The organism is Nonomuraea sp. 3-1Str, assembly GCF_031570565.1.
In the GTDB taxonomy this organism is placed as follows: Bacteria; Actinomycetota; Actinomycetes; order Streptosporangiales; family Streptosporangiaceae; genus Nonomuraea.
Window position 1 is genome coordinate 329,163 of the sequence record NZ_JALHBK010000001.1, and the last position, 54,986, is coordinate 384,148.

The 54,986-nt window shown below is 71.8% G+C and carries 57 protein-coding genes (2 of these 57 cut by a window edge); 20 read left to right on the forward strand and 37 right to left on the reverse strand.

Annotated features, from left to right (window positions below):
- The 3 genes in view from MTP10_RS01800 to MTP10_RS01810 are tightly spaced (at most 42 nt apart) and all read right to left on the reverse strand, a layout consistent with a single transcriptional unit that may run on beyond the window.
- A protein-coding gene (locus tag MTP10_RS01800; RefSeq protein WP_310707154.1) for a hypothetical protein crosses the window boundary here: on the reverse strand, positions 1-1,299 show its 5' portion. Its footprint begins 30 nt before the window's first position; only the first 1,299 of its 1,329 coding nucleotides appear in the window; the start codon lies at positions 1,297-1,299; the stop codon falls past the left edge of the window.
- Complete coding sequence (locus MTP10_RS01805) at positions 1,299-3,341, reverse strand: glycosyltransferase (protein ID WP_310707155.1); 2,043 nt, start codon at positions 3,339-3,341, stop codon at positions 1,299-1,301. The genes MTP10_RS01800 and MTP10_RS01805 overlap by 1 nt, the downstream gene beginning before the upstream one ends.
- A gap of 42 nt (positions 3,342-3,383) precedes the next feature.
- Positions 3,384-4,136, reverse strand: coding sequence for a WecB/TagA/CpsF family glycosyltransferase (locus tag MTP10_RS01810; protein WP_310707156.1), 753 nt, complete (start codon positions 4,134-4,136; stop codon positions 3,384-3,386).
- A 228-nt stretch (positions 4,137-4,364) separates the two neighbouring features.
- On the opposite strand from MTP10_RS01810, the gene MTP10_RS01815 reads away from it, so the two are divergent.
- Positions 4,365-4,913 carry a dTDP-4-dehydrorhamnose 3,5-epimerase family protein gene (locus tag MTP10_RS01815; RefSeq protein ID WP_310707157.1) on the forward strand — a complete coding sequence of 183 codons (549 nt, stop codon included), beginning with the start codon at positions 4,365-4,367 and terminating at the stop codon, positions 4,911-4,913.
- Here the strand turns inward: MTP10_RS01815 and MTP10_RS01820 are convergent.
- Both MTP10_RS01820 and MTP10_RS01825 read right to left on the reverse strand, forming a co-directional pair.
- Positions 4,852-6,282, reverse strand: a complete 1,431-nt coding sequence (locus tag MTP10_RS01820) for an O-antigen ligase family protein (RefSeq protein WP_310707158.1) — start codon at positions 6,280-6,282, stop codon at positions 4,852-4,854. The genes MTP10_RS01815 and MTP10_RS01820 overlap by 62 nt on opposite strands.
- Entirely contained in the window at positions 6,279-6,941 is a 663-nt protein-coding gene (locus tag MTP10_RS01825) for a hypothetical protein (protein ID WP_310707159.1), read from the reverse strand. Before MTP10_RS01825 ends, MTP10_RS01820 begins: the two co-directional genes overlap by 4 nt.
- A gap of 156 nt (positions 6,942-7,097) precedes the next feature.
- Here MTP10_RS01825 and MTP10_RS01830 point away from each other — a divergent pair, with 156 nt between their 5' ends.
- Entirely contained in the window at positions 7,098-7,901 is an 804-nt protein-coding gene (locus tag MTP10_RS01830) for a 2OG-Fe(II) oxygenase (RefSeq protein WP_310707160.1), read from the forward strand.
- A gap of 18 nt (positions 7,902-7,919) precedes the next feature.
- Here the strand turns inward: MTP10_RS01830 and MTP10_RS01835 are convergent, their stop codons facing one another.
- Positions 7,920-8,714 (reverse strand): hypothetical protein, encoded by a 795-nt coding sequence (locus MTP10_RS01835; RefSeq protein ID WP_310707161.1) that lies wholly within the window; start codon positions 8,712-8,714, stop codon positions 7,920-7,922.
- A 173-nt stretch (positions 8,715-8,887) separates the two neighbouring features.
- On the opposite strand from MTP10_RS01835, the gene MTP10_RS01840 reads away from it, so the two are divergent.
- Positions 8,888-10,054, forward strand: a complete 1,167-nt coding sequence (locus MTP10_RS01840; protein WP_310707162.1) for an acyltransferase — start codon at positions 8,888-8,890, stop codon at positions 10,052-10,054.
- A 6-nt stretch (positions 10,055-10,060) separates the two neighbouring features.
- Here the strand turns inward: MTP10_RS01840 and MTP10_RS01845 are convergent, their stop codons facing one another.
- Genes MTP10_RS01845 through MTP10_RS01885 form a run of 9 tightly spaced genes read right to left on the reverse strand, consistent with a single transcriptional unit; the run spans position 10,061 to position 19,226 of the window.
- Positions 10,061-10,951, reverse strand: a complete 891-nt coding sequence (locus tag MTP10_RS01845; protein ID WP_310707163.1) for a glycosyltransferase family 2 protein — start codon at positions 10,949-10,951, stop codon at positions 10,061-10,063.
- Positions 10,951-12,399: an oligosaccharide flippase family protein gene (locus MTP10_RS01850; protein WP_310707164.1), complete on the reverse strand. Its 1,449-nt coding sequence runs from the start codon at positions 12,397-12,399 to the stop codon at positions 10,951-10,953. The genes MTP10_RS01845 and MTP10_RS01850 overlap by 1 nt, the downstream gene beginning before the upstream one ends.
- 24 nt (positions 12,400-12,423) lie before the next feature.
- On the reverse strand, positions 12,424-13,389 hold the full coding sequence (locus tag MTP10_RS01855; RefSeq protein WP_310707165.1) for a hypothetical protein: 966 nt from the start codon (positions 13,387-13,389) through the stop codon (positions 12,424-12,426).
- Positions 13,386-14,657: a DUF4910 domain-containing protein gene (locus tag MTP10_RS01860; protein ID WP_310707166.1), complete on the reverse strand. Its 1,272-nt coding sequence runs from the start codon at positions 14,655-14,657 to the stop codon at positions 13,386-13,388. The genes MTP10_RS01855 and MTP10_RS01860 overlap by 4 nt, the downstream gene beginning before the upstream one ends.
- Positions 14,654-15,673: an SDR family oxidoreductase gene (locus MTP10_RS01865; RefSeq protein ID WP_310707167.1), complete on the reverse strand. Its 1,020-nt coding sequence runs from the start codon at positions 15,671-15,673 to the stop codon at positions 14,654-14,656. The genes MTP10_RS01860 and MTP10_RS01865 overlap by 4 nt, the downstream gene beginning before the upstream one ends.
- 2 nt (positions 15,674-15,675) lie before the next feature.
- Entirely contained in the window at positions 15,676-16,332 is a 657-nt protein-coding gene (locus tag MTP10_RS01870; RefSeq protein ID WP_310707168.1) for a PIG-L deacetylase family protein, read from the reverse strand.
- Positions 16,329-17,105: a glucose-1-phosphate cytidylyltransferase gene (locus MTP10_RS01875; protein WP_310707169.1), complete on the reverse strand. Its 777-nt coding sequence runs from the start codon at positions 17,103-17,105 to the stop codon at positions 16,329-16,331. The genes MTP10_RS01870 and MTP10_RS01875 overlap by 4 nt, the downstream gene beginning before the upstream one ends.
- Positions 17,102-18,316 (reverse strand): class I SAM-dependent methyltransferase, encoded by a 1,215-nt coding sequence (locus MTP10_RS01880; RefSeq protein WP_310707170.1) that lies wholly within the window; start codon positions 18,314-18,316, stop codon positions 17,102-17,104. The genes MTP10_RS01875 and MTP10_RS01880 overlap by 4 nt, the downstream gene beginning before the upstream one ends.
- 1 nt (position 18,317) lies before the next feature.
- Positions 18,318-19,226, reverse strand: coding sequence for a hypothetical protein (locus MTP10_RS01885; protein ID WP_310707171.1), 909 nt, complete (start codon positions 19,224-19,226; stop codon positions 18,318-18,320).
- A gap of 59 nt (positions 19,227-19,285) precedes the next feature.
- Here MTP10_RS01885 and MTP10_RS01890 point away from each other — a divergent pair, with 59 nt between their 5' ends.
- Positions 19,286-19,864: a dTDP-4-dehydrorhamnose 3,5-epimerase gene (locus MTP10_RS01890; protein WP_310707172.1), complete on the forward strand. Its 579-nt coding sequence runs from the start codon at positions 19,286-19,288 to the stop codon at positions 19,862-19,864.
- Here MTP10_RS01890 and rfbD read toward each other — a convergent pair.
- From rfbD to MTP10_RS01910, 4 genes are read right to left on the reverse strand one after another with little or no spacing between them, the layout of a single operon-like run.
- Positions 19,846-20,730 carry a dTDP-4-dehydrorhamnose reductase gene (gene rfbD, locus MTP10_RS01895; protein ID WP_310707173.1) on the reverse strand — a complete coding sequence of 295 codons (885 nt, stop codon included), beginning with the start codon at positions 20,728-20,730 and terminating at the stop codon, positions 19,846-19,848. The two genes, MTP10_RS01890 and rfbD, sit on opposite strands and share 19 nt — an antisense overlap.
- A complete protein-coding gene (rfbB, locus tag MTP10_RS01900; RefSeq protein WP_310707174.1) occupies positions 20,727-21,671 on the reverse strand; it encodes a dTDP-glucose 4,6-dehydratase in 945 nt (314 codons plus the stop codon). Before rfbB ends, rfbD begins: the two co-directional genes overlap by 4 nt.
- Positions 21,668-22,735, reverse strand: a complete 1,068-nt coding sequence (locus MTP10_RS01905; protein WP_310707175.1) for a glucose-1-phosphate thymidylyltransferase — start codon at positions 22,733-22,735, stop codon at positions 21,668-21,670. Before MTP10_RS01905 ends, rfbB begins: the two co-directional genes overlap by 4 nt.
- Before the next feature lie 2 nt (positions 22,736-22,737).
- Positions 22,738-24,192 (reverse strand): sugar transferase, encoded by a 1,455-nt coding sequence (locus MTP10_RS01910; RefSeq protein WP_310707176.1) that lies wholly within the window; start codon positions 24,190-24,192, stop codon positions 22,738-22,740.
- A gap of 347 nt (positions 24,193-24,539) precedes the next feature.
- Here MTP10_RS01910 and MTP10_RS01915 point away from each other — a divergent pair, with 347 nt between their 5' ends.
- Positions 24,540-28,082 (forward strand): protein kinase domain-containing protein, encoded by a 3,543-nt coding sequence (locus tag MTP10_RS01915; protein WP_310707177.1) that lies wholly within the window; start codon positions 24,540-24,542, stop codon positions 28,080-28,082.
- Here the strand turns inward: MTP10_RS01915 and MTP10_RS01920 are convergent.
- The 6 genes from MTP10_RS01920 to MTP10_RS01945 form a co-directional block, all read right to left on the reverse strand.
- Positions 28,079-28,429: a hypothetical protein gene (locus tag MTP10_RS01920; protein WP_310707178.1), complete on the reverse strand. Its 351-nt coding sequence runs from the start codon at positions 28,427-28,429 to the stop codon at positions 28,079-28,081. The genes MTP10_RS01915 and MTP10_RS01920 overlap by 4 nt on opposite strands.
- A 53-nt stretch (positions 28,430-28,482) precedes the next feature.
- Positions 28,483-29,133, reverse strand: coding sequence for a GntR family transcriptional regulator (locus tag MTP10_RS01925; protein ID WP_310707179.1), 651 nt, complete (start codon positions 29,131-29,133; stop codon positions 28,483-28,485).
- 10 nt (positions 29,134-29,143) lie between these two features.
- A complete protein-coding gene (locus MTP10_RS01930) occupies positions 29,144-30,046 on the reverse strand; it encodes an EamA family transporter (RefSeq protein WP_310707180.1) in 903 nt (300 codons plus the stop codon).
- Between the two features lie 53 nt (positions 30,047-30,099).
- Positions 30,100-30,477, reverse strand: coding sequence for a hypothetical protein (locus MTP10_RS01935; RefSeq protein WP_310707181.1), 378 nt, complete (start codon positions 30,475-30,477; stop codon positions 30,100-30,102).
- A gap of 127 nt (positions 30,478-30,604) precedes the next feature.
- Positions 30,605-31,096 carry a GNAT family protein gene (locus MTP10_RS01940; protein WP_310707182.1) on the reverse strand — a complete coding sequence of 164 codons (492 nt, stop codon included), beginning with the start codon at positions 31,094-31,096 and terminating at the stop codon, positions 30,605-30,607.
- A gap of 10 nt (positions 31,097-31,106) precedes the next feature.
- Positions 31,107-31,463 (reverse strand): MmcQ/YjbR family DNA-binding protein, encoded by a 357-nt coding sequence (locus MTP10_RS01945; RefSeq protein WP_310707183.1) that lies wholly within the window; start codon positions 31,461-31,463, stop codon positions 31,107-31,109.
- Positions 31,464-31,579: 116 nt separating this feature from the next.
- On the opposite strand from MTP10_RS01945, the gene MTP10_RS01950 reads away from it, so the two are divergent.
- Positions 31,580-32,572 carry a hypothetical protein gene (locus tag MTP10_RS01950; protein ID WP_310707184.1) on the forward strand — a complete coding sequence of 331 codons (993 nt, stop codon included), beginning with the start codon at positions 31,580-31,582 and terminating at the stop codon, positions 32,570-32,572.
- 17 nt (positions 32,573-32,589) lie between these two features.
- Here MTP10_RS01950 and MTP10_RS01955 read toward each other — a convergent pair whose 3' ends face one another.
- Positions 32,590-34,029 (reverse strand): prolyl oligopeptidase family serine peptidase, encoded by a 1,440-nt coding sequence (locus MTP10_RS01955; protein ID WP_310707185.1) that lies wholly within the window; start codon positions 34,027-34,029, stop codon positions 32,590-32,592.
- 80 nt (positions 34,030-34,109) lie between these two features.
- On the opposite strand from MTP10_RS01955, the gene MTP10_RS01960 reads away from it, so the two are divergent.
- Positions 34,110-34,688, forward strand: a complete 579-nt coding sequence (locus MTP10_RS01960) for a helix-turn-helix domain-containing protein (RefSeq protein WP_310707186.1) — start codon at positions 34,110-34,112, stop codon at positions 34,686-34,688.
- 61 nt (positions 34,689-34,749) lie between these two features.
- Here the strand turns inward: MTP10_RS01960 and MTP10_RS01965 are convergent, their stop codons facing one another.
- The gene (locus MTP10_RS01965) at positions 34,750-35,847 is read right to left on the reverse strand and encodes an XRE family transcriptional regulator (protein WP_310707187.1); all 1,098 of its coding nucleotides are present in this window, start codon (positions 35,845-35,847) and stop codon (positions 34,750-34,752) included.
- A 213-nt stretch (positions 35,848-36,060) separates the two neighbouring features.
- Here MTP10_RS01965 and MTP10_RS01970 point away from each other — a divergent pair, with 213 nt between their 5' ends.
- From MTP10_RS01970 to MTP10_RS02000, 7 genes are all read left to right on the forward strand, one after another.
- Positions 36,061-37,110 (forward strand): ion channel, encoded by a 1,050-nt coding sequence (locus MTP10_RS01970; RefSeq protein WP_310707188.1) that lies wholly within the window; start codon positions 36,061-36,063, stop codon positions 37,108-37,110.
- A 52-nt stretch (positions 37,111-37,162) separates the two neighbouring features.
- Positions 37,163-37,864 (forward strand): TMEM175 family protein, encoded by a 702-nt coding sequence (locus MTP10_RS01975; protein ID WP_310707189.1) that lies wholly within the window; start codon positions 37,163-37,165, stop codon positions 37,862-37,864.
- 21 nt (positions 37,865-37,885) lie between these two features.
- Positions 37,886-38,242 carry a VOC family protein gene (locus MTP10_RS01980; protein ID WP_310707190.1) on the forward strand — a complete coding sequence of 119 codons (357 nt, stop codon included), beginning with the start codon at positions 37,886-37,888 and terminating at the stop codon, positions 38,240-38,242.
- 52 nt (positions 38,243-38,294) lie between these two features.
- The gene (locus MTP10_RS01985; RefSeq protein ID WP_310707191.1) at positions 38,295-38,765 is read left to right on the forward strand and encodes a nuclear transport factor 2 family protein; all 471 of its coding nucleotides are present in this window, start codon (positions 38,295-38,297) and stop codon (positions 38,763-38,765) included.
- Between the two features lie 43 nt (positions 38,766-38,808).
- Complete coding sequence (locus tag MTP10_RS41880) at positions 38,809-39,021, forward strand: hypothetical protein (protein ID WP_397334407.1); 213 nt, start codon at positions 38,809-38,811, stop codon at positions 39,019-39,021.
- Between the two features lie 1,440 nt (positions 39,022-40,461).
- On the forward strand, positions 40,462-41,019 hold the full coding sequence (locus MTP10_RS01995) for a hypothetical protein (protein ID WP_310707193.1): 558 nt from the start codon (positions 40,462-40,464) through the stop codon (positions 41,017-41,019).
- Entirely contained in the window at positions 41,010-41,588 is a 579-nt protein-coding gene (locus tag MTP10_RS02000; RefSeq protein ID WP_310707194.1) for a hypothetical protein, read from the forward strand. The genes MTP10_RS01995 and MTP10_RS02000 overlap by 10 nt, the downstream gene beginning before the upstream one ends.
- Before the next feature lie 5 nt (positions 41,589-41,593).
- On the opposite strand, the gene MTP10_RS02005 is transcribed toward MTP10_RS02000, so the two are convergent.
- Complete coding sequence (locus MTP10_RS02005) at positions 41,594-42,208, reverse strand: TIGR03086 family metal-binding protein (protein ID WP_310707195.1); 615 nt, start codon at positions 42,206-42,208, stop codon at positions 41,594-41,596.
- 68 nt (positions 42,209-42,276) lie between these two features.
- Between MTP10_RS02005 and MTP10_RS02010 the strand changes: the two genes are divergently transcribed.
- Entirely contained in the window at positions 42,277-42,771 is a 495-nt protein-coding gene (locus MTP10_RS02010) for a MarR family transcriptional regulator (RefSeq protein WP_310707196.1), read from the forward strand.
- Here the strand turns inward: MTP10_RS02010 and MTP10_RS02015 are convergent, their stop codons facing one another.
- Positions 42,772-43,485, reverse strand: coding sequence for a helix-turn-helix domain-containing protein (locus MTP10_RS02015; protein ID WP_310707197.1), 714 nt, complete (start codon positions 43,483-43,485; stop codon positions 42,772-42,774).
- 114 nt (positions 43,486-43,599) lie between these two features.
- On the opposite strand from MTP10_RS02015, the gene MTP10_RS02020 reads away from it, so the two are divergent.
- On the forward strand, positions 43,600-44,781 hold the full coding sequence (locus MTP10_RS02020; protein ID WP_310707198.1) for an FAD-dependent monooxygenase: 1,182 nt from the start codon (positions 43,600-43,602) through the stop codon (positions 44,779-44,781).
- Between the two features lie 196 nt (positions 44,782-44,977).
- Positions 44,978-45,934 carry a hypothetical protein gene (locus MTP10_RS02025; protein WP_310707199.1) on the forward strand — a complete coding sequence of 319 codons (957 nt, stop codon included), beginning with the start codon at positions 44,978-44,980 and terminating at the stop codon, positions 45,932-45,934.
- Between the two features lie 66 nt (positions 45,935-46,000).
- On the opposite strand, the gene katG is transcribed toward MTP10_RS02025, so the two are convergent.
- The 4 genes from katG to MTP10_RS02045 form a co-directional block, all read right to left on the reverse strand.
- Positions 46,001-48,232 carry a catalase/peroxidase HPI gene (gene katG, locus MTP10_RS02030; RefSeq protein ID WP_310707200.1) on the reverse strand — a complete coding sequence of 744 codons (2,232 nt, stop codon included), beginning with the start codon at positions 48,230-48,232 and terminating at the stop codon, positions 46,001-46,003.
- A gap of 33 nt (positions 48,233-48,265) precedes the next feature.
- On the reverse strand, positions 48,266-48,703 hold the full coding sequence (locus MTP10_RS02035) for a Fur family transcriptional regulator (protein WP_310707201.1): 438 nt from the start codon (positions 48,701-48,703) through the stop codon (positions 48,266-48,268).
- A 158-nt stretch (positions 48,704-48,861) separates the two neighbouring features.
- Complete coding sequence (locus MTP10_RS02040; RefSeq protein WP_310707202.1) at positions 48,862-49,227, reverse strand: barstar family protein; 366 nt, start codon at positions 49,225-49,227, stop codon at positions 48,862-48,864.
- Positions 49,224-49,649 (reverse strand): ribonuclease domain-containing protein, encoded by a 426-nt coding sequence (locus MTP10_RS02045; protein ID WP_310707203.1) that lies wholly within the window; start codon positions 49,647-49,649, stop codon positions 49,224-49,226. The genes MTP10_RS02040 and MTP10_RS02045 overlap by 4 nt, the downstream gene beginning before the upstream one ends.
- A gap of 199 nt (positions 49,650-49,848) precedes the next feature.
- Here MTP10_RS02045 and MTP10_RS02050 point away from each other — a divergent pair, with 199 nt between their 5' ends.
- Positions 49,849-50,481 (forward strand): class I SAM-dependent methyltransferase, encoded by a 633-nt coding sequence (locus MTP10_RS02050; RefSeq protein WP_310707204.1) that lies wholly within the window; start codon positions 49,849-49,851, stop codon positions 50,479-50,481.
- 30 nt (positions 50,482-50,511) lie between these two features.
- Here the strand turns inward: MTP10_RS02050 and MTP10_RS02055 are convergent, their stop codons facing one another.
- Positions 50,512-51,087 (reverse strand): TetR/AcrR family transcriptional regulator, encoded by a 576-nt coding sequence (locus MTP10_RS02055; RefSeq protein WP_310707205.1) that lies wholly within the window; start codon positions 51,085-51,087, stop codon positions 50,512-50,514.
- A 165-nt stretch (positions 51,088-51,252) separates the two neighbouring features.
- Here MTP10_RS02055 and MTP10_RS02060 point away from each other — a divergent pair, with 165 nt between their 5' ends.
- Positions 51,253-52,098: a phosphotransferase gene (locus MTP10_RS02060; RefSeq protein WP_310707206.1), complete on the forward strand. Its 846-nt coding sequence runs from the start codon at positions 51,253-51,255 to the stop codon at positions 52,096-52,098.
- 38 nt (positions 52,099-52,136) lie between these two features.
- On the opposite strand, the gene MTP10_RS02065 is transcribed toward MTP10_RS02060, so the two are convergent.
- The 3 genes from MTP10_RS02065 to MTP10_RS02075 form a co-directional block, all read right to left on the reverse strand.
- Positions 52,137-52,835: a DUF4097 family beta strand repeat-containing protein gene (locus MTP10_RS02065; protein ID WP_310707207.1), complete on the reverse strand. Its 699-nt coding sequence runs from the start codon at positions 52,833-52,835 to the stop codon at positions 52,137-52,139.
- A gap of 261 nt (positions 52,836-53,096) precedes the next feature.
- Positions 53,097-53,528 carry a hypothetical protein gene (locus MTP10_RS02070; protein WP_310707208.1) on the reverse strand — a complete coding sequence of 144 codons (432 nt, stop codon included), beginning with the start codon at positions 53,526-53,528 and terminating at the stop codon, positions 53,097-53,099.
- Positions 53,500-54,009: an RNA polymerase sigma factor gene (locus tag MTP10_RS02075; RefSeq protein ID WP_310707209.1), complete on the reverse strand. Its 510-nt coding sequence runs from the start codon at positions 54,007-54,009 to the stop codon at positions 53,500-53,502. Before MTP10_RS02075 ends, MTP10_RS02070 begins: the two co-directional genes overlap by 29 nt.
- A 141-nt stretch (positions 54,010-54,150) precedes the next feature.
- Between MTP10_RS02075 and MTP10_RS02080 the strand changes: the two genes are divergently transcribed.
- On the forward strand, positions 54,151-54,986 hold the 5' portion of the coding sequence (locus tag MTP10_RS02080) for a methyltransferase (RefSeq protein ID WP_310707210.1). 319 nt of this gene lie beyond the right edge of the window; 836 of the gene's 1,155 nt are visible here — the first part of the coding sequence; the start codon lies at positions 54,151-54,153; the stop codon falls past the right edge of the window.

The following is a 54,986-nucleotide window of genomic DNA, read 5'->3' on the forward strand; positions in this document are numbered from 1 at the left end:
GCTCTCCGTGGCGAAGGCGTCGGTGAACGCGCCGCCGCTCACGGGGACGCGCCGGTTCTCGAAGAGCACCTCGACCCGGCCCGCCGGGAGGCCGGGCGGCAGCGTGAACGTGCGCGTCCCCGGACCGCCGTCCAGGCCCGGCATGGCGAACAGGTAGAAGGAGCCGCCGTACCGCTTGAGCATCGTGTCGACGCCCTTGCCGAAGTCGTGGGCGAGCGACTGGGTGTTGAGGACGGGGGCCAGCTCCTTGATCTGCCTGTTCACCTCGATGACGGCGGGCCTGGTCCGCACGCCGCACGCGTCGCGCAGGACGTGCTGGCTCTGGCACGGCCCGCCGAAGCTGTGGTTGAAGTAGACGACGCCGCGGGCGCCGTGGATGAGGGAGCTCATGACGGCGCCCTTGAGCTCGGCGGGCTCGATCGGCCGCTTGTCCTCGGGCGCGGGCCGGCCGACCTCGACGAACGCGTAGATGGGCTGCCGCTTGCCGTCGAGAGCGTCGAGCCTGCGCTGGCGGTCGATGAGCAGGCCGTAGTTGGCGGCCCTGGTGCACTGGCCGGCCCGGAACTTCAGCGAGTTCTGGGCGTCCAGGCAGGCGTAGTAGCTGGTGTACCAGTAGACGTCGAGGGAGACGAGGTCGGTGTAGTCGTTGACGAACCGGCCGGCCTGCCGGTCGTTCTGCCAGATCATGACGCCCTTGCCGTAGTTGGCGTAGTGCGGCCGGCCGTCGTTCTTGGGCAGGCGGTCCTTGAGCGTCTTCATCACCGTGTAGCCGCAGCGCTCCTTGTGCGGGTCGTCGGGGACGCACAGCGGCCCCTGGCCGGGGAAGTTGCCGGTCCAGCCGTCGTCGCCGGGGCCGGCCCACATGTCGGCCTCGTCGGTGATGAGCCAGGCGACGGTCTCGGCGCCGTAGCCCCCGATCGGCTTGCCGGTGATGGCGAACATGCCGTTCTTCCTGATGAGCGCCATGTCGCTGGTCTCGGTCAGCTCGACGTACGTGTTGATGCCGGCCTCGCGGTCCTTGTCCACGTCGTCCTGGGTGATGACGGACTCGTACCAGACGCCGACCGGGAAGAAGGAGGGGTCGGTCCAGCCGGCGGCGGCGGTGGCCGGGAAGCGGCCGTAGTAGGCGGGGCCGCCCTCCCAGTCGACGGGCTTGAGCGCGGGCGCGGCAGGCGCCGGGCCGGTCGGCGGCGGGTTCTCGGCGCCGGGCCCGGCCGGGCGCAGGTTGAGCACGGCCCAGACCACGGCCGCCGCGACGAGCACGGCAGCCAGGGCGAGGAGCGGGCGGGGGACCCGCATCAGCGCTCCCCCTCGGCCAGCGCCATGAGCTCGCGGGCCCGCGTGGACCAGGACGCGTCCAGCACGGACGCGCGCAGCTCCCCGGCCGTCGCCGGGCCGCCCGTGTCGAGCGTGAGCTTCACGGCCTCGACGAACGCGGCGTGGCCGGCGGCGACCCTGACCCGGCCGGTGTAGGCGGCCAGCTCGGCGAAGTCCGTGCTGACGACGGGCAGGCCGAGCGCCAGGTACTCCTTGAGCTTGATCGGGTTGGCGTGCCGGATCCAGGCGTTGTCCTGCCACGGCATGATGGCCACGTCGAAGCCCGACCCGTATTCGGGTATCCGCTCGTACGGGCGGAAACCGAGCCAGTGGACGTTGGGATACTTCGTCAGCCGCTCCATCGGCGCGGTGGCGTCGCCGATGAGCACCAGCGACGCGTGCGGCAGCTCGACGGCGACGCGTTCGAGCAGGTCGAAGTCCACGACGAAGTCGTCCAGCGCGCCGAAGAAGCCGATCCGCGGCCCGGGGACGGCGGCCAGGTCGGGCGGGAGCGCGGCGGTGCGGGTGAAGTGGCCGAGGTCCACGCCGTGGTCGAGGAAGTGCGCCCGGTCGCCGGTGAGGGGGCGCTCGTCCGCCATGAGGGCCCGGCTGGCGTAGACGACGCGGTCGGCGCGGGCCAGCAGCGCGCGCTCCAGCGCGCCGATGGTGGCGGCGTCGGCCTCGGGGAACGCCGAGTGCCTGTCGGAGCGGTTGAACACCAGCGACCTCCTGGCCATGGGGCGCACCACGTCCCACGCCGTGGGGATGGTGACCACGACGACCGGGCGGCGCATGCCGAGCGCCCGGCACACCGCCGTCACCTGGGCCCGGACCAGCACCGCGTTCAGGCGGCGCAGCAGGGGCGAGCCGTAGAAGGGCAGCGGCAGCGGCGACATCACATGGAAGCCGGGCAGCGGCTCGCGCACGAGCTTGGCGACGCTGCGCAGCTTGCGGGTGATCCGCCGGAGGACCTGGGTGGACCTGCCGGGGGTGGGCATGCGCATGCCGATGCTGTTGACGATCAGCACCTCGCGGTGGGCGGCGATCGAGCGCATGAGCTGGAAGTCGGAGTGCGCCTGGTTGTGGTACCACCAGTCCTGGGCGGAGAAGCAGACGTAGCCGGGCGGCTCGGGCGTCTCCCGGGGCCAGCGCGGCATGCGCCACAGGGCGCGCAGGGCGGCCCGGTGGCGTGCCCCGCCGCTCGCGCCCCGGGTGGCGGCGCGCAGCGCCTCGTTGAGCGCGACGGCCAGGCGCATGAGCAGGGCGCGCGGCCGGCCGTGACGCTGACGGTGGAGCCTGACCCGGTTCGCCGCGGACAACGCCCACAGCCGGCTGGAGGTGGACTGCTCGCCGCCCAGGTGGACCGCGCGGGCGGCCGGCACGTACCGGACGGCGAAGCCGCGGTCCCCGGCGCGCAGCATGTACTCGGTCTCCTCCGAGTACAGGAAGTAGCGCTCGTCGAGGGGGCCGGTCGCGTCGAGGCAGCGCCGGGAGACCAGCCAGGCCGCGCCGGTCGCCCAGTCGGCGGTGCCCGGCCGCTCGTACGCCTGCTCGGCCACGACCAGCTCGCCCAGCGCGGGGACGCGGCCCGCCCGGTGGCCGCCCAGCAGCGCCTCGCCGAACGCCCGCAGCACGGTGGGGCGGCGCCGCAGCGAGAGGTGCGGGTGGCCGGAGTCGTCGGTGAGGCGCGGGACCGTGATGCCGGTGCCCGGCTCGGCCAGTGCCTCCCGCAGGGCCGTGATCGCGCCGGGGTCGAGCCGGATGTCGGGGTTGAGCACGAGCACGTCGCAGCCGGGGGCGGCGGCGATCCCGGCGTTCACGGCGGCGCCGAAGCCGGCGTTGCGGCCCGTGGAGACGACCTCGACGGCGGGCAGCGCCTCCCGCGCCCGCGCGAGGGTCGCGTCGGCCGAGTCGTTGTCCACCACGATCACCCGGGCGTCGCCCGCTCCGGCGGCGGCCAGGGAGCGCAGGCAGTCGCCGACGACCCGCTCACTGAAGTAGGTGACGATCACTATCGCGAGCATGCGGGCGTGGCCTCTCAGGAGCGTCGGGTCGAGCTTGTCGGGTCAAGGGCGTCGGAAGCGGCCGAGGAGGGCGCCGGCGAGCAGCGCGACGGCGAAGGGGGCGTCCTCCCGCAGGTAGCGGCGGGCCAGGCGGCGTGGCTCCAGGGCGAGCCGGTGCAGCCACTCGCCGCCCACGCTCTGCAGGGCGCGCGGGGCCCGGCTGAACCGGCCGGCGGCCATCGGGATGGCCGCGCCGCACCCGAGGAACCAGGTGGCGGGCAGCGCGGCCCGCAGGCCCTCGATGACCCGCTCCTGCTTGGGGAAGCCCAGACCGACCAGCACGAGGTCGGGGCGGGCCGCGAGCACCCGCTTCGCCACCTCGCGCCGCCCCTCGGCGTCGGTGTCGAACCCGTACGGCGGCGAGTGGGTGCCCGCGATCCGCAGCGCGGGGCTGCGCGCCACGAGCGCCGCCGCGGCGGCCTCGGGCACGCCGGGGTCGCCGCCCAGCAGGTAGACGGAGCGGCCGTCCGCCGCGGCCCGCTCGGACAGGGTGTGGACGAGCGAGGCGCCGGTCACCCGCTCCGGGATCGCGGCCCCGGCCAGGCGGCCCGCCCACACGACCGGCATGCCGTCGGCGACGACCAGCTCGGCTCGGGCGACCAGCGCGGCCAGGGCGGGGTCGCGGGTGGCGGCTCTGACGATGTCCACGTTCGCGGTGACGATCGCGCCGCCCCGGCCGTCCGCCCAGGACCGGGAGACGTGCTCGGCGACCGCCGTCTCGGTGAGGGCCAGGATGTGGACCGCTCCGACGCGCACGCGCGCCGGTGGGGTCGTGAGGAAGGGATCCGCCGGAATGGTGTCGCTCCTTCGCGCAGCCGACCTAACATCACGACCTTTCACGAAATAATCGGCATAAGAGACAAAGCCGTTACCTAAGGCGGTCGAGGCTCGCTCGACCTGCGATTCCGGCGCGCCGGTCGAGGATCGCTCGACCAGGTCGGGCGAGGGCTTCCGGTGCGGCGGGCGGGCGGCGATCATGGGCGCATGAGAGTGGAGCGAGGCGCGTTCGACGGGGTCCTGATCTTCGTTCCGACCCCCCACCACGACGACAGGGGCTTCTTCACCCGCACGTTCGACACGGCCATGGCCGCCGAGCACGGGCTCGACCCGGCCGCGTTCGTCCAGGACAGCCAGTCCCGCTCGCGGCTCGGCACCCTGCGCGGGATGCACTGCCGGCTCGGGCGGGGCGAGGCCAAGCTGGTCAGGTGCGCCCGCGGGGCGATCCACGACGTGCTGGTGGACGCGCGACCCGGCTCGCCCACGTTCGGCGAGAGCTGGAGCGTGGTGCTCGACGACAAGGAGTTCGCCCACCTGTACGTGCCGCCGGGCCTCTTCCACGGCTACCAGGCGCTGACCGAGCAGGCCGACGTGTGCTACCGGATCGACAGGGAGCACGACCCGGCCGAGGACCTGACGGTGCGCTACGACGACCCGGACCTCGCCATCGGCTGGCCGCTCCCGGTCACTGCCATCAGCGCGCGGGATCTCGCGGCGGGCTCGTGGAAGGAGGCGCGGGAGCGCCTGCTCGGCTGAGTCCGCCCTGCGCGGCGGGGGTCGCCGCCCGCGCGGCGCGGGCCTCGCGCAGGAGGGCTCCCGCCGCCCCCACCAGCAGGAACGACAGCCCGGTGATCACCGCGTACGCGCGCAGGTCGAAGGTGGCCGAGCCGATCAGCGGCACCACCAGGCAGGCCGCCAGCGTCAGGCCGAGGTCGCGGCCCGCCGGGTCGGCCAGCAGGCGCCTGGCGCGCAGCGCCGACCAGATGCCCGCCGCGAACAGCCCCGCGAAGGCCAGCACGCCGATGATCCCGGTCTCGACGGTCGTGAGGATGTACTGGTTGTCGAAGACCAGGTACTTCGGGGCGTACCAGGTGCCCAGCCCGCGGCCCAGCCAGGGGTGCCGGCCGATCTCGGTGGCGGCGGTGGCGTAGTCCATGGTCCGCCAGCGCAGGCTTGAGTCGTTGGAGATGTTGGTGAACAGCGCGACGATGGCCCCCAGCACGCCCGGCACCACGAGCTTCACCCCGGCGAGGAAGAGCAGCGCGGCCCCGGCCGCGAGCAGTCGCCGCACCTTCGGCCAGCCGATGAGGAGCACCACGGCGGCGCCCGCCAGCCCGACGAAGGCCGAGCGCGACACCGAGAACACCATCCCGGCCGCGATCAGCGCCGCGCACACCCACCACCGCAGCGACGGCCGGCCCCGCTCGCGCGCCTGGAACGCGAAGTGCAGGGCGATCGGCAGGATCATCGCGCACATGACCGCGAACTCGATGGGGTGCCCGGTGGTCGCCGCCACCCTGCTCAGCCCGTTGCGCTCCAGGATGAACAGCTCCTGCTGGGTGAAGCGCAGGCCGGGCAGCACCATGTACTTCGTCGGGTCGAAGGCGAACAGGAACTGCACCGCCCCCACCACCCCGAGGACGGCGCCCATCACGGCGACCGTCTTCAGCACCAGGTCGAGCCGGTCCCGGCCGCGCACCCCGTCCACGACGAGCAGCACGACACCGATCATGGCGAACGCGGTGATCAGCATGTGGTCGGCCAGCTCCACCTCGTCCCGGGGCAGCGCGCCGGCCGTCGCGTAGGCGTACGAGGCCAGCAGGGCGGCGGCGTACACGAACACGGCGGAGCGGACGAGCGTGCGGCCCTTGGCGGCGCCGAGCGTGCCGGTGAAGTGCGCGCACAGCCACCACACCAGCGCGAACAGGCCGACGGACTCGGCCGGGGTGATCGCGAAGGACAGGCCCCGGTACACCAGCCGGGCCGGGACGATCATGAGGATGACGGCGAACACGACGCCGAGCGTGGCGCCGTCGGCCCGGTGCGGCCCCGGCGGCGCGGACGCCTCCGGCGGAGTCCGGGTCCCGGCCGGGGCGGCGGTGGTCGAGGCGGCCGAGGTGGTCATGCCGGCCGCCGCCGGTCCAGCGCCGCGGCGACGCTCTCCGCGGCGAAGCCGGCGGTGAGGCCCGCGAACAGGCCGAGCGCCAGCACGGCCGCCGCCGTCCGGCTCTTGCCGCCGCGCTGCTCCAGCGGGCTGGTCGGCGTCACCATCTCGGTGAGCTTGATGTACGTGCTCGGCGGCGCCTGGAGCACCTGCTGACGGGCGACCATCTCGGTCTTGGCCTGCTGCACCAGCTTGACGACGAGGGCGTGCGCGACCTGCGCCGACGGGCTCTTGGCCTCGATGATCACGAAGGGGCCGTTGGCCAGCAGCTCGGGGTTGGCGCTGCCGTTGTGGACCACGTACGTGGTGTCGCCGCCCGGCGGCGCGCCGAGTTTCGCCGCGGTCTCGGGGGCGCTGAGCGCCTGGAGCAGGATCGAGGCGGAGACGTTGAGCGCGCCGTCGTAGTTGAGCAGCGGGTTGACGCGGGGGTTCGGGTAGTCGGGGTTGGCTGGAACGCTCCCGCCCGTGACGGGCACGGTCAGGACCAGCACCGCGCTCGACTGGTAGACGGCCGGGACCGTCCGGTAGACGGCGAACGCCACCCCGAGGGAGAGCAGGAACGCGGGCAGCGTGACGTACCACCGCCGGAACACGACCAGGACCGTCCCCCAGAAGTCCAAGGCGCTTCCTCCCCCGTGCCGGAAAACCCATGTTCTCCCACCAAGTCATCGTTTAATCCGGCATGCGGCGTTACCGGGGAATTTGTAACGAGACAACGGTGCAGCGCGATGTCACTGCCGGGGCATTTCGCGTCCATTCAGGGGTGGGGAGCACCGATGCAGCATGTGCAGAGCTTTACCTTCCGCCGCGACGAACTCCTTCCGCTCGCCGACGGCCTTCGGGAAAGCTTTCTCAAGGCCAGCCCGTTCCGGCATGTCGTCATCGACGACTTCCTGCCCGCCGAGGTCCTGGAGCCGGTGCTCGCCGAGTTCCCCGAGCCCCGCGACCCCGAGTGGCAGCGCTTCGACAACGCCAGGGAGATCAAGCTCGCGCTCGCCGACACCGAGCGCATGGGCCCCGCCACCCGCCACCTGCTGGCCGAGTTCAACGGCCAGGTGTTCGTCGACTTCCTGGAGCGGCTCACCGGCATCGAGCACCTCGTGTCCGACCCCCACTACGACGGCGGCGGGCTGCACCAGATCCGGCCCGGCGGGTTCCTGAAGGTGCACGTCGACTTCAACCGGCACCGCAGGCTCGACCTCGACCGCCGGCTGAACGGGCTGCTCTACCTCAACAAGGACTGGGAGGAGTCGTACGGCGGCCACCTCCAGCTCTGGGACAAGGACATGACCACCTGCGAGCACCGGATCCTGCCGGTGTTCAATCGGTTCGTCCTGTTCGCCACCACGGACGACGCCAACCACGGCCACCCGGAGCCGCTGACCTGCCCGGACGACCGGGCGCGCCGCTCGATGGCGCTGTACTACTACACCAACGGCCGCCCGGACGAGGAGAGGCTGGACGAGCACGACACCAAGTTCAAGCAGCGGCCGGGCGAGGAGTGGAAGAGCAGCCTCCGGCAGACGGCCAGGCGGTGGGTGCCGCCCGCGCTGGCGGACCTGGCCGGCCGCCGCAAGTAGCCGCGGTCCCGCACGGGGTCAGCGGCCGTTGAGGCGCACGACGTCGATGGGGCCCGTCTCGTCCGGATCGCCGGACGGGGCGGGCCCCGGCCCGTCACCGGCCGGCTCCGGCGCCAGGTCCTCCGGCGGCGCCCCCTCGGGCTCGCTCTCCTCGGAGGGGACCGGGGTGCGCGGGAACAGCCTCCGGCGCACGACCGCGTACGCCGCCCCGAAGCCGGCCACCAGCCCGAGCAGCAGCCCGCCGACGGCGCCCTGGAGCCTGGCCGAGCCGTCCGCCTCCGGCGGGAGCCGTACGACGTCCTCGGCCTGCACGAAGGTGATCGGGTGCGCCTTCAGCTCGTTCTGCCGGTCCTCCAGCTCCTGCCGCAGCCGCTCCTGCGTCGCCGCCAGGACCTTGGCGGCCGTGGCGGGCGAGTCGCTCTCGACCTGGACGTAGATGAACGGGCCGGTGGTGCCCACGCCCAGCAGCGTGGGGTTGCTGCGGCCGTCGTCGACGGTCAGCTCGGTCGGCCCGTCCTCGGTGACGCCGACGGACGCGAACACGTCAGAGGTGTTCATGGCCAGGATGAGGATGCTGGCGGTGGTCCGCAGGTCGTCGGTGAACTGGAGCAGGGGGTTGGTCTGCGCGACGGGCTTGGTGCCGTCGATGGAGCCGCCGCCCGACGGGGTGACGAGCACCATGGAGGCACTGGTCATGTACCGCTCGGGGATCACCAGATATCCGGTGAACGCCAGGGCGACGGCGAGGACGGCGATCGGGATGGCGATGAACTTCTGCCGGGCGAGGCCGAGAATGGTCGTCCAGAATTCCATTTATCCCCTGCCCGATACGCGCGGCAACGGGGGCGCCATAAACCCCCCGAAAGACCGTTCCAATGCGAACATCGCAATTTCCCGTACGCCCGTTACATCCGCTTTGTTACGCCGGCCTGTTCTGACGCGATGAACTCCACGGTGGCCGGAAACCGGCCGGTGCGGGGGTGGGCATGACGTCGGGGGAGACTGCGCCGTCCGAGCAGCCCGGAAGGCTGAGCGGGCTGGACGGCATCCGTGGCCTGGCCGCGCTGTTCGTGGTGCTGCACCACTGCCGGCTCCTCTCCTTCCCCGGCTTCCCCGCCGACACGGGCCCCGCCTGGGCGAGCTGGCTGCTCTACGGTCACTTCGCCGTCGTCGTCTTCATCACGCTGTCCGGCTTCTCGCTGGCCGTCTCCCCCGCCCGGTCCGGCTGGCGGCTCGGCGGGCTGGGCCGGTTCGCGCGCCGCCGCGCGTGGCGCATCCTGCCGCCGTACTGGGCGGCGCTGGTGTTCAGCCTCGCGGTCGCGTGGGCGCTGGTGCCGCAGCCGGGCCAGGGAGCGCCCACGGCCAAGAGCGTGGTCTTCCACGGGCTGCTCGTGCAGGACCTGTTCGGCTCGCCGAGCCCCAACGGGGCGTTCTGGTCGATCGCGATCGAGGCGCAGCTCTACTTCGCCCTCCCGCTCCTGCTGCTGGTGGTGCGGCGGCTCGGCGCGGCGGCGATGGTGGCGGCCGTCACCGTCGTCGTGGTGGCGGTGGGCCTGCTCGCGGGCGGGGTGCCCGCGGTGGGGATGCTCATGCGGCTGACGCCGCAGTTCGCCGTGCTGTTCGCGGCCGGGGTGCTGGCGGCCGGGGTGCTGCGCGCGCCGGTACGGGGACCGGTCCGGGCGGCGCTGCCCTGGGCGGCGCTCGGCGCGGTCGTCCCCGTGGTCGCCCTCGTCGCCGTCCAGGGCCCGGTCTGGACGGTCGCGCACTTCTTCTGGGTGGACCTGGCGCTCGCGCCCGCGGCCGGGCTGCTGCTGGCGGCCGTGGCGGGCGGGCGGCCGAGGCCGCTGGTGCGGCTGCTCGACAGCCGCCCGATCCGCTCGCTCGGCTCGTTCTCCTACAGCCTGTACCTGGTGCACGCGCCGGTGGTGGTCGTGCTGCACCACTTCGTCGTCGCGCCGCGCTTCGAGCCGGGCGTGACCGGGTTCCTGGTGCTGCTGGCGCTGGCCGTGCCGGTCTCGGTGGTGTTCGCCCGGGGGTTCGCCGCGCTGTTCGAGCTGCCGTTCCAGCGCCACCGGGGGGCGGCGGCGCTGCGGGCGGCCGTACGGGAGCGGCTCTCGCGGGCGCGGCCCGTCCCCGAGGCGCCCGGGGAGTGACCGGGGCTACCGGCCGACCAGCGCGGCGCCCAGGCCGGCGAGCCGGCGGCCCCGGCGGACGGCGGCCGTGCCGTGCCTGCGCACGTACATGCGGGCCACGATCGCCCGGCCCCTGCGGCGCTGGGCGGGGCTCAGCCCGACCTCGCCGAGCGCCCGCAGCAGCTCCCTGCACTGGAGCAGCGTGGAGACGCGCACGTGCCAGGCCGGGGCGCCGAGCTTGCGGGCGATGTCGGCCATGCGCTGCGCCTCCCAGTCACGGCCGGCGAGGATCTCGGGCACGTGCCCCCACGGGCCGGCCAGCGCCATCCGGGCGGCGAAGATCTCGTCCTCGCGCAGCAGGACGGGGCCCCGGTTGACGGCCATGACGCGGGTGCGGCGCATCAGCGCGTACAGCGGGTCCATGGCGAACGGGTCCTCGTTGAGCATCCGCAGCGACTCGGCGAACCGGTCCACGGGGTCGTCGGACAGGTAGCCGGTCCCCGTGTACGGCGCGGTCCGCGTCGTGCCGTCCGGGCCGGTGTACGCCTGCTGGGTGGTCACCAGGAGCAGCCGCTCGTCCCGGGCGAAGACCTCCAGGCAGCGGGAGACGTAGTCCGGCGCCAGCCAGTTGTCGTCGCCGGCCCACCGGTAGAACTCCCCCCGGGAGCGGCGGATCGCGTCGCTGAAGTTGCGCAGCTGCCCGATGTTCTCCGGCTGCCGGTGGTAGACGATCCGCGGGTCGGTCGCGGCCCAGTCGCGGCACACCTCCTCGGTGCGGTCGGTCGAGGCGTTGTCGCAGATGACCAGCTCGATCGCGCGATGGTCCTGCGCCAGGACCGAGGTGATCGCCTTCTCCACGCGGTCGGCGCCGTTGTAGACGGGCAGCCCCACGGAGACCAGCGTGTCGTCGAATGCCATCAGGCGCTCCTTCTGACGAGCTTGTGCAGCGCGGCGCCGGGCACCACGACCAGGACGAAGAGCAGCAGCCCGGCGCCGCCGGCGACGGCGAGCCGCACGAGCGCGGGCCCGCCGGAGGTCAGCGAGTCCAGGACGAGCATCAGCGCGCCCGCGGCGACCGCCCCCACCGCGGGCCGGGCAAGGGCGGGCAGCGCGGGCGTGACCCGCACGCCGACGCGGCGCAGGAGGAGCAGGGCGACGGGGAACGCGACGACCACGGCCACCAGCGCGTGCGCGACGGCCGCGCCCCTGATGCCGCCCAGGTGCGCCCCGGCCACCAGCGCGGGCAGCAGCGCGGCGGCCCACACGAGGTTGAGCCACACGGTGGTCCTGGTGGCGCCCAGCCCGGTCAGGATGTCCACGGCCAGGAACGAGATCAGCATCCGCACCACCATGAGCACGGCCAGCCAGCGCAGCACGCCCGCGGAGAAGTCCCACCGCTCGCCGTACAGAAAGGTGACCAGGGGGTGCGCGAGGACGCCCATGACCAGCGCGGGCGGCAGCACGAAGGCCACCATCACCGGCACGGACCTGCGCACCCCCTCCGCCAGCGCCGCCGGGTCCTCCGCCAGGCGGGAGAAGCTCGGCAGGGAGACGTAGCGCAGGGCGGTGCCGATGATGCCCGGCACCCAGCTCGACACGTTGAACGCCAGCAGGTAGTAGCCGAGCTGCTCGGACCCGAGCACGTCCCCGACCACGACGTAGTCGGCGTTCATCAGCACCGCTTCGAGCCCGAACCCGAGGGCCGACGGGATGCCGAAGCGCAGCAGCCTGCCCGCGACCTCCCGGTCCAGCGCGATCCTGACCGGCACCCAGCCCCAGACGAAGATCAGCACCCCGGTTACCACCGACGCGGCGACCTGCCCCCACGCGAAGCTGTAGGCGCCCGCGCCGCCGAACGCCAGCGTGATCGCCACGGCGGCGTTCGCCACGAACCCGACCATGATGGCGAGCGTCAGCTTGTCCTGGTCGAAGCGGCGCAGCAGGGCGGCGCTGCGGACCGCGGTGAACGCCTCGATGAGGATGATCGAGGTGAGCAGCCTGACGACGCCCGTGGCCTCCCCGTCACCGGCCATCCGGGCGAAGACCGGGGCGAACGCCCAGAAGATCCCGTACAGCCCGGTGGCGAACAGGAAGCTCAGCACCGTGGCCGTGGGCGCGATCTCCTCCAGGCGGCCCCGCCACTGCACGGTCGCCGCCTGGATGCCCACGTCCTTGATGTGCATGACGAGCTGCGTCGCCGCCAGCGCCACCGCGTACGTGCCGAAGTCCTCGGGCGCGAGCACGCGCGCCAGCACCAGCCCCATCGCGAACGAGCCGGCCCTCGTGACGAGGTTGCCGAGAATGCTCCAGCGCAGCCCTCGGCCCGCCCGGGCGCCGATCTCCTCGACGCGCTCCGTCTCGTCCATCCGTGCCTTTCCCGGCCGTGCCTGCTAGGGGGTGACCCGTTCGAGCCAGATCTCGCGCCAGAACGGCACGAACTCGCGCGGGCAGTTGAGGCTGTGCACCCCCTGGCACACCACGCTCTCCAACGTGATGCAGGGGGACTTCATCGTGAGCAGGCGGCCGGAGCGCTCGTCGATGCACCGCTCGACGCGGGCCTGGACGCGGACCACCTTGCCGCAGTAGCGCGCCATCTCCTCCTCGAAGCCGAGGCCGCGGTTGAGCATGTCCTGGTTGAGCGTGGCCAGGATCTCCGCCTGCGGCTTGACCCGGACCAGCTCGCCCGGTTTCAGGTCCAGCGAGCCGGTGGGCGTCCGGCCGCGCAGCCCCGGGCGCAGGAACCCCCAGCGCAGCCCCTCCCTGAACCACAGCCTCTTCGGCAGGACCCGCCTGCTGACCGCCTGGAGCCGGTTGAAGACCCCGATGAGCAGCGCGTGGACCGTGCGGACCGGCCCGACGTTGCCGGAGCGCACGTCGGTGACGTACTGGCCGACGCTGCGGACCGGCAGGCAGACCGGGGCCGCGCGCAGCAGCTCCGTCGCCTGGCAGGAGTAGCGCTCCTCGCCGTCCGCCCCGGGCGGCTTGCGGGTGTTGACCTCCAGCAACGGCAGAAGCCGCCCCTCGGGCACGGCCGGGGACGCCTCGCCGCCGTCCCCCGCCCGCTTCAGCCACGCCTCCTTCCAGTACAGGGAGCAGGCCGTCTGGCAGCCGCCGTGCGCCGAGCCGTCGCAGCGCGCCCCGGTCAGGTGCACCGCGCGCTCCATCCGGCGCAGTCCGCTGCGGGTCTGCGTGTCGCACAGCTTGTGCGCGACCTTGTGGACGGTCATCCGGCGACCGCAGAACGCCAGCATCTCCGGCATGAACGGCAGCCCGTCGAGCTCGCCACGCTCGTCCAGCGTGGCGAGGATCTCGGCTTCGCCGCGTACCTCCACCACGTCTCCGACCCTGAGGTTCAAGCGATCTCCTTCAGCAGTCCGGCGGCGGCCAGCGCCCGCGCGGCGTCCTCGACCGCCTCGAAGGGCAGTCCCGAGCGTTCGGCGACGTCAAGCAGGCTGTGGTCCCCGTCGGACAGGTTCAACACCCATAACATCGCCATCTGCGCCTGTTTCGTGTCACTTCTCCCGCCGAGAGATCCGTAGAGGCCGCGCCGCCCCAGCTGCGGCTCGCCGTACGGGCTGAGGTTGAGGTAGGTGCGCTCCCCCTCCAGCACCCCGACGACCCGCCACAGCGCGTCCAGGGTGTCGGCCATGGCCTCCGGCGTGACGAATCCGGGGTCGTCGGCCGAGGTGTGGTACTCCGGGTAGCCCGCGTACGGCGTCCTGGTGAGGCCGCCGAACGGCAGGTCGAAGCCGGGCGAGCAGAACTGCCGCTCGTCGTAGCCGTACGGCGAGAAGTCGAGCACCGTGTGCGGCCGGTCCCTGAGCACGTGCGTGACGGCCCGGTCGATGCCGGCGTCGCCGCGCCTGCTGCGCTTGTAGGTGAGCTGCCCCCGGTCGCCCGCGCAGGCCAGGGTGAGCCCGTGCCGGACGAGTCCGACGCGGTCCCGGTTGAGCGCCAGCCAGGTGATCGCGCCGATGGTGCCCGGCATGAACAGGAACCGGTACGTGTACCGCCGCCCCGGCATCGCGGCCAGCCGGGTCGCCAGGGCCGTGGCGACCGCGATCCCGGCGAGGTTGTCGTTGGCCAGCGACGGGTGGCACACGTGGCAGGAGACGACGACCTCGTCCGGCAGCTCGCCCGGCAGCACGTGCTCGGCGATGGTCAGCGACCCGTCGGCGAGGGTCGAGTCGACCAGCACCTCGTACGGCCCCTCGCCGAGCCCGTCCAGGACGTCCTGGCTGAGACAGAACCCCCATGTCTCGGCGTAGTAGCCGGTCCGGTAGGGGACCAGGGACGGCTGCTCCGGCAGCGTGTGCAGGCGCGGGCGCAGCTCCTCCAGCGTGAAGACGCCGGAGACGGGCACGCTGTAGCCGACGACGTGCAGGTTCGAGGCGCGGAAGTCGACGACCCGCCGGCCCGAGGGGTCCTTGACGTAGGCGTCGCGGATGTTCCATTCCTTCGGCACCGTCCAGTCGAGCACCTGCGTGCCCGTCGGCACCTCGGTCACGGTGAGCGGCAGCCGCTCGCCGATCACGTCGAGGGTGCGGCGGACCCCGTCGCCGGTGATGCTCCGGCAGATCGGGTACAGCCGCTCGACCAGGGCGTGCATCTCGTCAGGCGTCATGGCCGCAGCTCGGCGGTGATCTCGCCCGCGGCGCGCCGGTCCGACAGCCTGGCCAGGCGCGTGTAACGGCGCTCGAAGTCGTGCCTTGTCAGCCCGTACGCGCGGTAGGCGTCCACCAGCTCCGCCGCGCCCTCCTTGACCGTCCAGCGGGCCTCGTAGCCGGGCAGCGCCTGCCGCACGCGGGAGAAGTCCACCCGGTACGAGCGCGGGTCGCTGCCCGTCTCGCCGGTGATGACCAGCGTGGAGCCGGGCACGGCCTCGGCGACCTCGGCGGCGATCTCGGCGACCGTCACGTTGTTGCGCTCCGTGCCCACGTTGAAGGCCCGGCCGTGGACGGCCTCGCGGGACGCGGTGAGGGCGCGCAGGAACGCCTCGGCGATGTCCCGGGCGTGCACCAGCGGACGCCACGGGGTGCCGTCGGACAGCACCCGGACCTCGCCGGTCAGGTGGGCGTGCCCCACCAGGTTGTTCAGCACGATGTCGGCACGCAGCCGGGGGGAGAAGCCGAACGCGGTGGCGTTGCGCAGGAACACCGGCGAGAAGTCGGCGTCGGCCAGCTCCGCCAGGTCGTCCTCCACGCGCACCTTCGACTCCGCGTACGGCGTGACGGGCCGCAGCGGCGCGTCCTCGTCCACCAGGCCGTCGCCGCCGGAGGCGCCGTAGACCGAGCAGGTGGAGGCGTACAGGAAGCGGCTCACCCCGGCGTCCCTGGCCAGGCGGGCCAGCCGTACGGAGGCGTGGTGGTTGATGGCGTGGGTCAGCTCGGGCGCCAGCGACCCGAGCGGGTCGTTCGACAGCGCCGCCAGGTGGACGACGGCGTCCACGCCGTCGAGCACGGCGGGGGTCACGTCCCGCAGGTCCGTCGCGTGGGCGGGCGGGTCGTCGGGCACGGGCCCGAGCACGCAGTCGGCGAACAGCCCCGAGTCGAGGCCGACCACCTGGTGGCCCGCGTCTCTCAGCACGGGGGCCATCACGGTGCCCAGGTAGCCCTGGTGCCCGGTCAGAAGGATCCGCACGTTCAGTCTCCAGCCAGGTCGATGGTGAGCTTGCGGGTGTAGAACGCCTCGGCGTAGCGGGCGCCGCACTCGACGCCGCGGACGCGGGCCAGCCCCAGGAACGCCTCCCGGTCGTACCAGGACCGCCCTTGCTGCGACGGGTAGTGGCGCTCCAGCAGGCCGGCCTTGGCCTCGGCCGTGCCGGGGGTCAGCGGCTGGTAGACCGAGGGGCGGCCGAGGTCGCCGTCCCACTTGACGATCTCGTAGCCGAGTGTGAGGTGGTCGCGGAAGACGGTGGGGACCAGCTCGGCCAGGCCGCGGTGGTCCTGGTGCGCGTCGCCGTGCCAGGGGGCGAGGACGAGGTCGGGGCTGGTCTCGGCGCGCAGGTCCTCCAGCGCGTCCTTGGCCTGCTCCCAGTGGGACGGCAGCCGCCCGTCGGGCAGCTTCAGCACCGTGACGGCCAGGTCGGCGCCGGGGCAGAAGGCGGCCAGCGCGGCCCGCTCCTCGTCCTCCCGCCCGGTGCCGCCGCCCGACAGCACGAGCGCGTCCACCCGCACGCCGGGCCGCCCCGCGCAGAGCGTCAGCAGGGTGCCGCCGGCGCCGATGGGGATGTCGTCGCAGTGCGCGCCCAGCGCGACGACCCGGGTCAGCGCGCCTGGCCGGAGTCCCCTCACCGTCATGCCTCCCACAGGGCCCACGGCCGGTCGCCGCGCTCCCAGGAGCGGTCCAGCTCCAGCCGCTGGTTGACGGTGTCGCTGGGCCGCCAGTAGCCGCGGTGCCGGTAGGCGAGCAGCCGGCCGCGCTTGGCCAGCTCGGCGCAGCCGTCGGCCACGAGGTCGCCGTTCTCCGGGATGTGGTCGAAGATCTCCTGGCGCAGCACGAAGAAACCGCCGTTGACCCAGAGCGGCATCGCGCTGACCGGGGTGATGCCGCCGACGACGTTCGCCTCGCTGACGTCCACCACGTGGAAGGTGTTGGTGGGCGGCACCACCATCATGGACGCGCCCGCGTCGGTGGCCGTGAAGCGGCGGATCATGTCGGTCAGCGGCGCGTCGGTCAGCACGTCGGCGTAGTTGGCCAGGAACATCTCCTCGCCGTCGAGGTGGTCGCGCACCCGGCGCAGGCGCTCCCCGATGGGCGAGTCCACGCCGGTGTCCACCAGGGAGACCGACCAGCCGGAGATGTCGCTGGACAGCAGCTCCACGCGCCCGTCGCGGAGCACGAAGTCGTTCGAGACCGTCTCGCGGTAGCCGAGGAAGAAGTCCTTGATGTGCTGCGCCCCATAGCCGAGGCAGAGGACGAACTCCTTGTGCCCGAAGTGCGCGTAGTACCGCATCACATGCCAGAGCAGGGGGCGCGGCCCGACGAACTGCATGGGCTTGGGCAGGTCCCCGCCCGGCATCTCGCTGCGCATCCGGGTGCCCCGCCCGCCGCAGAACAGGACGACCTTCACGACACCACCTCCAGCTCGGGGATCGGGAAGACCAGCCGGCCGCCCCACTCGCGGACGTAGGAGAGCTGCTCGACCAGCTCGTCACGCAGGTTCCACGGCAGCACCAGCACGTAGTCCGGCCGGTCGGCGGCGATCCGCTCCGGCGGCAGCACGGGGATGCGCGAGCCGGGCGTGAACCGGCCGTGCTTGTACGGGTTGCGGTCCACGGTGTACGGCAGCAGGTCGGGGCGGATGCCGCAGTAGTTGAGCAGCGTGTTGCCCTTGCCCGGGGCGCCGTAGCCGGCGACCGTGCGGCCCGCGTCCGCCGCGTCGATGAGGAAGCGCAGCAGGTCGCGCCGGACCTTCGCCACCCGCGCCGCGAAGTCGTGGTAGCCGGACAGCTCGTGCAGCCCCGCCGCCTTCTCCATGGCCAGCACGTCGGCCACCCGGTAGGAGGGCGAGGCCGTCGGGTCCGGCACCGCCCACAGCCGGATCGAGCCGCCGTGCGTGGGCAGCAGCTCCACGTCCACCAGCCTCAGGCCGCCGCTCGCCAGCGCCCGCCGCGCCGAGGCCACCGTGTAGTACTGGAAGTGCTCGTGGTAGATCGTGTCCCACTGGTTGAGCTCCATGAGCGTCAGCAGGTGCTGCACCTCGATGGAGACCCGCCCGTCGTCGGCCACCAGGGCGCGCAGCCCGCGGGTGAAGCCGGTGACGTCGGGGATGTGCGCGTACACGTTGTTGGCGACGACCAGGTCGGCCGGCCCGTGCTCCTCGCGGACGAGGCGGGCGGTCTCCGGGGTGAGGAACGCGGTGAGCGTCGGCACGCCGCGGTCCCGGGCGGCCTGGCCGACGTTGGCCGACGGCTCGATGCCGAGGCAGCGCACGCCGCGCTCCACCACGTGCTGGAGCAGATAGCCGTCGTTGCTGGCCACCTCCACCACGAACGCGCCGGGCGAGAGGTCCTGCTCCTCGACGAAGCGCCGCGCGTGCTCCACCCACGACGTCGAGTACGAGGAGAAGTAGGCGTACTCGGTGAACGTCTGCTCGGGGGTGATGAGCGGCGGCAGCTGGGCCAGCCAGCACTCCGTGCAGACGCGCAGGTGCAGCGGGTAGGTCGTCTCGGGCTCGTCGAGCCGGTCCGCGGGGAGGAACGACTCGCATGGCGGCGTCGCGCCGAGATCCACCACCCCGGCCAGGCCGGTGGAGCCGCACAGCCGACAGGCGGCGGCCACGTCAGCGCACCCCGGCCGGCGCCAGGGCCTCGGCCTCGGCCTCGTAGGCCGCCGCGAGCTCCTCGGGCATCGGCGCGAGGTCGCGGCACCGGACGAAGTCGCGCAGCGTGGTGCCCGTGCAGCGGGCGTCGACGTTGGGCGCGCCCCTGCGCTCGCGCACGTCGGCGAGGTGCACGGTCCGGAAGTCGATGCTGAAGCGGGTCCGGCCGGAGGTGTTGGGCACCGTCGAGTGCAGGTGGGCCCCGGAGAACATCAGCACCCCGCCCGGCTCGGGCACGACCCGGATCTGCGGGTCGAGGTCGATCTCCTCCTCCGGCCTCGGCTGGGACCGGGTGTCGCCGTGGACGTGCCGGGCGGCGGTCCGCCTGCTCGTCCGGTTCCACTCCGCGTAGTCGTAGCCGGCGCTGCCGTTGCGCACCGGCGTGTCGAAGTAGCCGGGATGGAAGGCCATCACGTTCTCCGGCACCACCTCGAAGACCGGGACCCACCAGTTGACCTGGTTGAAGGGGGCCGAGTACCAGCAGTCGCGGTGCGGGTGGAAGGCGTACGAGATGCCCGAGACCAGGTAGTCGTGCGAGGTGGAGGTGCGTAAGCGGGGCACGTCGAAGTAGGTCAGCGACGGGTCGCAGCCGCGCTCCTCGATGAGCGCCGGCACCAGCTCCTTGCACCTCGGATGGTGGATGAAGCGTGGCTTCAGCTCGGCCAGCAGCCGGGCGAAGTCCTCCACGGGCATGTCGTGCTGCGCGGTCTCCGGGTCGCGCGCGCCGAACGCGTCGGCGACCAGCTCCCGGGCGAAGCGCACCAGCTCCGTGGCCGCCGGCGAGGCGGAGTGGACGAACAGGTCACCCCGGAACAGCATGTCGCGCCGCCGGTCGTCGGTCACCGTGCTGTTGGAGAGGACGGCCGTCATGTGGAAGATCCCTTTCTCGAGGTATAGGTGCGGGGTTCGGACCGTGGCATCCTGCGATCATGGATCCCCTCTCGGTCGAAGGGGCGTGGCTGCACACGCCACGTGTCCACGCCGACCTCCGCGGCTCGTTCTTCGAGGCTTTCCGTACGGCCGGGCTGCCGCACCCCATGGAGGCCGCGCAGGTCAACTGCTCGGTCTCGCACCGGGGCGTGGTCCGTGGCGTGCACTTCGCGGCCGTGCCGCCGGGCCAGGCCAAGTACGTGATGTGCGTGGCGGGCGCCGTGCTGGACGTGGTGGTGGACCTGCGGGTCGGCTCGCCCGGGTTCGGCCGCTGGGACGCGGTGCGGATGGACGACGAGACGCCGCGGGCCATGCTCATCGCCGAGGGGCTCGGCCACGCGTTCATGGCGCTGAGCGAGCGGGCCACGGTCGTCTACCTGTGCTCGCAGCCGTACAACCCGGGCGGCGAGCACGGCGTCCACCCGTTCGACCCCGCGCTGGGGATCGCCTGGCCGGAGGGCGTGGAGCCGGTGCTGTCGGACAAGGACGCGGCGGCGCCCACCCTCGGCGAGGCGCGCGCGGCGGGACTGCTGCCCGGCTACGAGGAGTGCGTGAAGTTCTACGCCGCGCCGCACTGAGGCCCCGCCTCCCCCACCCTGGCCGGGAGCCGCGGCGGCTCCCCGGCCAGCGCGGGCCACGCCGCGCGCAGCGCCTCCCGCCACGGGCGGATCGGCGCGCACCTGGTGTGGGCGAGCACGCTGTTGCCCGGCCGCGCCGCCGGACGCCGGTACGCGCTGCTCGGGACGGGGCGCACCAGACCGGGATCGGCCCCGCACAGGGCGTAGACCTCACGGGCCAGGCCCCACCAGGTGGTCTCGCCCGCGCTGGTGCCGTGGTAGACGCCCGGAGGCAGGCCGGACCGGACGAGCCGCAGCACGAAGGCGGCCAGGTCGGCGGCCCACGTGGGCTGGCCGCGCTGGTCGTCCACCACGTCGGCGGCCGTGCCCGCGCGGGCCAGCCGGGTCATGGTGCGCACGAAGTTGGGGCCGGCGGCGCCGTACAGCCAGGCGGTGCGCACGACGTGGTGGCCGTGCTCCAGCGCGGCCAGCTCCCCGGCGAGCTTCGTGCGGCCGTAGGCGTTCAGCGGGCGCGTCGGGGCGTCCTCCCGGTACGGCTCGCGGCTGGTGCCGTCGAAGACGTAGTCGGTGGAGATCTGCACCAGCCGCGCCCCGGCCGCCGAGCACGCCTCGGCGAGCGTGGCCACCGCGTGGCCGTTGACCGCCAGCGCCTCGGCCTCGTGCGTCTCGGCGTCGTCCACGGCGGTCCACCCCGCGCAGTTGACCACCACGCCGGGGCGGCGGGCCGCCACCGTGTCCCGCACCGCGCGCCGGTCGGTCACGTCCAGCTCGGAGCGGCCCAGCAGCAGCGCCGGCTCGCCCGACGCCACGACGGCGCGCAGCACGTCGGCGGCCAGCATGCCGCCGCCCGTGATCAGCCACCTCACGCGCTCTCCCCCCGCAGGATCGGCTCCCACCAGTCGCGGTGGGCGGCGTACCACGCGACGGTGTCCTTGAGCCCCTGGTCGAACGGGACGCGCGGGCGGTAGCCGAGGGCCCGCAGCCGCGTGTCGTCCAGGGAATAGCGGCGGTCGTGGCCCTTGCGGTCCTCGACGTGCTCGACCAGGTCCCAGCCGGCGCCGCACGCCTCCAGCAGGCGCCCGGTCAGCTCCCGGTTGGTCAGCTCGGCGGTGCCCGCGATGTGGTAGACCTCGCCCGGCTCGCCCTTCGCGGCCACGACGTCGATGCCGGCGCAGTGGTCGTCGGCGTGGATCCAGTCGCGGACGTTCAGGCCGTCGCCGTAGAGCGGGACCTTCCGGCCGCGCAGCAGGTTCGTGACGAACAGCGGGATGATCTTCTCGGGGTACTGCCGGGGGCCGTAGTTGTTGCCGCACCGGGTGATCGACACGTGCAAACCGTGGGTGACCGCGTACGAGCGGGCGATCAGGTCGCCGCCCGCCTTGGACGCCGCGTACGGGGAGCGCGGCTGGAGCGGCGCGGACTCGTCCCAGGAGCCGCTGTCGATGGTGCCGTACACCTCGTCGGTCGAGACCTGCACGACCCGGGGGACTCCGGCGTCGAGGCACGCCTGCATGAGCGTCTGCGTGCCGAGCACGTTGGTGCGGACGAACTCGGCGGCGCCCTCGATCGAGCGGTCCACGTGCGACTCGGCGGCGAAGTTCACCACCAGGTCGTGGCCCGGCACCACCTCGGCGAGCAGCCCCGCGTCGCACACGTCGCCGTGGACGAACGTGTGCCGGACGCCGTCGAGGTTGGCGCGGCGGCCCGCGTAGGTGAGCTTGTCCAGCACGGTCACGTCGTCCCGGTCGTGCGACCGGACGAAGTGCGAGCCGATGAAACCGGCGCCGCCGGTGACGAGGATTCTCATTGGCTGATCTGCACCTTGCTGTGATCGCCCAGCACGAGGCGGTGGGCTCGGGGAGAGGCGGACGCCGGTGTCACCTCGACGTCGTGGCCGATGAGCGACGACTCGATGCGGCTGACGCCCCGGATGGAGCTGCGGGGCAGCACGATCGAGTACTCGATCTCGGCGCGCGCGATCACGCAGTCCGCCCCGATGGAGGTGAACGGGCCGACGTAGCCGTCCTCGACGCGGGCGCCCGGTCCGATGACGGCCGGGCCCACGACGCGGGAGCGTGTCACCACGGCGCCCGGCTCGACGACGACCCGGCCGATCAGCTCGCTGGCCTCGTCCACCGAGCCGCTCACCCGGGGCTCCAGCGACTCCAGGACCAGGCGGTTGACCTCCAGCATGTCCACGACGTTGCCGGTGTCCTTCCAGTAGCCGGAGATCACCGTGGACTCCACCGGCAGGCCGGCCTCGATCAGCCACTGGATCGCGTCGGTGATCTCCAGCTCGCCCCGCCAGGACGGCTTGAGCTCCGCCACCGCCTCGTGGACGGCCGGGGTGAACAGGTAGACGCCGACCAGCGCGAGGTCGCTCTTGGGCCGGACGGGCTTCTCCTCCAGCCCCACGACGCGGCCCCGCTCGTCCAGCTCTGCGACGCCGAACTGGCGCGGGTCGCTGACCTTGGTGAGCATGATCTGGGCGGCGGGCCGCTCGCGGGCGAACCGGCGCACGATGCCGTCGATGCCGCCGACGATGAAGTTGTCGCCGAGGTACATGACGAAGTCGTCGTCGCCCAGGTAGTCGCGGGCGACGAGCACGCCGTGGGCCAGGCCGAGCGGCGCCTCCTGGCGCAGGTAGGTCACCTCCAGCCCGAACGCCGAGCCGTCGCCGACGGCCGCCTCGATCTCCGCCTGGGTGTCGCCGACGACCAGGCCCACCTCCCGGATGCCGGTGTCCGCGATCGCCTCCAGGCCGTAGAAGAGCACGGGCTTGTTGGCGACGGGGACGAGCTGCTTGGCGGAGGTGTGGGTGATGGGCCTGAGCCGGGTGCCCGCCCCTCCGGCGAGCACGAGTGCTTTCACCTCTAGTAAGCCCCTTCTCCGCGGGTGACGACGGACCATGTCTTCCACAGGATCTGCAGGTCGAGGACGAGTGACCAGTTCTCCACGTAGCGCAGATCGAGGCGGACGGATTCCTCCCAGGTCAGGTCGGAACGTCCGCTGACCTGCCAGAGCCCGGTCATGCCGGGCTTGACGACGAGGCGGCGGCGCACGTCCGCGCCGTACTGCGCGACCTCCTCGGGCAGCGGCGGGCGCGGGCCGACGAGGGACATCTCGCCGCGGACCACGTTGACCAGTTGCGGGAGCTCGTCGATGGAGTATCGGCGCAGGAAGGCGCCCACGCGGGTGATCCTTGGATCGTTCCGCATCTTGAACAGCACGCCGTCCAGCTCGTTGTCCTGGATGAGGGTGTCCTTGAGCCGCTCCGCATCCACCACCATTGTCCGAAATTTCACGACCTGGAACTCTTGGCCGCCTCTGCCGACGCGGGTCTGGTAGAACAGCGCCGGCCCGGGGCTCGTGAGGCGGACCAGCAGCACGACGGCCCACAGCGGCACCGCCATGAGCAGCAGCGCCAGCCCCGCCACGCACCGGTCGAACACGCTCTTGACCACCTGCTTGGCGCCGTCGAACTCGGGGTGCTCCACGTGCAGCAGCGGCATCCCGGCCACGGGCCTGATGCTGATGCGCGGCCCGGCCACGTCCATCAGCGCCGGCGCCACGAACAGGTCGGTGCGCTCGGTCTCCAGGCTCCACGCCAGCCTGCGGAGCGCCACGCCGTCCATCTCGGGGCACGCCAGCACCGCCACCGCGTCGGCCCGCACCCGCGCCGCGACCTCCGACACCTCGCCGAAGGACCCCAGCACGGGAATCCCTTCGAGGTCGTCGTCCATGCGATCGAGCGGTAGGCACGCTCCAACGACCCGCATGCCATGGTACGGCTGGCCCCTGAACTGCATCACCAGGTCGAGAATCGCTTCACGGTGACCGACCGCGACGACCTGGCGCAGGTATTCGCCGACCGCGCGACGACGGTGCAAACGTTTGCGCATTCTGTAGCGGAAGTAAAGCGTGGACAGCAGCGCGAGCGGCAGCATCGCCATGACGAAACTCCGCGCGACCACCGTTTGCGTGGCGTAGGCCCCGATGGCCACGGACGCCATCAAAGTGGCTCCGCCGTTGAATACCGCCCTGAACTCCTCCATTCCCTCGCCGTGCGCGCGCTCCCGGTACGCGCCGCCCATCAGCAGCACGACCGGCCAGACCACGACCAGCCCGGCGCCGAGCGCGTACTCGGCGACCGGGACGAACGCGCCGTACAGCAGCCGGACACCCAGCACGCAGACGCACGCGACCAGCGCGCACGCGGCGTCACCACCCCACAGGACCCGCAGGTACGCCCGCGTCCAGATGCTCGACGCGTGGTGTGGAACGGCCTCGAGGAGCGCGACATCGGACTCCCCAACCCCCACCCTCATAACACCACCCTGGCAACTCTGTGCACCGCATTTGCCTGAACGTTCTCCGAACGCTTCCTGATGACATGTCTCGTTGGACAGATCAAAGGGCGGCGACCCCCACTAAAGAGTAAAGATCAATTCCTTAGCGGGGAATAACGACATATGTCCACAAGTGGACGCCGGTCGAGGTGTTCGAGGGGTTGACGGAGCGATCAGTCCGTGTTCGTGCGTCGTACGTGAATTACGCCGGTCAGCGGTTTAAAACGGCAATGACGATGGAATTACGGGCCGGGCAGAGATGGGTGGTCTGGGCGGAGACCGGCACATCCGCGAACTTCGCGGCGATGTTGCACATCCAAGCTCCTGTGACTCTTGTTGCGGGTGACCCGCCGCGGATCGGGGACTACTGGCTGGCCGGGCGACTGGGCGCGGGCGGCCAGGGCGTGGTCTACGAGGCATACGACAGCGCCGGACTCCGGGTGGCCATCAAGATGCTGCACGGCTCCGACGTGGGTCTCCTGCAGCGCGAGGCCACCGCCGCCCAGCGGATCTCCTCCTTCTGCACGGCACGCCTGATCGACGCTGACCTCACCGGGCCCCGGCCGTACCTGGTCAGCGAGTACGTGGAAGGGCCCAGCCTGGGCGCGGCCGTACGCGGGGGCAGGGTGTTCACCCCGGGCGACCTGCACCGGCTCGCGACCGGCGTCGCCACCGCGCTGACCGCCATCCACGACGCGGGCGTGATCCATCGCGACATGAAGCCGGACAACGTGCTGCTCGGCCCCGACGGGCCCCGGGTGATCGACTTCGGGCTCGCGCGCACGCTGGAGATGTCGCTGACCGCGACCGGGCTGATCTCCGGGACTCCCACCTACATGGCGCCCGAGGTGTTCACGGGCGAGCGGGCGGGGGCTCCCGCGGACGTGTTCGCGTGGGGCGGGATCATGCTGTTCGCCGCGACCGGCAAGGACCCGTTCAAGGCGGAGACGCTCGGCGCGGTCATGCACCAGGTCATGTCGGTCGAGCCCGACCTCACCTGCCTGCCGGAGCAGCTCCGCCCGCTGGTCCACGCCGCGCTGCGCAAGGACCCCCTGCAGAGGCCGACGGCCCGCGCCCTGCTGCTGGCGCTGATCCGCGGCGACGGGCGGCTCGACACGGCCCGGCTGCTCGCGGAGGGCGGCCGGGCGTCGCATCTCGCCACGCAGGCGCACGACCCGGGCCTCGGCCCGCTCGCCGAGGAGGCCTACGGCCTGCTCAGCCCCGCCGATCGGGAGCTGGCCGCGCAGGTGTTCCTGCGCCTGGTCACGGTGGACGAGGACGGCGAGCTGTCCCTGCGGCGGGCCCGCCTGAGCGAGTTCCCGGAGGCGCGGGGCGTGCTGCGGGTGTTCGCCTACCTCCTGGAGGTCGACGGCGACGAGGTGCGGCTGACCCGGCCGGCCCTGCCGCACGCCTGGCCCCGGCTGCGCGACTGGATCGAGGCCAACCGGGACGGCCTCGCCGTCCACCGCGACATCCTGAGCGCCGCCCGGCGGTGGGACGACGGCGGCCGGCGGGACGGCGACCTGCTCGCCGGGCGCTCGCTGGAGAACGCGCTGCAGTGGGCGGCCACCGGCCGGCGGGACATCACGCTGATCCGCTTCGAGCGCGACTTCCTGGACGCGGGGGCCGCGCTGGGCCGCCGCAGGGCCCGCCGGACCCGGATGGTGTCGCTGGCCATGGCCGTGCTCCTGGTGGTCTCGCTGGCCGCGACGGGAGTGGCGGTCTGGCAGAGCCGGGTGGCCAACGACCGGTTCCGCATGTCCGAGGCGGCCAGGATCGCGGCCGCCGCCGGGACCATCCGCGCCACCGACCCGCGCCTCGGCGACCTGCTCAGCGTCGCCGCCTGGCGGCTCGACCCGACCCCGCAGACCCGCAAGGCCATGAACGACTCCCTCGCCAAGCGCGAGACCGCCATGTTCCAGGACCCGGTGACCGGCCCGGACACGCTCCGCACGCTCAGCGCCGACAGCAGGATCCTGGTCAGCGTCGGCGACGGCGAGGCCCGGCTGTGGGACGTGGTCCGCCGCGCCCAGGTCAAGAAACTGAAGCTGGACGTCACGGGCACGCCGATCGACGTGGCGCTGAGCCCGTCCGGCGCGGTGCTCGCGATCCTGACCGGCAAGGGCGCGTACGCCTGGGACGTGAAGACCGGCAAGGCGAGGGGCGCCTGGCGGTTCGACAAGCCCATCGGCGGCGACGATTCTGACGGGGCGGCCATCAGGTTCGGCACGGTCGACCGCTATGTCATGGTGCGCGGGGCGAGCGCCGACGACACCCTCTGGGACCTGAAGACCGGCCGGGACGCGAAGATCCCCGGTGTCTGGGGCGGCGCGATGACGCCCGACGGGTCGGCGATCTTCATGCAGTACCGCGACACCAAGACGATCGGCAGATTCGCGCTGCCCGGTATGAAGCTCACCGGTACGAGACCGGCGCAGGAACCGTGCAAGTACTGCCCCGGTCCGCTCGCGGTCACCAAGAAGGGCTGGCTGCTGGAGGTGCTGCCGGGCTGGCGACTCGGCGCGGCCGATCTGGCGGACCAGGAGAACTTCACCACCACCGCAGTGATCGACATCGGCCCCACCGCCTGGAACCGGGGACGCGTGGTCCTCAGCCACGACGACAAGCTGCTCGCCTCGGCGACGGAGAAGCAGATCCAGCTCTGGGGCGGCGGAACGCTCCTGACCACGCTCACCGTCGGCTCCGCGTCCGACGTCACCGAGTGGGCGGCCGAGGCGATGTCGCCGCAGCCGAGATTCGACCCCGGCGGGAAGGTGCTGCGCTACCTCAGTGAGGACCGCGTGTTCTCCCTCGACATCTCGGCGCTGACCGGACCGGCCGACGCCGAGGCCACCACGATGGCGATCAGCCCGGACGGCACGCTGAGCGTGGAGAACCGCGGCGGCGAACGGGGCTACAACGCCTACGTGCGCGGTGCCAAGGGGCGCGACCTGCTGCTGCGCGGCGGTCTCGACGGTCAGTTCAACCTCACCGGTGCCGCCTTCAGCCCGGACGGCAAGATGATCGCCCTGAGCAGTTTCGAGATCTCCGAAGAGGGGGCCGACGACGTCACGAACACGACCCGCCTGCGGATCCACGACACCGCCACCCGGAAGGAGATCAAACGACTCACCCTGAGCGACGTCGGCGAAGGGTTCCTGCTGGGCTTCAGCCCCGACGGCAGCAAGGTCGCGGTACAGCTCTCCCTGTCTGACGACTCGACGAAGTCCACGCTCCAGCTGTGGGACTGGAAGGCGGGCCGCGCCCTGTGGTCGGCCAAGCTGACCAGGCTGACGAACGTCGCCTTCAGCCCCGACGGATCCCGGCTCGCCGTGCTGGCGCAGGAGCCCCGCCTGCTGGACACCGCCACCGGGAAGCCCGCCGGCGCCGGCCTGCGCGCCGGCGGTCGCACGACCAGCCTGGCCTACGCCGCGTTCACCCGGGCCGGAGACCTCGTCACGGCGGACAACCACGGGCGCCTCACGGTCTGGAACGGGGACGGCTCGCCCCGGACGGTCATCAGAGGCACGGCCGGCAGGCCTGGGGCGCAGCTCGCCGTGTCGCCGAAGGAGGATCTGGCCGCCGTGGTGGGCGCCGACGGCAAGGCGCGCCTCTACGACCTGGCTCGCGGCCAGTCCGTCGGCGCGCTGCTGGACGACGATCGAGGGAGTGTCCAGCAGGTGGCCTTCACCCCCGACGGCACCCGTCTGATCACCTTCGACCAGGACGGCCTCCGGCACGAGTATCCCGTCGCGCCCTTGGCCGTGGCGGAGGCACTGTGCGCCCGCTTCGACCGGACGCTCACCGAGCAGGAGTGGACGGCCAGCCTTCCGGACGTCGCACCGGTGCAGGTCTGCGGGGCGCGTTAGTCGTACTCCAGGTCCGGCAGTGTGGACGGCGGGTCGGGGCTGCGCCAGACGACCACGGCCCCGTCCCGCGCCGACTCGCCGGCGTGCTGGAGCCGCTCAAGGTCGAAGTCCGGCAGGTAACGCAGGCGGGCGAGGAACGTCGCGTCGGTGGCCGACCTCGGCACCACACAGCCCTCGCCGTCGCGGGCGAGCAGGATGTACAGGACCTCGGTGTCCGTCTCGGCGGCGACGCGGACCTCGACGACGTCCTCCCAGGCGAGAGCTTCGACGCTTCCGTCGGCGTAGTGACGGGTCACGCCCTCCTCCGTGACGTACACGTAGGAGTCCGGCATCGCGTTGCCGTGCATGGCCGCGATTCTCGCGAGTCGGAGGGGCGTACCGCAAGGGCTCGCGCCCGGCCTCAGCTTCGGGACGGTCCTCGTTCGGCGGGATCGACGCCCCACGTGTGCCCGAGATGGGCGGCCACCGCGGCCCGTGCCGCCTCCACCGGGCCGTCCGCGATCGTGTCCAGCAGCTCCCGGTGCTCGCGCACGAGCACCTCGCGGTCCTCGTAGACCTCGCGCAGCCGGACCAGCCCCAGCCTGGTCTCCGCGGCCAGCGCGCCGTACAGGCGCTCCAGGCGCGGGCTGCCCACCGCCACGATCAGCGCCCCGTGCAACGCCATGTGCTCGGCCACGGTGTCGGACCAGGGCGCCTCGGCGGGCAGCGCCTCCAGGCGGGCCAGCGCCGCGTCGGCCTCCGGGACCCGCCGCCCGGCCACGGCCGTGGCCATCAGGTCCTCCAGCGGGCGGCGCACGTACATGAGGTCGTCGAGGTCGGCCGGCGTCACCTCGGGGACGTACGCGCTGCGGTTGCGCTCGCGGCGCAGCAGGCCCTCGTGGACGAGCGTGGCCAGCGCCTCGCGGACCGTGGGCCTGGCCACGCCGTAGGTGGCGGCGATCTCCTGCTCGGGCAGGGGCGTGCCCGGCGCGACCTCACCGGACAGCACCCGGCGGCGCAGCTCGCCGGCCAGGGCGTCGACGGCGGACACGGGTCTGAGGGGCGATGTCACGGCTGAGACTCTAACGCCCCGCCCTCTCGGGGACGGCCCGCTCGGCCGGGCCGGGCGCGGCAGACCGCTCCGGAACGGCCACGACGGCCAGGCTGACCGCCAGCAGGGCGAGCCCCGCCACCGACACCGGGGCCAGCCGCTCGTGCAGCACCACGAGGCCGAGCAGGGCGGCGACCGCGGGCTCGGCCAGGGCCAGCGTGGCGGCCGTGGCCACCGGCGTGCTCCGCAGGCCCCTGCCGTACAGGAAGTAGGACAGCGCCGTGGAGGCGAGCCCCAGGTAGAGGGCGGCGAGCAGGGCGCGCGGCTCGGCCAGCCACTCCACGCCGCGCCAGAGCAGCACCGGCAGCATGATCACGGCCGCGCCGCCGAAGAGCACGCCCATCACCGCCCCGGACGGCGCGCCCCGGGAGATGGCGCGGGCGGCGGTGACGGCGTAGAAGGCGTAGATGAGGCCGCCCAGCAGCGCGATCAGGACCCCGGACACCATCTGGCCGCCGTGCCCGCCGGCTTCCGCGCCGCCGCCGACGATCAGCGCGGCGCACCCGGCGATCGCCGCCGCCGTGGCCACCGCCCAGCGCCCGCTCGGCCGTTCGCGGTGCAGCGCCCACGACAGCAGCCCGGTGAAGACCGGCCCGCTGCCGATCGCCACCACCGTGCCGACGGCCACGCCCGTGCGGCCGACCGCCGCGAAGAAGCAGAGCTGGTACGCGGCCACCGCGGCGGCGGCGAGCAGCGTGCCGGGGCTCACCGCCCGCCGCAGGCCCTTGCCCGCGAAGAGGGCGAGGACGGCGCCGCCGATGACCAGGCGGGCCGCGGCCAGGGCGACCGAGTCGGCGGAGACGAGCAGGCCCGCGGTGCCGGCCGTGCCCCAGAGCACGGAGGCGCCCACGACTGCCAGAGGTCCGTTCTTCATGGACGTCATTGTCTGACAATCAGACAATCTCGTCCAGTTGGATCAGCCGGGCGTCACACGAGCTCGTCCAGGAGCCGGTCGATGAGCCGGGCGGCGCAGGAGACCAGCTCGGCCGCGTAGTCGTCCAGGACGGCGACGCCGTCGCCGATGCTCTCGGCCGTACGGGGCGGCAGGGTGAGCAGCGCCTCGCCCTCGACCGAGGCGGCGCCGTCCACCCGGAACGCCCCGTCGTCGGCGGCGATGGAGACCGTGAAGCTCACCTCGCGGCCGTCGGGCAGGGTGAACGCGGTGCCCGCGCGGGCGCCGGCGGGCGGGAAGAAGTAGGAGAAGGGCACGCTGCGGACGAAGGGGTGATGTAAGTCGGCGAGGCTCACCGCCGCCCGGCTCATGGCCGCCAGCAGACCGGCCGCCGCCAGGCTCTCGCTGTCCACACCCCGAGGGTAGATCACCCTCACGACCACCCGCCAGCCGCCTTCCGCCGCACCTGTCCCGGCTGTCTCAGCCGCTGTCCCAGTCGGTGTCTCAGTCGGTGTCTCAGCCGCTGTCTCAGTCGGTGTCTCAGTCGGTGGCCAGGCGCGCGTGGCGCTCGACGTCGTAGCGGACCCCGTCGTAGCGCAGCTTGCCCCGCTCGATCCCCTCGGCGAGGAAGCCGGCCTTGGTCGCCACCCGGCACGAGGCGGGGTTGTCGACGCGATGCCCCAGCTCCAGCCGGAAGAGCCCCCGCTCCCGGAACGCCCACCGCGCCAGCTCCTCCACCGCCGCCGACGCGACGCCCCGGCCGCGCGCCTCGCGCACCGTCCAGTAGGAGACCCAGCCGTTGGCGTGGTCGTCGATGCGGGCGACGGCCACGTTGCCGACGACGCGCCCGTCGAGCGTCACCGCGAACGCGTGCCCCACCCCGTCCCACGCCGCGATCCACCCGAGCGCGTCCCGCACCGTGACGACCGGCCAGGGCGCCTGCCGGGACAGCTCGGGGTCCTGGAAGGCGGCCAGCACGGCCGGGGCGTCGTCCGCACGCCACTCGCGCAGCCGGATGTTCGTTATCAGCATTGATGCCAGATTATCGCCCGATCTGGTGGGCGTCCTCGAAGGCCGTCACGAGCTGCTTGGGAGCGGTCAGGCACCACGCCTCGGCGACCAGCTCGAACAGCTCGTCGTAGTCGATCCGGTCCAGCCGGATCACCACCCACCCGAACCGCCCGGCGGTGAACTGCGGCTCGAACACCTCGGGCCGCTCGGTCACCAGCGCGATCTGCTCCTCGACGGTCGCCTTGACGCCCACGGTCTCGGTCTCCTCCCACAGGTAGCCGAAGCCCTTGCCCCGGACCTTGAGGCTGACCCAGGTGGCCATGCGGTCCATGCGGACCTCGGGCAGACCCTCCACCAGCTTGAGGAACTCTTCGACGCTCACACCCATGGCCCCTGTGTACCAGCCGCCACCGACAGAACGGGTGTCCGGTTCATGACGAGATCACATCGGACAGGTGATCCACTCTCTGGTCCGCTTTTCCCCAGGTCGGCAGGGTAGAGGGCATGACGAACCCCTTCACCCGCCGTCCGGGCGGGACGCCGGGCGCCCACGTGCCGCTCGCCCTCTGCGCCGCCGCCATGGCCGTCCTGGCGCTGGCCGCCGCCACCGGACTGGCCGTCGACGGGCGGACCGTGCTGGGCGAGCCCGTCTGGCTCAAGCCGTTCAAGTTCGCGCTGTCGTTCGCCCTGTACGCCGGGACGCTGTCCTGGATGATCGGCCAGGCCCGGCGGTGGCGGCGGACCCTGTGGTGGCTCGGCACGGTGGCCGCCGCCGGGTTCGTGCTGCCCGAGATCTCGGCCATCACGTTCCAGGCGGGGCGGGGGATGCGCAGCCACTTCAACTTCGAGACGGGGCTCGACTCGACCGTCTTCGCCGTCATGGGCGGGGCGGCGTACCTGGGCTGGCTGATGACGTTCGCCATGGGCGTGTTCCTGCTGTGGCAGAAGCGGACCCTGGAGCGGCCGATGGCCTGGGCGGTGCCGCTCGGGATCGCCGTGTCCCTGGCCGGCATGTCCGTCGGCTACCTCATGACCGCCCCGACCCCGGAGCAGGCCCAGGCCCTGGACGCCGGCCTCAAGCTGGCCACGATCGGCGCGCACAGCGTGGGCGCCCCCGACGCGGGCGCCGGGATGCCGCTGACCGGCTGGGAGACGGGCGCCGGCGACCTGCGGGTGGGCCACTTCGTCGGCCTGCACGCCCTCCAGGCGCTGCCGCTGGTCGCGGTGGGCCTGCGCCTGCTCGCCCGCCGGGTGACCGTCCTGCGCGACCTCACCGTACGGACGGCGCTGGTCGTCGTGGCGGCCATCGGGTACGGCGGGCTCACCTGGCTGCTGGTCTGGCAGGCGCAGCGCGGCCAGGCTCTGACCAGCCCGGACGCGACGACGCTGACCGCTGCCGCGACCCTGCTCGGGGCGGTGGCGCTGGCCGCCGCCGGTGTCCTCCTCGCCGCGTCGCGCCGCGCGCCGGCCCGTACACCGGTCGCCGCCACCCGATGACGTGGGCGGCCTGCGCGTCACGGCAGCAGCAGCCCCCAGTACAGCCCCCACGGAACGAGCACCAGGCCACCGGCCAGCAGCACCGCCAGCCGTACCCGCTCGCCTCCCGCGACGTCCCCGCGCCCCCGCCACCACGCCAGCCCGGTGACGGCGGCGGCCACCACGCAGGCCACCGCGAGTGCCTGGAGCGCCAGCCACGCCACCGGCCGGCCCGCCAGGAGCGGCCCCGGGCTCGCCAGCTTGGCCCCCGTCATCACCGCGTACATCAGGTACCCGAACGACCCGAGCACCACGGTCAGCCCGCCCGCACTGAGCACCCGCGCCGCCGCGCTCACCGGTGCGCCGGTTCGTCCCCGGACCCGCCGGACCAGCGCCACCACCGGATACCCGGCGAACGCCACCAGCATCACCACCAGCGCCGCGAGCTGCACGTCGGCCGACTCCCACCAGTCCACCGGCGGGACCGGCACGGTCGGCACGGCCTGCACCGGCGCCGGACCCGACGTGCTCGTGGCGGGCGCCCGGCCGGAGGTCGCGTCGGCCACCCAGGCTCCGACCAGGTCCGCGTAGCCGGGGGCCAGCTCGGGCAGCCGGGTGACGCCGCGGTCGGGGGTCCGGTGGGCGGCGTGGTCGGCGTCGGCGAAGTACCGGACCGTGACGTGGTCGTTGCCGCCGCGCCGCAGCGCCTCGGCGAAGCCCCGCGCGCTCTCCCGGGCCGGGGTCAGCAGGTCGTGGACGCCCCAGACGGCGAGCACCGGCCGGCGCACCGCGGCGATGGTCGGAGCCGGGTCGTAGTACGGCTCGGGGAACAGGTCACCGTCGGCCAGCACCCGGTACAGATCGGGCTCCGTGCGGTCCACCAGCCGTCCCGACATCCCGGCGGCCCTCATGCCCGCGTGCACCGCCCACGTCTGCTGGACCAGCGGCTGCTGGCTGTTGCCGCCGACGACCACGACGAACGCGACGGCCCGGGAGCGGGCGGCGGCCATCGGCGCCACCCAGCCGCCCTCGCTGAGGCCCCAGACACCCACCTTCGCCGGATCGACGCCCGGCTGCCGGCGCAGCTCCGCCACGCCCCCCAGCGCGTCCCGGGCGAGCTGCGCGTACGAGCGCTCGAACAGCGAGTAGCCCACGGACCGCTTGTCGTAGACCAGCACCGACAGCCCCCTGCGGGCGAACTCGACGGCCTCGCCCATGAGCTTGGTCCGCGGCGTCCCCGTGCCGGCTCCGTGAATCAGCACGATGCCCGGCCGCCCGTCGCCGCCCTGGGCGGGTGACAGGACGGTGCCGTGCATGACCAGCCCCCCGTCACCGCGGAAGCTCACGTCCACCGCCTTCAGGTCCCCGGGCACGGCCGGCGCGGGCTCGTCGTCGCGTACGGCCGCCGCCCACGCACCGGGAGCGGCGAGCAGACACCACAGGAGGGCGGCCAGCCCGGCCACCAGAACTCGTCTCATGTCCGCCGACCATACTCTGCAGAGAGTTCTCGGCAAACAGACCTCGGCAGAAATCCCTCTGCAGGACTAGACTCGTCCTCATGACGGATGAGGCCGCCACCCCCGAGTCCTTCCTCCTCGACGACCCGGCTCGGCTCAAGGCCCTGGCCCACCCCATGCGCCGCCTCATGCTGCGCCACCTCGGCGTCCACGGGCCGGCCACCTCGACCACGCTCGGCGAGCTGCTCGGCGCCAAGACCGGCACGACCAGCTACCACCTGCGCCAGCTGGAGAAGTACGGCTTCATCGAGGAGATCCCGGAGCGCTCGACCGGCAGGGAGCGCTGGTGGCGCAAGGCCCCGGCGCCGCGCGACATGCGCCTGCCCACGCCCGACCGGCTGGCGCCGGAGGACCGCCCGATCCTGGCCGAGTTCCACCGCCTCGGCCTGGAGGAGGACCTGCGCCTCCTGGAGGGTCTCCCCCACCTGTACGAGCGCGACCCGGAGCACGTGAAGTCGTCACGAGGGCTGGGCTGGATGACGGACGAGGAGTTCGAGGCGTTCTTCGAGGCGTACATGCGGCTCCTGCTCCAGCACAGCCGCCCCCGGACCGAGGCCCCACCCGGCGCCCGCCCCATGTACCTCCGCCTCTACGCCTTCCCCGCCGACGACCCCGAGTAGATCCTGCTGCGCCGCGCGTACGATCCGAACGTCGAGCCGGCGGGGTCACCGCCGACATCGCTCAAAGCTCGGGCTCCGTGTCGTCACGCGCGGGCAGGTCCGCCGGCTCGATCTGGCCGCGCATCAGCTCGACGGCGCGCGAGACCGTGATGCCGCCCTTGAGATAGGCCTGGACCACCGCGTGCGCGTACGCGGGAGGAACGCGGACCCTCTCCAGGTCCGGCTGCGGCGCCCACCCGACCGCCTCCATCAACTCGGCACGCGTGGGATTGCGCTGGCGCAACTCCTTGGCCGTCGCCTTGTCGATGACACCGGCCGCGACCGCCTGCCTCAGCGTGAGCGACCAGGAGGTCCGGTAATGGGCGGCCAGTACGACCAGCCGCTCCCGGGGCGCTCCCTCCCGTGCCTCGAAACGCGCCAGCAACACCTGGGCCGGAAGCAACAGCTCCGCCGCGAACGCCTCGACCACGATCTCCCTGTCGCCACGGGAGGTGTGGACGCTCACGTCACTGGAGTACTCGTCACCCACGACGAGGTGTCCGAGCTCGTGCGCGGCCGTGGCGCGACGGCGCCCGGGATCTCCCTGGTCGCTGACGACCGCCACAGCGATCTCGTCCTCGACCAGCGAGGCGCCCTCGCCCGGCACCTCCACGACCGCCACGAGCTGTCCGAGCGCTTCGCACACGCTCATCAGGGAACTGATCGGCTCAGCACCCAGATCGATCTTTTGCCGGGCCCACAAGGCCGCCTTGCGCGCGTCTGCGATATCGGTGATCCGGCCCGGAAATCGCGCTATCGGAGGCGGTGTGAATTCTCCGCTCTCCATGAGCTGGCGGACATCGGCGAGCCAGGTCGTGAGCGCGAACTCCATTCGATACGACTGCCGCGTGCCGTCGGCGGCGCCGTCCTCGGCCAGTTCGGCACGGCGGGACACCACGGCGGGAGCAGGGGTCAGGAAATGGCTCAACGGGACTTTGAGCACCGTGGACAGTTTGGCCAATTCCAGCGCGTCGACGCGGCGCACACCCAGCTCGATCTTGGCGATCATGGTGCGGTCCAGGCGAAGCGCCGATGCCAGCTGTTCCTGTGACATATCGGCCGCGATGCGACATTCGCGCACGCGTTCCCCTATCTCGGCCCAGCCTCCCGGATCCTTCATGGTGCGATATTCGCACATCCGTAGCGGCCAAGGGAGACCCCCGGCGCATCCGGAAGTAATCGTTACCTCTCAGGAAAGCGCCTTTACCGGATGTCGCCGTGCTGTCCCGCCATGACGCATTGCCCCTGATACCCAAGAGATAGGGGGATGCTTTGTGGCGTTTGTCCAGTTATGGTGACCGCAGTACAGGCGGCGTCAGGCGGGAGGACAAGCGTGCCCATCTTCCTGGCCCGCCTGCTGGCCCGGCTCGGCATGCTCGGGACCTGGTGGACCCCGGTGCTCGTCTTCGCGGCGGTGTTCCTGACGAGCTGGCCGCTGATGGCGCTCGCGGAGCCGGCGGGCAGCGAGATCGTGGCGCCGGCCAACTACTGGTGGTACTTCGTCGTCACCGCCTCGACCGTGGGCTACGGCGACCTGTACCCGGAGACGGCCGGCGGCCACGCGGTGGGCGTGTACGTCATCGCCGGCGGCATCGCGACCTTGACGACCGTCTTCACCAGGTTCGCGGCGGCTCTGGAACGGGCCAAGGGACGAAGGATGCGAGGTGCCGTCACCGTGGACATGTCCGGCCACATCGTGCTGCTCGGCTACACCCCCGGCCGTACCGAGCAGATGGTGGACGAGCTGACGGCCGACGGTTCGAGCCGCATCGTGCTGTGCGCGTGGGACGACGTCCCGACGCATCCGATGCCGGACCGCGAGGTGACGTTCGTGCGCGGCGACCTGACCGACGACGGCGTGCTGCGCCGGGCCGGCGTCGACCGGGCGTACAGCGTGCTCGTGGACGCGCGTGACGACAACGAGGCGCTGGCGATCGCGATCACCGCCGACCACGTCGCGCACGGGGCGCACCTCGTCGTCGCGCTGCGGGACGTCGGCAGGGTCAGGCAGCTGCGGTACGTCCGGGAGACGCTGCGCTGCGTCCAGTGGCACAGCCCGTACATGATCACCGAGGAGCTGCGCGACCCGGGCCTCAGCGAGGTCTACACCCAGCTCATGACCCACGGCGACGCCGAGACGTACTCCGTGCGGCTGCCCGAGTCCCTCGGGCCGGTGCTGGTGGACCGCTGCCAGATCGCGCTCGGCCGCCGGTGCGGCGCCACGCTGCTCGCCGCCCGGAGCGGTGACGAGCTGCTGGTGAACCCCGGCTGGCAGACCCAGCTGCCGGCGGGCTCCGTGCTGTACTACGTGGGCTCCCACCGCCTCACCCGCGAGGAGCTCACCGCCGCCCTGCACGCGGAGGATTCACGTACGGACAGATGAGTATGATCGGCCCGATCTGCACCTTTTCAGGTAACCCCCCGGCGGAGGATACGTGGCCATCGACGACCCATCCGGCAAGCACGGCGGCCCGGACGCTCACGAGGCGGCTCCGCCCGCGGGCCTGACGCACGAGCGCGTGGGGATGTTCACCGACGCGGTCTTCGCCATCGCCATGACGCTGCTCGCCATCGAGCTCCCCCGCCCCGAGGGCGAGGCCGCGGAGCCCCACGGGGACCGGCTGGCCATGGCCGCCGAGCTCTGGCAGTACCTCAGCCAGCATTCCGGGACGTTCCTGGCGTTCTTCATCGCGTTCATGATGTTGTGGACGGCCTGGCGGCAGCACCACCGGCTGTTCGACCGGATCACGTACCTGTCGCGCGGCATGATGCTGCTCCACCTGCCGATGCTGATCTTCGTGGCCCTGCTGCCGTACCCGACCGCGCTCATCGGCGACAACTCCGCCAACCCGCTGTCCGTCACCCTCTTCGCCGGCTCCGAGGCGGTCCTGCTGCTGTGCCAGGCCGCCCTGATCACCTCGGCGCTGCGCGGCCCCATCAAGGCCGGCACGGACATACGGCGGCTCCGCGTCCTCGCCGTCTCCCTGTGGGCGGTCGGCGGATTCTGGCTGCTCACGGCGGCTCTGACGTGGGTGATGGAGAACGTGCCGCTGCTCTGGCTGCTGACACCGGTGGTGGCGGTGGCCGCCGTCCGCGTCGGCCGCCGCCTCGTCCCGGAGCCCGCCGGTACGGCCTGACACCCTGCCGATCGGAGCGACATGATCCACCACGTCCAGCTCGCCTGCCCGCCCGGAAGCGAGCAGGCGCTGCGCGACTTCTACGAGGGTGTCCTCGGCCTGACCGAGATCCCCAAGCCCCCGGTCCTGGCGGCACGCGGCGGCTGCTGGTTCCGCGGCCACGGCATCGAGCTGCACCTCGGCGTCGAGACCGACTTCCGGCCGGCCCGCAAGGCCCACCCCGGCCTGCTCGTCTCAGGCCTCGACGAGTGGGCCGGCCGCCTACGCCGGGCCGGGTACCCGGTCACGTTCGACGACGACTTCCCCGGCATGCGGCGCTTCTACAGCGAGGACCCGCACGGCAACCGCCTGGAGTTTCTGGAGCCCCTCGGCCCGTGACGCGCCCGAATCCCGCCGGCCAGGAGCCGGCGCCCCTGTGAGCATGGCGCCCATGACGCTTTCGGTGAACGATGTGACCAAAGACGACGCCTGGGCGGTGATGGAGCGCTTCTACGCCGCGGAGACCGCGTACGTGGCGGCCGGCGGGTACGGCAAGGCCCGCTACGACGAGGTCGCCGCCCACCTGGACCCCGAGGTCGTCCTGCACCAGGCGCCCGGTCTGCCCTTCACGGGGACGGGGACGTGGCGCGGCCATGACGGCATGGAGCGCTTCCTGGCGGCCTTCAGCGACGTCTGGGAGTCGATGGAGTTCCTGGAGCAGGAGCACTGGGGCGACGGGGACACGGTCGTGGTGCGCAACCGGGTGCGGTTCCGTGCCCGCGCCACCGGCCAGGACGTGGAGACGGAGATCCTGCAGCTCATCCGGGTACGGGACGGGCGCATGCTCGAATGCCGTCCCTTCTACTGGGACCCGTCGGCCGTCACCCGGGCGTGCACTCCGCCTTCGTCCACCTCGGCCTAGGAGCTCGGCCCAGGCGTTCCGCGCCCTGTGGGACGAGCACCACGTGGCCGTCGCGACGCACCGCGACTACGTCCTGGACCATCCGATCGTGGGTGAGCTGCGGCTGTCGGCCGAGCTCGTCGCCCTGCACGGCGACCCGGAACTGCAGGGCATGGACATGTTCGCCGCCGAGGCGGGCTCTGAGTCGGGGGCCAAACTCCGCCACCTGACCGCCACCGCCACCCGCACCCCGTCCACCCCCGCCGCACGCCCCTGACCGAGGGCCTTGTCGCGTTTCCTCCAGAGCTTGCCCGCCGCCAGGTCGAGATAGTAGACACGCCCGTTCAAGGAGTCGCGGACCAGGAAGGGGCCCTGCTTCGACCAGCCGACGCCGAGGAAGTCGTCGTCGGGGAACTCGGGACTGACGCTCGACATGCGTTCGCCGGTCTCTGGGTCGAAGGTCTCGACGCGCTCCTCGCGGCCTCGGACGACCACGAACCGCCGTCCGTCCGGCCGCAGATGGTACGTGTCCTCGACGGAAGAGACCGGGAGTTTCCCGAGGGGGAGGCTCATCCGCGTCTTCCCCCGGTGGTCGAGAACGAGAACCCGCGATGCCGTCGTGACCACGATCCCGCTCTCGTTGATGTCATGAACCTTCTCGGCCCCGGCGACCGGCAGGGTGGTCCAGGTCCGGGTGTCGATGATCTGCGCGCCGTCCCTGGCCAGGGCCACGTACCTGCTCTGGCGGATGAAGGTCGGCGTGGGCACGGCGGTGTCCGCCAGAGGGCCGGTGAGGGGGTGGACGCCCCGGGCGTCCTGGTACAGCATGCGGCGATCGTGCCTGCCGAGATAGACGACGGCCTTCTTGTCGGCGCTGCGCACGAACGGGGCCTGCTCGGGTGCTCTGCCATTTCTGACGATGTACGGCGCGGCCTGCGGAAACGGCTGTCCGTTCACCTGCCACGACCGGCAGGGGACGTCCATCAGGTCGTTCCACGGACAGGTGGGCCGCTTGTATTTCTCCACGGTCGCGAAATCGACCGTCTGCTCGGGAAAGGTGCTGGGCATCGTGTACTCGGGCAGTGCGCGCCGTGGTGATTGGCCGGGGGTGAGCAAGGCGCCGGACAGCACGATCGCCGTTCCCGCCAGGTAGAGGTTCCGTGCCGACCAACGACCGATGGCGGACTCGGCCGAGGCCGCCTCCTCCGCTCTTTCGGAATCCGGCCCCGCATCCGCTTTCCGGACGGCCCAAATCACGACAAGCATGACGACGGCATGGGCCAGAAATGCTGAGGTGACGCCCCGATCCATCAGCAGATAACCACCCGCCACCACGGCGCCACCCAAAGAGAGCAGCCATGCCGCCCGATGGATTCGCACCTCTTCATCGGCAGGGAACGCCCGGGCCGGCTGCCGTACACCGTGGAAGACCGAAATAGCACACCAGCCCAGGACCACATAGAACAGGTCATCGGTGAAGCAGGTCAGCGGAGCGGCGATGACCAGGGCGATCAGCCGCTGTCGACGCAGAGCGGCGAAATGGTCGATGACCCGGCGGGCGTTGAGCGTGGTGACGGAAAGTCCGGCCAGTGCGGCGAACCTGGTCAGCCGGTCCTGGGTTACCGGCACGGCCGCCACCAGCACGGTCAGCACGGCGACCACCCAAGAGATCAGCTGAGGCATCGTCACGAGGTGACACCATATATGGTCCTATATCGTGAGCCCGGATGACATATGGCGGCAATTTGGCATCACCACGTCGCATATCCAGCGCAAGCGAGTAAAGATGGTGGTGTCCGGCTGTCTGTCGCTGGCACTTCTCGCGGCAGCCATGTCGTGGTCGGGAGCGATAACACCGCACATCAGCTGGAGCCTCTCGGGATTCTTCGTCCACGCCGACGTGGACGAAAATGGCGTCCTGTCCAGCACTCTGGATATCGACATCGAGAACGGGGGACTGACCCCTTTCACCCTCACCGACCTCACCTGGGAAATGCCGGGCCTTCGCCTGCTGCCCGCCGACGAGGAGATCACCATGGCGATCGGCGACTTCCAGACCGTGCGGAGGCGCGTGGTCATCACCGACTGCGCCGCGGTGCCGTACGAACCGCAACCGGTTCGCTTCACCTACACGACCTTGGTCGGATCAGGCTCGGCGGAGGTGACATGGGGCTCATGGCAGCTGACAGGCCCCGAGGGGCAGGTCCCGGTCGCCTGGCAGCGAGCCGTCGCAGTCAAGGTCTGCAATGAGGCGATGAGCCCGGAATGGAGTTGACAGCCGGCTCGTCCCTCCCCCTCACGAAGATCGCCACGGGCTTCGTCTTCGCCTTCGGGGCCTTGCGTTTCAACGGGTTCGACCTGCTGTTCGACCCCGTCGGATGGGGACTGTGCGCGTCGGGACTGACCCAGCTGCTGCATTCCGCCGGCGACCCCTTCGACCGGGCCAGGTCCTTCGCCGTGGCCATGGTCTCCGTCTCGCTCGTCGCCGTGTTCGCATCCGGGGTGCCCCACCCGAGCGACGAGCCGGCGTCCTTCTCCCTCTCCCAGGTGATCGGACTCGTCGACACGGCCGGCGCCTTGATCGCCGTCTGGCTGACCGTCGACGCGATCATCCGGCGCATCCGGCCCCATGGAGAGATCTCCACCGCCGCCCGCCTCGACGTGCTCCGCTGGGCCGTGGTCAGCCTGGGAGTCCTCGGCATCCTGTCCGGCTTCGGCCACGCCGACCTGGGCTTTGTCACGCCCATCGCCTGGTTCGTCGCCGTCGTGGCCCTGATCGTGGTGCTCTACCGCGCGGCCGGACTGCCGTGGCTGTTCCCGACGGAGGAACGCGCCACGGGTTGAAGCCGTCAGGCGGGCCAGGACGGTGAGCGGCCGAGGATGGCGAGGATCCGGTCCAGGGGTTCGGCGTCGTCCTTCACCGGCAGGCCCGGCCGGAACGCCGCCCCCGGCGCCAGCCGGTTGGCCCCGTCGGGGACCGCGCGGGCGACGCGCAGCGCCGGCTCGGCCAGCTCCGCCTCCAGCTCGTACGGCCGGCCCAGCGACCGGGCCACGTCCCAACCGTGCACGACGTAGTCGATGAGATGAAAGCCGATGGCCGACGCGCCGGGGAACGCCGCGCCGGGGCCGAACTCGGGAAGGGCGAACTCCCGCTCCAGCACGCCCTCCTCGGCGAAAGCGGCGAGGACGTCGCGTGCGGCCTCGGCGTACTCGGCCGCCGGGTCGCCGTCGGCGGTGAGGGGGCGGACCTCCCACACCGCGAGGTCCGCACCGTGACCTCGGGCCGCGGCCGCGAAGCCGCGATGCTGGGCCGTCATGTGGGCGAGCAGGTCGCCCAGCGTCCACTCGGCGCAGGGCGTGGGCCGGTCGAGGTCGGCCACGGTCACCCGGGACACCACCTCGACGCTGATCTCGACCGCGCGCCTGTTCAGGGCAGTGATACCGGTGACATCGGAAGTCGTCATGGCACAATCATAAGCACGTGCCTACTATAAGTCCATGCACATATTAAACGACGGCATATCGTTGGGGCATGGCGGAGAGCAGGGCCCCTGAGCAGACGGCGGCCGGACGTCCCGACCTCGCGGCGATGATGGCGCCCCTGAGCCGCGCCCTGGTCGCGGCCGAGCTGCCGGTCCTGCGGGCGCACGGCCTGTCCATGTGGGCGTACGTGGTCCTGCTCGCGCTGGGCAGGCAGCCGGTACGGAGTCAGAGCGCGCTCGCCCAGGCCATCCGGGCGGACAAGACCCGCATCATCGGCGTGCTCGACGGCCTGCAGGAGCGCGGGCTCATCGAGCGGCGGGCCGACCCGGCCGACCGGCGCACACACCTGCTGTCGCTCACCGCCGAAGGCCGGCGCGTACGGGACGCCGCCCAGGCGGGCATCCAGCAGCAGGAGGACCGGCTCCTGGCGCGTCTGCCCGCCGAGGACCGGGACGCCTTCCTGCGCGCGCTCCAGACGCTTTCCGCAGTGCCGCGCGAGGAGATCGTCGGGAACGGCGCCCGCCGCCCCCGAACATCCCGGTAGTCAGGACTGCGGGATGCCGGACTCAGCGCGGTCGGCGTCGATGAGGCCGGTGAGCAGGGCGACGACGGCGGCGGCGAGGTCCCGCAGGGCGCCGTCCGGGGTGGCCGGCTCGCGCTCGAACGCCTGCCGGACGGTACGCGCCAGCAGGTCCGCCCGCCGCTCCAGGCCCTCGGCCGGGGCACTCGCCTCCGCCCGCAGGAAGCCCTCGAACGTCGCTTGGTAGGCGTAGCCCACCTCGTCGGCGTCCATGTCGGCGCGCAGCAGGCCGCGCTCCGACAGCAGCTCGAAGTAGCCGCGGGCCATGGCGGCGTGCCGGTCGTCGCGGGCGGCGTCACGCGAGTCCGCCAGCTTGCCGAGCAGGTCGGCGTCGCCGAGAAGGAACCCGCGCAGCAGCGGCCGGTTCGCGATGGCCACGAAGTACGTGCGCGCGAAGCGGTGCAGCAGGCACACCTGCGGATCGCGCCCCAGCGCCTGCCGGAGCTCGTCGATCGCGTACAGCACCTCACGCCCGAAGACCGCGCCGAACAGTTGCTCGCGGGTCTTCCAGTGCAGATAGACCGTGCCCTTGCCGATGCCGGCCTCGGCGGCGACGTCGTCGATGGTGACCCGCCGGTAGCCGTGGCGGGCCAGCAGGTCCGCGGCCGCGTCGAGGATCCGGGTGGCCCGTTCGGTCCGCTGCTGCGGGTCCCGCAGTCGTTCGGCGCTGGCACTCATGACGCCATCATATGACCAGATAAGAGTTTTGGTCAAACCCATATCAATCACTTGACTAATTTTCGCTTTTAGTCATAAGTTGATGGCACATCGACGGATCGACAGGAGCGCGACATGACCACCCCCTCAGTGCTGATCTCCGGAGCCGGAGTCGGCGGCCCCACGCTGGCCTACTGGCTGGCCGAGCGTGGATTCCGTACCACCGTCGTCGAACGGGCAGCGGGCCTGCGCACCAGCGGCAACCCCGTGGACGTCCGGGGCCCGGCCGTGGAGGTGGCCGAGCGGATGGGGGTGATGGAGCGGCTGCGCGAGGCCGCCACGGACGTGACGGCGATGAGCTTCGTCAACGGCTCCGGCCGTCAGGTCGGCCGCGTCAACATGCGCGCCCTGCAACGGGCGACAGGCAGCCGGGAGGTGGAGGTGACGCGCACCGACCTGGCCAGGATCCTGTACGAGGCCGGTCGGGACTCCGCCGAGTTCCTGTTCGACGACACCATCACGTCGCTGAGCCAGGACGGCGGCGGGGTGGAAGTCACCTTCGAGAAGGCCGCGCCGCGCCGGTTCGATCTGGTCATCGGCGCCGACGGGCTGCACTCGACCACCCGCCGGATCGCCTTCGGCCCCGAGGAGGACTTCGTCCGCCACATGGGACTGTACGTCGCCACGATGCAGCTGAACGGCCCGGCCGAGCACGGGAAGGACGTCGTCCTGCACAACGCCCCCGGCCGGATGGCCTCCGTCCACCCCGTGCGCGGTCGCGCCCTGGCCGCCTTCATCTTCCGCAGCCCGGCGGTGCAGGGCTTCGACCACCGCGACATCGAGCAGCACAAGCGGATCGTGACCGACACCTACGCCGGCGACGGCTGGCGCGTGCCCGAACTCCTGGACCGCGTGCGCGCCGCCGACGACCTGTGGCTCGACTCCGTCAGCCAGGTACGGCTCGACCGCTGGAGCAAAGGCCGCGTCGCGCTGCTCGGGGACGCCGCCTCGTCGGTGTCGCTGTTCGGCGACGGCTCCACCCTGGCCATGGCCGGCGCGTACACACTCGCCGAGGAGCTGGCCGCCAGCCCCGCCGACCCCCGCTCAGCCTTCGCCCGCTACGAGGCCCGGCACCGCACCCTGGTGGACCCCAAGCAGAACAACGTCGCGATGGCCGCCTCCCTGATGGTCCCTTCGACCCGTACCGGAATCGCGGCCCGGAACCTGGCGACCCACCTCTGGCCCGCCGCCGCCACCGCCGGCCGGCTCCGCAATCTGCTCACCTCGCGCCGCGATCCCGCGCCGGCGGCCGCCTGACCCGGGCCGGGCGGTCCTCCTCAGGCTGGTCAGGCCGCGTTCGCCCGAGCTGTTGTGGCGCCCGGCATCACTCCTGCTACCTTGAGGCCCTTTGGTCCCGTAGTGGTTAGAGGTACGGAAAGTGCGAAGGTACGGCTGGACGATCAGTGGCGTCATGGCAGGGTGTCTGCTCACAGCATGCTCCGCCCTCCCGGGCATGGGCGGAAAGGCGAATCCCCCGGCCGGCACCCCGGGCGCACCGCGTGCGAGCAGTGCCCCGACGCCCGCTCGCGCCATCTCGGGCCAGGAGGCCGCCTCGGTCCTCGCCGACTACGTGAAGCGCAACAACGCCGCCAACAAGGCCCGCAGCGCCAAGCTCCTGGCCGGGTACGAAGGCGGCTCCAGCTACACCATCGACAAGGCGAGCTACGCCTCCAGCCGCATCCTGCACAAGACCATCACGTACAAGCCGTTCGGCTACACGAAGCCCGTCTTCCAGGCGCCGGCCGCCGGGCAGAAGCCCTGGTTCCTCGCCACGGTGCACTGGCAGCGCAAGCCGACGACCGCGAAGGAGCCGACGTACCTGCTCTTCGCCCGGCAGGGGGACGGCTGGCGGCAGGTGTACGCCCCGGACGCCTTCGACGGCACCACCGCCAAGGAGCTGCCCGAGATCTCCGTCGACGCCGCGGGCCTGGCCAAGGAGGTCGGCCCGGCTGACGGCACCGGCCTGATGATGTCACCGGCCGATTTCGCGGAGAAGTACGCCTCCCACCTGGCCGGCAAGGGCAGTGCCGCCGACAAGAGCCTCTTCGCCGCCGACAACCTCACCACGAGTGCCGCGAAGACCCGCGTGCGGATGAACCCGTACGCGAGCACCACCACGAAGGCCCGCCCGGCCACCCGCTACCCGTCGTACACGCTGCGGACCGCCGACGGCGGGGCACTGACCTTCACCACGATCGAGCGCACCATCCGCTACGACGTACGGCCGAGCCCGCAGCGCAACTACGTCCTCCAGAAGGACAGCGGCTTCCTGCGCGGCAAGTACTACACGTACATGGAGGTCACCGACCTGTTCCAGGTGGCGGCCCGCATCCCTCCGAAGAAGGCCGAGCCGGACCAGGTCGAGGTGGTCGCCTCGTACTCCGGTCTCGTGGCGAGCAGTGGCCGCTGACCCCCGCTCATGCACAAGGTCCAGGCCGGTCCCGTACGGGGCCGGCCTGGACCTTGATCAGACGAGTCAGACCAGGTCGAACCGGTCCAGGTTCATGACCTTGTCCCACGCCGCGACGAAGTCGTTCACGAACTTCTCCTTCGCGTCGTCGCTCGCGTAGACCTCGGCGAGCGCGCGCAGCTCGGAGTTCGACCCGAAGACCAGGTCGGCGCGGCTGCCGGTCCACTTGACCTCGCCCGTGGCGGTGTCGCGACCCTCGAACGTGTTCTGGTCCTCGGAGGTCGCCTTCCACGTCGTGCCCAGGTCGAGCAGGTTGACGAAGAAGTCGTTCGTCAGAGCGCCGGGGGTCGTGGTCAGGACGCCGAGCGACGACTGCTGGTAGTTCGCGCCCAGGACGCGGAGGCCGCCGAGGAGGACGGTCATCTCGGGGGCGCTCAGGGTCAGCAGGTTCGCCCGGTCGAGCAGCAGGTACTCGGCCGGCAGCCGGTTGCCCTTGCCGAGGTAGTTGCGGAACCCGTCGGCGGTCGGCTCCAGGGCGGCGAACGACTCCACGTCGGTCTGCTCCTGCGAGGCGTCCACGCGGCCCGGCGTGAACGGCACCCGGACGTCGAAGCCGGCGTCCTTGGCGGCCTGCTCGACGCCCGCGGTACCGGCCAGCACGATCAGGTCGGCGAGCGAGACCTTCTTGCCGCCGGTCTGCGCGGCGTCGAAGGCGTCCTTGATCCCTTCCAGGGTGCGCAGCACCGTCGCCAGCCGGTCGGGGTCGTTGACCTCCCACGCGCTCTGCGGCTGGAGGCGGATGCGGGCGCCGTTGGCGCCGCCGCGCTTGTCGCTACCGCGGAAGGAGGAGGCGGACGCCCACGCGGTGGACACCAGCTGGGACACCGTCAGGCCCGAGGCGAGGACCTGACCCTTGAGGTAGGCGACGTCCTGGGCGTCGATGAGCTGGTGCGTCACCGCGGGGAGCGGGTCCTGCCACAGCAGCGTCTCGGCCGGGACCTCCGGGCCGAGGTAGCGCGCGACCGGCCCCATGTCGCGGTGGGTCAGCTTGAACCACGCCCGCGCGAACGCGTCCGCGAACTCGTCGGGGTTCTCCAGGAAGCGCCGCGAGATCTGCTCGTAGATCGGGTCGACGCGGAGCGAGAGGTCGGTCGTCAGCATCGTCGGGGCGTGGCTCTTCGACGGGTCGTGGGCGTCGGGAACGGTGCCGGCCCCGGCGCCGTTCTTGGGCCTCCACTGGTTGGCGCCGGCGGGGCTCTTGAACAGCTCCCACTCGTAGCCGAAGAGGATCTCGAAGAAGCTGTTGTCCCAGGTGATCGGGGTGTTCGTCCAGATACCCTCGAGACCGCTGGTGATCGTGTCGCCGCCCTTGCCGGTGCCGAAGGTGTTCCTCCAGCCCAGGCCCTGCTCCTCGATCGAGGCGGCCTCGGGGTCGGCGCCGACGTGGTCCGCCGGGCCGGCGCCGTGGGTCTTGCCGAAGGTGTGACCGCCCGCGATCAGGGCGACCGTCTCCTCGTCGTTCATCGCCATGCGGCGGAACGTCTCACGGATGTCGCGGGCCGCGGCCAGCGGGTCCGGGTTGCCGTTCGGGCCCTCCGGGTTGACGTAGATGAGGCCCATCTGCACCGCGCCGAGCGGGTTCTCGAGCTCCCGGTCACCGCTGTAGCGCTCGTCGCCGAGCCAGGTGGTCTCGGGACCCCAGTAGACGTCCTCGTCGGGCTCCCACACGTCCGCGCGACCGCCGGCGTAGCCGAACGTCTTGAAGCCCATCGACTCCAGCGCCACGTTGCCGGCGAGGATCAGCAGGTCGGCCCACGAGAGGTTCCGGCCGTACTTCTTCTTGACCGGCCACAGCAGGCGGCGGGCCTTGTCGAGGTTGCCGTTGTCGGGCCAGCTGTTGAGGGGCGCGAAGCGCTGCTGGCCGGCCCCGGCTCCGCCGCGGCCGTCGCTGATCCGGTACGTGCCCGCGCTGTGCCACGCCATCCGGACCATGAACGGGCCGTAGTGGCCGAAGTCGGCCGGCCACCAGTCCTGCGAGGTGGTCAGCACCTCGGCGATGTCCCGCTTCACGGCCGGGAGGTCGAGGCTCTTGAACGCCTCGGCGTAGTCGAAGTCGTCGCCGAGGGGGTTGGCCACGGCCGGGTTCTTGGCGAGGATCTTCAGGTTGAGCCGCTCAGGCCACCACTGGCGGTTGCCGCCGCCCTGGGTCGGGTGCAGGGCGCGCCCGTGCGGGACCGGGCAGCCGCCTCCGCCCTCCGTCTTCGGGTCGGTGACGATTGCATCATGGTTCTCGGACATGGGAATCCTTCCGGGCTACGCGGATCAGGGTGCTCAGGAACTGCTGGCAGTGGAACAGCGGGGGCACAGGCCCCAGTAGATGACCTCGGCCTCCTCGATCGAGAAGCCGTGGTCGTCGGACGCGGTCAGACAGGGCGCATGGCCGACCGCACAGTCGACGTCGCCGACGGCGCCGCACGACCGGCACACCACGTGGTGGTGGTTGTCGCCGACGCGTCGCTCGAACCGGGCAGGGCTGCCGGCCGGCTCGATGCGGCGAACGAGTCCCGCCGCGGTGAGCGCGTTGAGGGCCTCGTACACGGCTTGGAGGGAGATGTGGCCTACGCGATCGCGCACCCCGGAGGCGATCGCCTCGACGTCGAGGTGATCGCCGTCCCGAACGGTGTCGAGCAGCGCGACTCGGGCGGCCGTCACCCGCAGGCCTGCACCGCGCAGCTCCTCGGCGGTGGTCGGTGTCCTGGGTGCGGTCATGGCGCCCAACATACCGTCATAAACACGAATGATACAAGGTAACGAACACTTCAAGTCTGGCGCCGCGCACGTGGAACCGCCGTACGGCTACGGGTTCCGCTAGCCGGAAGGGCGTGTCGTGGCCATGGGCAAAGACCCGGCAAACGTCAGGCGACGCTTCAGGGCAGGGCGGCGGCGATCCGCTGCCGGAGCAGCGCTTCACGGTCGGGGTCGGTGCACAGCGTCACGGTCAGCCCGGCGTCGGCGGCGTCACCCAGGACGGCCAGCAGGACGGCGAACTGTTCGGGCGGCTCGCCGCCGAGCAGCTCCTCGGCGTGCTCCACGATCAGGACTCGGGCCGTGTCGCGCAGGCAGTCGGTGAGGGCGTCCCAGTTACGGCCGAAGTAGCCGGGCAGGCGCAGAGCCCGCGCCGCCTCCTCGAAGAAGGCGGCGCGGGTCCGGCACGCGCGTCCGTCGACGACCGCGGGCGCCGGGCTCGTGGACACCGTCAGCCAGGGCGGCAGCGGACCTGCGACGGATCTCATCGGAACCCCTGGAGCCGGTAGAAGTCGGTGTAGTGGTTCGGCGAGAACCAGGTCACGCCGGTGCCGCGGTTGACGACGATCCGGTACGCGTCACGCGCGGCGCCCCGTGCCCGGGAGTACACGTCGTACTCGTAGTAGGTGGCCCCGCTCGGGAGCCGGCCCTCCCGGTTGTAGAAGCGCCCGCCGGTGTAGTTGTACTTCCCGTCCGGCCAGGAGTACCAGCCGCCGCTGGTCGGATAGCCCTTGCCCGCCCACGTCGCGTCGGCCGAGCGCGCGTCGGCGCACCGGGAGACGGTGCAGGAGTCGTGGACCGACGCGTCGGCGGGGGCGACGCCGGCCACGCCGGTCAGGGAGGTGATGGCGACGAGGATGGCGGCGATCCGTGCCGGCCAGAAACGCCGGGAGGGTTGCGGGGTGCGCACGAAGCCTCCTTGCGGGGAATGCGAGGGGACCGACACCGTCAGAATCCCCGCCGTGCCGGATCGAACAACGGCAAGAACCACCAAAAGTACGGTGAACTCTTCGCGCGGATCAGCGTGCGATCACGAACGGCGCTGTCGCCGCGCAGGTGCCGATCCCGCTGGGTAGATTCGGGGCCCCTGGAGAAGGGCTGGTGACACGATGGCCGACACCGATGAGCGGGACCTCCGGTTGCGGACGTACTGGGACCGCCAGGCCGTGACCTACGACCGGCAGATGGCGTTCGCCGAGCGCCGTTTCTTCGGCGACACCCGCGAATGGCTCTGCCGGCAGGCCTCCGGCGAGGTGCTGGAGGTCGCGATCGGCACCGGCCTGAACCTCGGGCACTACCCGGACGGTGTACGGCTGACCGGCGTGGAGTGGAGCGAGGCGATGCTCGCGGTGGCCAGACGCCGCGCCGGGTCGCTCGGCGTGCCGGCGGAGTTCCGGCAGGCCGACGCGCAGGCGCTGCCGTTCCCCGACGCGTTCTTCGACACGGTCGTCTGCACGTTCGCGCTGTGCGCGATCCCCGACGAGTCGCGGGCGCTCGCCGAGATGCACCGGGTGCTGCGGCCGGGCGGCCTGCTGCTGCTGGCCGACCACGTCGCCTCGTCCTCCTGGCCGATCCGGGTGCTGCAGGCGGCGGCCGACCTGGTGAGCGTTCCGTTGCAGGGCGAGCACTTCCGCCGCCGCCCGCTGCCCCTGGTCCGCGCCATGGGGCTGACCGTGGAACGGCACGACCGGTTCAAACTCGGCATGATCGAGCGCTTCGCCGCCCGCAGACCCGCGGCCTGAGTCGAACTGCCGGTCCGGGCCCATCGCCCCTCACAGCGTGCCGGCGATCTGGGTGACGAGGAAGTCGAGCCGCTCCGTCTGGAAGTTCGGGGGGATGCGGCCGCTGTCCGACAGGGCGGCCATGCCGTGCAACGCGCTCCAGGTGACTTCGGCGAACAGTTCGCGTCGCGGGTTGTCCGAGCGGAAGCAGCTCACGAACTCGTCGAAAGCGGCGCGCAGCGGGGGCGGCGTCTCGGCGTGCGCGAACTTCACATCGGTCGGCAGGACGAACATGGCCTGGTAGAGGGCGGGCTGCTCGGTCGCGAACTCCAGGTAGGCGCGGCAGACGGCGTGCAGCGCCTGCGCCGGCTCGGGGGCGGCCAGCCGGACACCGCGCAGGCGCGCCGCGAGTTCACCGAAGCCTTCGATGGCGACGGCGCGCAGGATGGCGTCCTTCCCGTTGAAATGGCTGTAGAGCACGGGCTGGCTGTACTCGACGCGCTCGGCCAGCCTTCGCGTTGTCACCGCCTCCCACCCTTCGGCCTCGGCCAGCTCGCGGGCGGCCGTGATGATCAGCTGATGGCGTTGGGCGCGTTCACGTTCGCGGCGTTCGGTGATGGCGGACATGGCAGTAGCATAGCAATGCTAGAGATCATGTCCACGATAGGAAAAATGTCGCTGGTGGAGTTTCTATGATCGGTCCTGAACTCGCATCGCCGGCACGACGGCCGAGTGATGGCCGCAGGTGTCAGGATGCGGCACCGAGTCCGGACCGCAGAAAGTAGCCGATGTATGCGTGGACACGTACCCGACGAGCTGCTGGAGATAGCTGACGCGCTCCTCCCGGGAGCTCCCCTCGACGCGGCGCGGCTGGCCAGGGGTGGCATTCACGACGTCGTCCTGCTTCCCGGTGTCGCGGCCGTGCGCGTCAGCCGGCGCCCCGCGGGGGCCGAGGCTCTGCCGCGCTGTACGCAGGCGCTGCGTTTGATCGCCGCCGCCGGGCTGCCGTTCGCCGTCCCGGAGCCGCTGACGCCGGTGAGGATGTTCGGGGATCGAGCGGCTGTCGCCGTGTCGTGGATCGACGGCGCCGGACTGCGGGAGGGCGAGGGCGATCCGGGCAGGATCGGCGAGCTGCTGCGGGCCGTGCGCGAGTTGCCCGTCACCCCGGAGCTGCGCGCCGTCCTGCCCGCACCACGCGAGCACCACGGCAGCGACAACTGGGCGTCGATCCTGGCCGAGGAGGTCATCCCCCTTTTCCCGGCGAAGTGGCGCGGCGAGGGCCGGAGACGCCTGGAGGAGGCACTGGCCCTCGAACCGGTCCCCGACTCCCTCGTCCACGGCGATCTGGTCGGGTCCAACGTCCATTGGAGCGAGAACGGCAAGCTGATCGGCGTCCTGGACTGGGATCGGGCCCACCTGTTCGATCCCGCGATCGACGCCGCCTTCATGGCGTGGCACGGCTGGGACAACCTCCGTCATGCCGTCGACGGCCAGACCTACCACCGTGCCCGGGTCTGGGACAGGACCTTCGGCGTCGACCACCTGGTGGCGGTTCTCGAACTCGCCGGCAGGCCGCTGGCGCACACCGAGAGCTACGTACGGCACATCGTCGCCTGGCTGGAGCAACACGCCGGCTGATCGGATGCGCAGGCCGGCACACCGTGTTCGCGGCGCCGTCAGGGTGTCGTGACCTCCAGGTCGCCGGAGTCGCTGGACAGCGCGATCGTGCGCGGGGCCGAGGGGGCGCTCGCGGCCTTGATGTTCTTGCGGCCGGAGTCCGTCCTGGCCACGATGTTGTACGGCCCCGATGGCACATGGATCACGGTCGTACCCGAATCCGTGGCGGTCGTGACCTGGTCGGGCCGTCCGGCGAAGGTCAGGCTCACATCACCCGAGTCGGTCGTCGTGACGACCCGCCTGCCCGTCAGCTCGCCGGCCTCGATCGCCCCGGAGTCGGTGCTGGCTTCCACCTCGCCCGACAGGCTCCTCAGCGTCAGGTTCCCCGAGTCGGAGCCCACCTTGACACGGAGTCCCGCAGGCACCTCGACCTGGTAGTTCACGTCGCAGGACGCGCCCCAGGCGCCCCACCCCCACGTGGTGGGACAGGTGAACGTCAGCTTCAGCGTGTCACCTCGAACCTCGTGGACGGTCTCCGGCTTGTTCTTGAGCCAGCTCAGCCGCTCCGTCACTCGGATGCCCCGGCGATCCGACCCGACCACTTCGACGGTCCCGGAATCGGCTTCGACGTGCAACGCCGCCACCGTGTCGGTGACGTCGTACGACACGGTGTCCTCAGCCGGCGCACCGCTGGCGCCGCACCCGCCCAACATCGCCCCGAGCCCGAGAAGGCCCGCGACCATCGCTGTTCTCTGCATCTTCATGATGGTCGATTCTGGATGATCCGGACGGATCACGCCCGGTTCCCCGTGCGGCCGGTGACCACCGGAGGCAGGGCCCCAAGAACGGCCTGATGGTGATCCACGTCCCCGGCGTCGGTGAGGGTCTGCCTTCGCGGCCGCACCGAAGCGGGATCGTTTCGCGAGGGTGTTTCACAGGTGGCCACCCATGAAACACCCTCACGGTCCACGACCATCCCGGCTGCCCCCGCGGGTACGCCGGCCTCGCACAGCCGCTGGTCAGCCGAGCTGCGTCGGGTCCTGCACCGGGACGCACGGCTTGACAGCGCCCTGGATCACCGATGCCTTGAGCTGCGACTTGACCGGCCCCTTCGGGTTCTCGGTGAACTCCAGCGCCACCGTCTGACCCTTCCCGACATAGCGGGGATCGATGACGAAACCCTTCGGCCCCGGCCTGGCGACCTTGTAGTGCGCGGACTTGCGCCACTCCTCCGGGGTGTCGTATCGGCCGCCGACGAGCGTGCCCCGGTCGTTCTGGCACTTCGTGTAGGGCTTGAGGTACGTGACGTCGGCGGTCACGCCCAGATCCTTGAGATCCTGCTCCAGCTGGTCGGCGTCCCTGAACTCCTTGAGCTCCACCGTGATGGTGCCGTTGGTGTTCTTGCTCACCGCGTACGCCGGCTCAGACCCGGTCAGCAGCGGCAACGCCACCGCCGGTCCCCGGCCGGATTCCCAGCGCTACCGCCGCCTCCGACGGCGTGAGCTGCCCCAGGACCACCAGTTCCAGGACAGCGCGCTCCCCGTCGGGTAATCCGGCCATGGCCTCGAAGGCCGCCCTAACGGGCCGTTCCGCGTCTATCTGCTCTTCCAACCGGGACACGTCGTCGCCGTCCAGCGGACGCCGCCCGCTCACACGATGTGTGAGCTGGGACTCCCGCAGCGCCCGCCGCCGCTCGGCCGACAGCGTGTTGCGCGCGACGCCGTACAGCCAGGCGATCTCGCTGCCCTTGCCCGGGCGGTACGTGTGCGCCGAGTCGAACACCGCGAGGAACACGTCGGCCGCCAGGTCGGCGACCGTGTGCGGGTCGTCGACCCGGCGTGCCAGGAAACGCGTGACAGCGTCGATGTGCCTCCGGTAGAAGGCTTCGAACGCCACGGGGTCGGTGGCGAGCTTTCCCCGTATGAGACGCACCGGCCTTGCTCCCTTCGTCGATCTACACCCGTACTTGGTGAGAACCGACCGAAGGCTTACAAATCAACGGGCGGTCGTACGGACCCGAGTGGAGCGTCGTCGTTGGCGTAGCGGACGCGTGACTCGCTAGCCTGAGGCACGATGAACCATTTGAGCACGTCGAGAGGCGAATTCCGTCTCACCCGTTTCCCCGAGGACCCCCGTGATCAGCTACGCGCGTGGGACGCCGCCGACGAGTACCTGCTGCGGCATCTCGAGGGAACCGACGGCGGACCCACCTGCCTGTCGGGCACCGTGGTCGTGCTGGGGGACCGCTGGGGCGCGTTGGTCACCGCACTCGCCGATCATCGTCCCGTGCAGATCACCGACTCCTACCTCACTCAGCAGGCGACCCGGGCGAACCTGGTTCGCAACGAGGTCCCCCCGGACGCGGTACGGCTCTGTACGACCATGGACGAGCCGCCGCCCCGGATCGATGTGCTGCTGATCCGGGTGCCCAAGGGGCTCTCGCTCCTTGAGGATCAGCTGCACCGTCTCGCGCCGCACGTGCACGCGGACACCGTCGTCGTCGGCGCGGGAATGGTCACCGAGATCCACACCTCGACGCTCCAGCTGTTCGAACGCATTCTCGGGCCGACCAGGACGTCGCTGGCGGCGAAGAAGGCGCGCCTCATCTTCTGCTCACCCGACCCCCGGCTGCCCCGTGGCGCCAGCCCGTGGCCGCGCAGCTACGCGCTGCCCACCGGCATCGGAACGGTCTCAGGGCTCACCGTCACCAACCACGCGGGCACCTTCTGCGCCGACCGCCTCGACATCGGCACCCGGTTCTTCCTGCAGAACCTGCCACCGCTCGGGGGCCATGAGCATGTCGTGGACCTCGGCTGCGGCAACGGGGTGATCGGACTCGCCGCGTCACTGGCCGGCAGCAGAGCCAAGGTGACGTTCATCGACGAGTCCTACCAGGCGCTGGCTTCGGC

Bases quoted from the DNA above. Each gene is read 5' to 3' on its own strand.
- MTP10_RS02060 (WP_310707206.1), top strand. From the start codon at position 51,253: ATGCGTGGACACGTACCCGACGAGCTGCTGGAGATAGCTGACGCGCTC.
- MTP10_RS01890 (WP_310707172.1), top strand. From the start codon at position 19,286: ATGGATCCCCTCTCGGTCGAAGGGGCGTGGCTGCACACGCCACGTGTC.
- MTP10_RS01805 (WP_310707155.1), bottom strand. From the start codon at position 3,341: ATGCTCGCGATAGTGATCGTCACCTACTTCAGTGAGCGGGTCGTCGGC.
- MTP10_RS01940 (WP_310707182.1), bottom strand. From the start codon at position 31,096: ATGCTGATAACGAACATCCGGCTGCGCGAGTGGCGTGCGGACGACGCC.
- MTP10_RS01965 (WP_310707187.1), bottom strand. From the start codon at position 35,847: ATGAAGGATCCGGGAGGCTGGGCCGAGATAGGGGAACGCGTGCGCGAA.
- MTP10_RS02065 (WP_310707207.1), bottom strand. From the start codon at position 52,835: ATGCAGAGAACAGCGATGGTCGCGGGCCTTCTCGGGCTCGGGGCGATG.
- MTP10_RS01910 (WP_310707176.1), bottom strand. From the start codon at position 24,192: ATGAGGGTGGGGGTTGGGGAGTCCGATGTCGCGCTCCTCGAGGCCGTT.
- MTP10_RS02035 (WP_310707201.1), bottom strand. From the start codon at position 48,703: ATGACCGCACCCAGGACACCGACCACCGCCGAGGAGCTGCGCGGTGCA.
- MTP10_RS01920 (WP_310707178.1), bottom strand. From the start codon at position 28,429: ATGCACGGCAACGCGATGCCGGACTCCTACGTGTACGTCACGGAGGAG.
- MTP10_RS01945 (WP_310707183.1), bottom strand. From the start codon at position 31,463: ATGGGTGTGAGCGTCGAAGAGTTCCTCAAGCTGGTGGAGGGTCTGCCC.
- MTP10_RS02010 (WP_310707196.1), top strand. From the start codon at position 42,277: ATGGCGGAGAGCAGGGCCCCTGAGCAGACGGCGGCCGGACGTCCCGAC.
- MTP10_RS01845 (WP_310707163.1), bottom strand. From the start codon at position 10,951: ATGGCATTCGACGACACGCTGGTCTCCGTGGGGCTGCCCGTCTACAAC.
- MTP10_RS02050 (WP_310707204.1), top strand. From the start codon at position 49,849: ATGGCCGACACCGATGAGCGGGACCTCCGGTTGCGGACGTACTGGGAC.
- MTP10_RS02025 (WP_310707199.1), top strand. From the start codon at position 44,978: ATGGGCGGAAAGGCGAATCCCCCGGCCGGCACCCCGGGCGCACCGCGT.
- MTP10_RS01840 (WP_310707162.1), top strand. From the start codon at position 8,888: ATGACGTCGGGGGAGACTGCGCCGTCCGAGCAGCCCGGAAGGCTGAGC.
- MTP10_RS02040 (WP_310707202.1), bottom strand. From the start codon at position 49,227: ATGAGATCCGTCGCAGGTCCGCTGCCGCCCTGGCTGACGGTGTCCACG.
- MTP10_RS02000 (WP_310707194.1), top strand. From the start codon at position 41,010: ATGGAGTTGACAGCCGGCTCGTCCCTCCCCCTCACGAAGATCGCCACG.
- rfbB (WP_310707174.1), bottom strand. From the start codon at position 21,671: ATGAGAATCCTCGTCACCGGCGGCGCCGGTTTCATCGGCTCGCACTTC.
- MTP10_RS02055 (WP_310707205.1), bottom strand. From the start codon at position 51,087: ATGTCCGCCATCACCGAACGCCGCGAACGTGAACGCGCCCAACGCCAT.
- MTP10_RS01950 (WP_310707184.1), top strand. From the start codon at position 31,580: ATGACGAACCCCTTCACCCGCCGTCCGGGCGGGACGCCGGGCGCCCAC.
- MTP10_RS01985 (WP_310707191.1), top strand. From the start codon at position 38,295: ATGACGCTTTCGGTGAACGATGTGACCAAAGACGACGCCTGGGCGGTG.
- MTP10_RS02015 (WP_310707197.1), bottom strand. From the start codon at position 43,485: ATGAGTGCCAGCGCCGAACGACTGCGGGACCCGCAGCAGCGGACCGAA.
- MTP10_RS01980 (WP_310707190.1), top strand. From the start codon at position 37,886: ATGATCCACCACGTCCAGCTCGCCTGCCCGCCCGGAAGCGAGCAGGCG.
- MTP10_RS02020 (WP_310707198.1), top strand. From the start codon at position 43,600: ATGACCACCCCCTCAGTGCTGATCTCCGGAGCCGGAGTCGGCGGCCCC.
- MTP10_RS02005 (WP_310707195.1), bottom strand. From the start codon at position 42,208: ATGACGACTTCCGATGTCACCGGTATCACTGCCCTGAACAGGCGCGCG.
- MTP10_RS01885 (WP_310707171.1), bottom strand. From the start codon at position 19,226: ATGACGGCCGTCCTCTCCAACAGCACGGTGACCGACGACCGGCGGCGC.
- MTP10_RS01960 (WP_310707186.1), top strand. From the start codon at position 34,110: ATGACGGATGAGGCCGCCACCCCCGAGTCCTTCCTCCTCGACGACCCG.
- MTP10_RS01835 (WP_310707161.1), bottom strand. From the start codon at position 8,714: ATGGAATTCTGGACGACCATTCTCGGCCTCGCCCGGCAGAAGTTCATC.
- MTP10_RS01820 (WP_310707158.1), bottom strand. From the start codon at position 6,282: ATGACCACCTCGGCCGCCTCGACCACCGCCGCCCCGGCCGGGACCCGG.
- MTP10_RS01815 (WP_310707157.1), top strand. From the start codon at position 4,365: ATGAGAGTGGAGCGAGGCGCGTTCGACGGGGTCCTGATCTTCGTTCCG.
- MTP10_RS01860 (WP_310707166.1), bottom strand. From the start codon at position 14,657: ATGACGCCTGACGAGATGCACGCCCTGGTCGAGCGGCTGTACCCGATC.
- MTP10_RS01830 (WP_310707160.1), top strand. From the start codon at position 7,098: ATGCAGCATGTGCAGAGCTTTACCTTCCGCCGCGACGAACTCCTTCCG.
- katG (WP_310707200.1), bottom strand. From the start codon at position 48,232: ATGTCCGAGAACCATGATGCAATCGTCACCGACCCGAAGACGGAGGGC.
- MTP10_RS01870 (WP_310707168.1), bottom strand. From the start codon at position 16,332: ATGACGGTGAGGGGACTCCGGCCAGGCGCGCTGACCCGGGTCGTCGCG.
- MTP10_RS01930 (WP_310707180.1), bottom strand. From the start codon at position 30,046: ATGAAGAACGGACCTCTGGCAGTCGTGGGCGCCTCCGTGCTCTGGGGC.
- MTP10_RS01955 (WP_310707185.1), bottom strand. From the start codon at position 34,029: ATGAGACGAGTTCTGGTGGCCGGGCTGGCCGCCCTCCTGTGGTGTCTG.
- MTP10_RS01850 (WP_310707164.1), bottom strand. From the start codon at position 12,399: ATGGACGAGACGGAGCGCGTCGAGGAGATCGGCGCCCGGGCGGGCCGA.